This is a genomic window from Streptococcus parasanguinis (assembly GCF_009717775.1).
Taxonomy (GTDB): Bacteria; Bacillota; Bacilli; order Lactobacillales; family Streptococcaceae; genus Streptococcus; species Streptococcus parasanguinis_AG.
In genome coordinates this window covers 57,672-115,342 of the sequence record NZ_WMZF01000007.1, presented here as the reverse complement: position 1 = coordinate 115,342, position 57,671 = coordinate 57,672, and the positions used below count along the sequence as shown (strand labels likewise).

The 57,671-nt window shown below is 42.4% G+C and carries 24 protein-coding genes (2 of these 24 cut by a window edge); 22 read left to right on the top strand and 2 right to left on the bottom strand.

Translation table 11 applies throughout. The features are described from left to right. On the top strand, window positions 1-218 hold the 3' end of the coding sequence (gene pgfM1, locus GMC92_RS08430; RefSeq protein WP_155200158.1) for a glycosyltransferase PgfM1. The gene continues 2,710 nt to the left of window position 1, outside the view; the window shows 218 of its 2,928 coding nt (coding positions 2,711-2,928); its start codon lies beyond the left edge, outside the window; the stop codon is at window positions 216-218. Window positions 219-458: 240 nt separating this feature from the next. Here pgfM1 and GMC92_RS08425 read toward each other — a convergent pair whose 3' ends face one another. Beyond that, window positions 459-2,300 (bottom strand): LPXTG cell wall anchor domain-containing protein, encoded by a 1,842-nt coding sequence (locus tag GMC92_RS08425; protein WP_155200157.1) that lies wholly within the window; start codon window positions 2,298-2,300, stop codon window positions 459-461. A 437-nt stretch (window positions 2,301-2,737) separates the two neighbouring features. Between GMC92_RS08425 and GMC92_RS08420 the strand changes: the two genes are divergently transcribed. The 5 genes from GMC92_RS08420 to GMC92_RS08400 all read left to right on the top strand — a co-directional run bounded on the left by GMC92_RS08420 (window position 2,738) and on the right by GMC92_RS08400 (window position 19,283). Beyond that, window positions 2,738-3,184 (top strand): dUTP diphosphatase, encoded by a 447-nt coding sequence (locus tag GMC92_RS08420; RefSeq protein ID WP_023919767.1) that lies wholly within the window; start codon window positions 2,738-2,740, stop codon window positions 3,182-3,184. 9 nt (window positions 3,185-3,193) lie between these two features. Then, a complete protein-coding gene (locus GMC92_RS08415; RefSeq protein ID WP_155200156.1) occupies window positions 3,194-3,661 on the top strand; it encodes an isochorismatase family protein in 468 nt (155 codons plus the stop codon). A gap of 20 nt (window positions 3,662-3,681) precedes the next feature. Next, entirely contained in the window at window positions 3,682-5,016 is a 1,335-nt protein-coding gene (gene radA / locus GMC92_RS08410; protein ID WP_338324056.1) for a DNA repair protein RadA, read from the top strand. A gap of 143 nt (window positions 5,017-5,159) precedes the next feature. Continuing rightward, a complete protein-coding gene (locus tag GMC92_RS08405; protein ID WP_070590231.1) occupies window positions 5,160-5,654 on the top strand; it encodes a beta-class carbonic anhydrase in 495 nt (164 codons plus the stop codon). Window positions 5,655-5,906: 252 nt separating this feature from the next. Next, window positions 5,907-19,283, top strand: coding sequence for an SspB-related isopeptide-forming adhesin (locus GMC92_RS08400; protein ID WP_155200155.1), 13,377 nt, complete (start codon window positions 5,907-5,909; stop codon window positions 19,281-19,283). A 435-nt stretch (window positions 19,284-19,718) separates the two neighbouring features. On the opposite strand, the gene GMC92_RS08395 is transcribed toward GMC92_RS08400, so the two are convergent. After that, window positions 19,719-23,606 (bottom strand): glycoside hydrolase family 66 protein, encoded by a 3,888-nt coding sequence (locus GMC92_RS08395; RefSeq protein WP_155200154.1) that lies wholly within the window; start codon window positions 23,604-23,606, stop codon window positions 19,719-19,721. A gap of 612 nt (window positions 23,607-24,218) precedes the next feature. Between GMC92_RS08395 and GMC92_RS08390 the strand changes: the two genes are divergently transcribed. From GMC92_RS08390 to secA2, 16 genes are all read left to right on the top strand, one after another. Further along, window positions 24,219-26,861, top strand: a complete 2,643-nt coding sequence (locus tag GMC92_RS08390) for a GbpC/Spa domain-containing protein (protein ID WP_155200153.1) — start codon at window positions 24,219-24,221, stop codon at window positions 26,859-26,861. A 161-nt stretch (window positions 26,862-27,022) separates the two neighbouring features. Beyond that, the gene (locus tag GMC92_RS08385) at window positions 27,023-27,889 is read left to right on the top strand and encodes an ABC transporter permease (protein ID WP_003008955.1); all 867 of its coding nucleotides are present in this window, start codon (window positions 27,023-27,025) and stop codon (window positions 27,887-27,889) included. Next, window positions 27,886-28,650, top strand: coding sequence for an ABC transporter ATP-binding protein (locus tag GMC92_RS08380; protein WP_031575699.1), 765 nt, complete (start codon window positions 27,886-27,888; stop codon window positions 28,648-28,650). The genes GMC92_RS08385 and GMC92_RS08380 overlap by 4 nt, the downstream gene beginning before the upstream one ends. Before the next feature lie 922 nt (window positions 28,651-29,572). After that, on the top strand, window positions 29,573-30,115 hold the full coding sequence (locus GMC92_RS08370) for a hypothetical protein (protein ID WP_049473337.1): 543 nt from the start codon (window positions 29,573-29,575) through the stop codon (window positions 30,113-30,115). A gap of 203 nt (window positions 30,116-30,318) precedes the next feature. Next, a complete protein-coding gene (locus tag GMC92_RS08365) occupies window positions 30,319-31,980 on the top strand; it encodes a ribonuclease J (protein ID WP_003008950.1) in 1,662 nt (553 codons plus the stop codon). A 70-nt stretch (window positions 31,981-32,050) separates the two neighbouring features. Beyond that, window positions 32,051-32,833, top strand: coding sequence for an alpha/beta hydrolase (locus tag GMC92_RS08360; protein ID WP_070586761.1), 783 nt, complete (start codon window positions 32,051-32,053; stop codon window positions 32,831-32,833). Window positions 32,834-33,117: 284 nt separating this feature from the next. Next, entirely contained in the window at window positions 33,118-34,575 is a 1,458-nt protein-coding gene (gltX, locus tag GMC92_RS08355) for a glutamate--tRNA ligase (RefSeq protein ID WP_155200152.1), read from the top strand. Between the two features lie 237 nt (window positions 34,576-34,812). After that, entirely contained in the window at window positions 34,813-40,887 is a 6,075-nt protein-coding gene (locus GMC92_RS08350; protein WP_155200151.1) for an accessory Sec-dependent serine-rich glycoprotein adhesin, read from the top strand. Between the two features lie 181 nt (window positions 40,888-41,068). Then, window positions 41,069-45,376 (top strand): KxYKxGKxW signal peptide domain-containing protein, encoded by a 4,308-nt coding sequence (locus GMC92_RS10900; protein WP_155200150.1) that lies wholly within the window; start codon window positions 41,069-41,071, stop codon window positions 45,374-45,376. Window positions 45,377-45,573: 197 nt separating this feature from the next. Then, window positions 45,574-51,027, top strand: a complete 5,454-nt coding sequence (locus GMC92_RS08340) for an accessory Sec-dependent serine-rich glycoprotein adhesin (protein WP_155200206.1) — start codon at window positions 45,574-45,576, stop codon at window positions 51,025-51,027. 187 nt (window positions 51,028-51,214) lie between these two features. Then, window positions 51,215-52,219 (top strand): sugar transferase, encoded by a 1,005-nt coding sequence (locus GMC92_RS08335; RefSeq protein WP_155200149.1) that lies wholly within the window; start codon window positions 51,215-51,217, stop codon window positions 52,217-52,219. Between the two features lie 224 nt (window positions 52,220-52,443). Further along, window positions 52,444-53,661 (top strand): accessory Sec system protein translocase subunit SecY2, encoded by a 1,218-nt coding sequence (gene secY2 / locus GMC92_RS08330; RefSeq protein WP_155170302.1) that lies wholly within the window; start codon window positions 52,444-52,446, stop codon window positions 53,659-53,661. Window positions 53,662-53,669: 8 nt separating this feature from the next. Beyond that, complete coding sequence (asp1, locus tag GMC92_RS08325; RefSeq protein ID WP_155200148.1) at window positions 53,670-55,259, top strand: accessory Sec system protein Asp1; 1,590 nt, start codon at window positions 53,670-53,672, stop codon at window positions 55,257-55,259. Continuing rightward, the gene (gene asp2 / locus GMC92_RS08320) at window positions 55,252-56,796 is read left to right on the top strand and encodes an accessory Sec system protein Asp2 (RefSeq protein WP_155200147.1); all 1,545 of its coding nucleotides are present in this window, start codon (window positions 55,252-55,254) and stop codon (window positions 56,794-56,796) included. The genes asp1 and asp2 overlap by 8 nt, the downstream gene beginning before the upstream one ends. Continuing rightward, complete coding sequence (gene asp3, locus GMC92_RS08315; protein ID WP_045759953.1) at window positions 56,793-57,263, top strand: accessory Sec system protein Asp3; 471 nt, start codon at window positions 56,793-56,795, stop codon at window positions 57,261-57,263. Before asp2 ends, asp3 begins: the two co-directional genes overlap by 4 nt. Window positions 57,264-57,288: 25 nt before the next feature. Further along, on the top strand, window positions 57,289-57,671 hold the beginning of the coding sequence (secA2, locus tag GMC92_RS08310) for an accessory Sec system translocase SecA2 (protein ID WP_080934963.1). 2,002 nt of this gene lie beyond the right edge of the window; the window shows 383 of its 2,385 coding nt (coding positions 1-383); it begins with the start codon at window positions 57,289-57,291; the stop codon falls past the right edge of the window.

Sequence of the window (57,671 nt, the reverse complement as noted above, 5' to 3'; positions counted from 1 at the left end):
CATACAGCGATGGCTGGAAAGTGAAAGTGGATGGGAAGTTTGTCAAAACTGAAAAAGCATGGAATGCATTCTTATCGTTCCCAATCTCAAAGGGAAATCATAAGGTTGAATTCGTCTTTAGACAAAAAGGAGTGATCCTGGGTGCCTTGCTATCCATTGTTTCCGTTGCTTACCTTGTCATTCAAATGAGAAGAAGTAGAAGTGATGAAGGACAATAGGATTTAAGAGAATCAAAAATAGTTATCAACACAAAAAGAGAGTGGGACAGAAATCGGTAATTCGTTAGAATTCGATTTCGTCGTCCCACCTCCGCACAGTTGAGTAGGGCTGTAAAGCTGATGAAATCAGCGTAGTAGAGCCCACTCAACCACTGCGTCTTGCTCGACAATCGAAAAACAATTAAGAGGCTAGGACTTTTGTCCCAGCCTCTTTTTTATATGATCCGCACATGCGAACGATTAGTTATTAGAAATCTTGCGTTTCAAGATGACGGCTCCTGATAGGATAGCAACACCGATCAAGATGACACCAGTAGCGACTGCTTCACCTGTTTTTGGCAGGAATGTCTTGCGACCTCCGTTTGAAGTTGTCGTGCCAGAATCACCTGGGTTGCCAGGTTTGGTCGTACTCGTTGTTGGCCCTTCTGGAGTGGTTGTCGTAGTCGTCGTCGGCACTGGTTTTTCAGACGTAGTTGTAGTCGTCGTTGTAGTTGTAGTGGTTGTCGTCGTAGGTTTTGGACCTTCTGTCGTCGTCGTTGTTGTAGTTGTAGGCTCTTGAGTCGTCGTTGTTGTAGTTGTAGGTTCTTCAGTTGTCGTTGAAGTTGTTGTTGACTCTGGAGTTGTTGTAGTGGTAGTAGGAGTAGGTTCCTCAGTTGTTGTCGTAGTCGTAGTCGGCTCTTGAGTCGTCGTTGTTGTAGTTGTAGGCTCTTGAGTCGTTGTAGACGTAGTTGACGTAGTTGTTGTAGTGGTTGTAGTGGTTGTAGTGGTTGTAGTGGTTGTAGTTGTCTGTTCTTTTGGATTGACGATTGTCTTCGTAACTGCATTATCAGTTTCGCTAAAGTCTTCAGCATTAACTGGAGTATCTGCAGTAGTAATGGTATAACCAGCAGGAGCCTCTGTTTCCGTTAAAATGTATTTATCTTTTAAGAGTGCATTGACCGTGATATTCCCATCTTTATCGGTTACATATTCACCGATAACTTGATTATTAGCTTGACGAACAATTTTGAATTTTGCTCCAGCAAGAGGTTGATTTGCATCGTCTACTTTATGGATGTTAATGGTAAATACAGAACCTTTTCCTGAACCGCCAGGAAGTTGAATAGCTGATGAGTTCTCTGAATTTTTAACAACAACGTCTTTAGCTTTTAGAATGGCCTCATTATCTAAAGCTTCCCCATCTACTGGTGTGTAATTTAAATGAACATCATATACGATACGGTATTGATCGGCTTCGCTGATATTTCCGAGATTCACAACGAACGATTGACCATCATCACTAACAGTGACCGTATGTTGATCCGTCACATCGACTGCATCAGGTAACTGCCATCCCAAATCTTTATAGATATATGTACCTTTGAGGACACGAATACTACCCTTAACATATTCTGCATTGGTGAATTTTAGATGATCTTCTACAGTGACATTTTGATGACTTTCTTTTGTTTGATTGATAGAAATCACATAACTGATAGTTGACGGATCATCCTTATGAACCTCGCTGGTTTTTAGCAACAGCTTAGGTTCAGAATTCCCAACACCTTTGTATGGGATATTTCCCACAACGATTGTTCGGTTATTAACCGTTACTTGTATTGGAATTTCCCCTCCTTCAGGGTGCTTCGTATAATCTACTCTGGCATAAAAGTAGAAATCACCTTTTACATCAGAATGTTTTTCAACATAATCTGTATAAGTTAACGTAAGTTTCTTGTTATCTTTATCTACCAGTCCATGAGCGATTACTTGTTTAGGCTCAGTAGTAGTTGTGATATCAAAACTTTGACTTGCAATAATTAAGGGATCTGAAACTAGGAGTTCCGTGGTATCTCCTGCCTTTACATCCTTGCCTGTTAAATCAAAATCCGCAGTGATTCTAAACTTTTCCCATTGACCGATAGGGCTATCAATACTGCCACCTTTTTCACGTGATACTTGAATATTCTTAATCGTATCCACGAATTTACCGCTAACGGTTACTCCAGGTGTCTCGGCTGATGTTTTGGTCAGGCTGAGAGTGAAGAGAACCGTTAATAAAGCAAGGATAAATGTGAAAATTTTGATGTTTCTATTCTTCATCTTATCTTCCCTTTTCATAAAAAATTAGTGCCTAGTTATCAATGCCTGATTACTCTTAAAGATAGGAACATTCAAATCCAATCTGTTGGTAATAAGAATTGAGTGCTGAGACACGACCTCCATAAAATAATTCTATAGGGTAAAATATTTTACTTTTAAAATTATTCCCTACACAGGGAATTATAGCAAAAATAATGAGTAGCTTCAAGTTAAAATTGATGAAATGAGGCAGGAATTACGAACTTTTAAGAGATTTCATCAACTTTTGTTCTCTTTCAGGAAACAACCATGAAAATACCAACAGATTTACAAAAAAGAAGGACGGAAAAGTAAGTTTTTATTGAAAGAATACGAATAGTAGAATTGAGGAGACGCTAGGGCAAAGTGATGGTATAATAGAAGAGATAGAAACTATTTAGAATGAAAGAGGAATCATGATGACAAAAATTCGTGGATTTGAACTTGTATCAAGCTATACCAATCAGGACTTGCTTCCAAAACGGGAGACGGCCCATGCGGCTGGCTATGATTTGAAGGTAGCCGAGCGCACAGTGATTGCACCAGGAGAGATCGTCCTCGTTCCAACTGGGGTCAAGGCCTATATGCAAGCGGGTGAGGTGCTCTATCTCTACGACCGTTCCTCTAACCCTCGCAAAAAAGGCCTGGTCTTGATCAACTCTGTGGGGGTTATCGATGGAGACTACTACGGCAATCCTGGAAATGAAGGTCATATCTTTGCTCAGATGAAAAATATTACCGACCAGGAAGTCGTCCTTGAAGTCGGGGAACGTGTGGTTCAGGCTGTCTTTGCTCCTTTCTTAATTGCAGATGGAGATGAGGCGGATGGCGTGCGGACTGGTGGATTTGGAAGTACGGGGAAATAAAGGAATAAAATGGCAGACTATTTATTAGTTGTAGACATGCAGTCAGATTACGTTGCTGTAGGAAAAGCATATCATGAAAAACTGACTGCAGCTGTAAATGACAAAATTGCTACCTATCCTAGCGACCGAGTTGTCTATATTCTCAATCGTTTTTTCTGGGAGAGAAAAGATAGAAAGAAGAAATTTGCGACCGACTTGCTGGTTGTATCTTCTCGTATTTTTGAAAAGCGTCGGGCTTCTTGCTTTACTAATCCAGATTTAAAAAATTTTTTAGAGGGAAACAGTGCTAAAAGTATAGAGTTTATAGGGGTAGATGGCAATGGCTGTGTCAAGGCTTCCGTTTTGGCAGCTGTCAAGGAGAATTATCAGGTTTCTGTCGATTTGTCTGCTGTCGGAGTTGCCAACCAGAAGAGATTTCAAAATACATTGTATAAGTGGCGCTCTATAGGAGTCGCAGTAGAAGGAGAATCATCATAGCTAAGAAAAAAACGACATTTATTTGTCAAAATTGTGCTTACAATTCACCCAAGTATCTAGGGCGCTGCCCTAACTGTGGTTCTTGGTCTTCCTTTGTGGAGGAAGTTGAGGTTGCAGAGGTCAAGAATGCGCGGGTTTCCTTGACAGGTGAGAAAACCAAGCCCATGAAACTGACGGACGTAACCTCTATCAATGTTCACCGGACCAAGACGGAGATGGAGGAATTCAACCGTGTACTAGGTGGAGGAGTGGTCCCAGGGAGTCTCGTTCTCATCGGGGGAGATCCAGGGATTGGGAAATCGACCCTTCTCCTTCAAGTGTCGACCCAGCTGTCTCAAGTGGGAACGGTTCTCTATGTCAGTGGCGAGGAGTCTGCCCAGCAGATCAAACTCCGTGCAGAGCGATTGGGAGATATCGATAGCGAGTTTTACCTCTATGCTGAGACCAATATGCAGAGCGTGCGTACAGAGGTAGAGCGGATCCAACCTGACTTTCTTATCATCGATTCGATCCAGACCATTATGTCTCCTGAGATTTCAGGAGTACAAGGATCGGTTTCTCAGGTGCGAGAAGTGACGGCTGAGCTCATGCAGCTGGCCAAGACCAATAACATCGCTATCTTTATCGTCGGTCATGTGACCAAAGAAGGAACCTTGGCAGGTCCGCGGATGTTGGAGCACATGGTGGATACGGTGCTCTATTTTGAGGGCGAGCGCCACCATACCTTCCGAATCCTGAGAGCGGTCAAGAACCGTTTTGGCTCCACCAATGAGATCGGAATCTTTGAGATGCAATCAGGTGGACTGGTTGAGGTCCTCAATCCGAGTCAGGTCTTTCTAGAAGAGCGCCTGGATGGGGCGACTGGATCGTCCATCGTGGTCACCATGGAAGGGACGCGTCCGATTTTGGCGGAGGTGCAGGCCTTGGTGACGCCAACCATGTTTGGTAACGCCAAGCGGACGACAACGGGGCTTGATTTTAATCGGGCTAGTCTCATCATGGCAGTGCTAGAAAAACGAGCAGGCTTGCTCCTTCAAAATCAGGATGCCTACCTCAAGTCTGCAGGTGGTGTCAAGCTGGATGAGCCGGCTATCGACCTAGCGGTTGCAGTTGCCATTGCTTCCAGCTACAAGGACAAACCAACCAACCCGCAGGAATGTTTCGTCGGAGAATTGGGCTTGACGGGAGAAGTTCGTCGGGTCAACCGGATCGAACAACGGATCAATGAAGCTGCCAAGCTCGGTTTTACCAAGATTTATGTTCCGAAAAATTCTCTGACGGGGATTTCGACACCATCAGGGATCGAAGTGGTCGGTGTGAGTACACTGTCTGAAGTCTTGAAGAAAGTATTTTAATTTTAATAGTAGAAAAGTCTTAAACGGGAAGTTTAAGGCTTTTTTTCAGATGTGACAGATGACAGGAGGTATCCCCTGACAGAAAGGATCGGATGTGGTAAAATAATAGATGATTTGAATTTCAAAGGAATAAAGGAGAGACCATGTCTTATTTTGATAATTTTTTAACAGCCAACCAAGCTTATGTGGCGTTGCATGGAGACCTCCGTCTTCCGATTAAGCCCAAAACACAAGTCGCCATCGTGACCTGTATGGATTCCCGGCTTCACGTGGCGCCTGCACTAGGTCTGGCTCTTGGAGATGCCCACATTTTGCGGAATGCTGGGGGACGCGTGACCGATGACATGATCCGCTCCTTGGTCATTTCCCAGCAACAGATGGGGACCCGTGAAATTGTGGTCTTGCACCATACAGACTGTGGTGCTCAGACCTTTGAAAACGAGAGCTTCCGTCAGCATCTCAAGAAAGAATTGGGAGTGGATGTGGGAGATCGTGATTTCCTACCCTTTCAAGATGTTGAAGAAAGCGTCCGTGAAGATATGGAGCTTTTAAAAGCTTCTCCTTTGATTCCAGAGGATGTGGTGATTTCAGGAGCTGTGTATGATGTGGATACTGGTTTGATTTCAGAAGTGAAATAATCATAGAGAAGAGTATAGGAAGATAGAATAATCTTTGTTTTCCCGTATTCTTCTTTTTTGGTATAAAAAAAGTGAACCGGATAGGAAAAAATGTGACAATTTAGCACAAATTATTAAAAAATATGTGGTATAATATGACATTTTAACAAGAATATTACAAATTAATTTCAACAGATTGACTCTCGATGTCAAGGATGTTACAATTTTATTTGTATCATGGAATCATGAAATATGAAAAAGGAGATCCTATAAATGAAGGATGTATTTAATAAGCGTCAGCGCTTTTCATTGCGAAAATATAGCGTTGGGGTTTGTTCAGTTCTTTTAGGAACGGCACTCTTTGCTGCAGGAGCTCAATCTGCGTCAGCGGATGAAGCAACAGCACCTTCTGAATCTGCAGGAACAGCAACTTCAGAAGCAGTACAACCTGCTCCAACAGAGTCAAGTCAAACAGAAGCACCAGCTGCTTCCACAGTCTATGGTCAGGGAGCACCTGCACTAAAAGTAGACCTTTCTAATTCTGTTTCAACTTCGGAAGCACCAGCTTCAGCGACTGAAAAATCTGAAGTAGCTGAGAAAGTAGCTGCTACAGAAAGCAAGGAAGCAAAAGCTGAGACTAAAAAAGAAGCAAAAGCTGAAACTAAAAAATCTGAAGAAGCTCCAAAAACGACAGCGTCATCAGAAACCAGCAAACCTGTAGAGAAGAAACAAGAGTCAAGCTCTAAACCAGCTTCTACAACAGCGGCTGCTACAGCAAAACCTACTGCAACCAGTGCTGCCGCGAGTGAAAACTCAGAAGCACCAGCTGCAAGTGAAGCACCAGGAGAAACTCCTATGGCTCTCAATCGTACAGTGAAGCCAACTTCACTTCGTGGCACTGAAGGTTCTACAGAAGATCGGGCAGTAACTGAAGATCGTAGTGCAGTACTTGATCGAGCTTCAACTGATTTGACGAATGCTGGTGCTTTGGCAACAAGTCGTAGCCGTCGTGGTAAACGTGCTTTGACAGACCATAACGTAGCGCCACTTGATGTTGTAACGACTATAGCTGATAAAGTTGCTGCAAATCCAGACATGACAGATCCTAACGGGGCATCTGTACACTCTCAAACAATTCCAGCTGGCTACCAAGCTAAAGAAGGAGACTTCTATACTTATGGTATCTGGAATCTTACAGAATTCAATGCCCGTTATAATACAAACTACTATGCACGTGCATACAAGAACTTTGACACTTCAACAGATACTAAGGTTGAATTGATTGATAAAAATACGGGTAATGTAGTAGAAACACACACAGTCACTGCAACAAGTGGTGTTCAAAAATTCACTACAACAGGTCAAAAATCCAATAAAGAGTTGACACTACAAGTGGATTACCAAGCAGGTGCTGGTCAAGGACCCGGTAAGACAGATCAACCATTCATTCAAATGGGATTTGAAGTTGGATCAGAGATTCAATCTTTAGTTGCTGCTGGCCATAATCTGACTCCGGCTGAGCAAGCTCGTTTTGATGCTGTTTACGCCGCACGTAACTCAAACGATATCATCAATGCGGTTGAACCTGCTTACAATGGTCGCCGAGTTACGGATACAAACTTTAAGATTCCAGTTAGTGTGGAAAAAACTACTTACTATAAAGTTGTTGATCAGAAAAACCCTACTTATAAAGCAACTGGTAAGTCTGTTACAACTCAGGACTATAAAGAAAATGGTAATGAAACTGAGTTAGCTACATATACTCTGAAAGCTATGGAGGGTCAAAACTTCACAGCTTCTGGGGAACGTCAATTTACAAAGACTGAAGAACTCACAGATAAAATCACTAGAGAAACAGCCTATAAACTATATCAAACAGCTGATCCAGATACGACTTCGGGTTATGTAAGTCGTCCCTACAAAGTTGGTACGAAATTCATGGATGCTGAGCGTGCAGGAATTAAGCGTATCAAGGAAATTGTGGGTGAAGATGGATCTGTAGTGGTTCGTGTTTACCTACTAGATCCAAAACAACAAAGCAAACGTTCAGATGGTACTTTGAACACTGATGGTTATATGCTTTTAGCGGAAACCAAACCAATCAAGCCTGGTGACTATAACAAAGAAGAATTAGTTGTTAAGAAAACTCCTCTTAACACCATTGCTTTCACTGATAGTAAAGGTGTAAACTATCCAAATGGTAAAGAAGTTCCATTTGATTTCCAATGGGATGCTGCCTACACTCCGTATAAGACAGTCTTTGTTCCTTTCTTGGGAGATAATATTGGCCACCTTTCTCCAAATGAACAATTGGTTCGTGGGGTAAATGGTATTGGTACCAACGTTGACTTGCTCAACTCCTTAGTTCCTTACAAACAACCAATTTACTACTATGATAAGACAGAAACCATCAAGGTAAAACCAGAAGTTGAAAAACAACTTGAGGGACGTGTGCTTGTTGATGGTGAGTTCAGCTTCAAGATTAAGGAAAACTCATCTTCACCTGGTGTGGAAGAAACTGTCACAAATAAAGATGGTAAGGCAACCTTCTCAGAATTGTCATTTAAAAAAGAAGGTACTTATACATATACCATCACTGAAGTAAAAGGTGCAGATAAAGATGTCGACTATGATGCTATGGAAGTAACCATGACTGTAAAGGTTACGAAAGACGCTAATGGTGATTTGCAAGCTTCAGTTAAGTACACTGGTGAAGGTGGATTCAAATCAAGTGCAGATGATAAGATCTTCAACAACTATGTTGTGGCTCCAGTTAAGACTAAGTTTGACTTCAGTAAAGCTCTTGCAGGTCGTGAGTTGAAAGAAGGCGAATTCAGCTTTGTATTGAAAGATTCAGATGGTAAGACCCTTCAAACTAAGACCAATACTAAGGCAGGTGTTGTAGCCTTTGATGATTTGACTTTTGACAATACACAAGTTGGTAAGCACAAGTACACTGTAGAAGAAGTTATCCCAGAAAATAAAGAAACTGGTATGACTTACGATACAATGAAGGCGGAAGTAACAATCACTGTTACGAAAGAAGGTCATGTTCTTAAAGCAACAAACACACTTCCTGCAGATACAGAGTTCAACAATACCTTCACACCTGTTGCTACACAAGCTCAATTCAAGTTCACTAAGAAATTGGAAGGGAAAGAGCTCACGAAGGATGCCTTCACATTTGAATTGCTTGAAAATGGTAATGTCATCCAAACGAAGAAAAATGCGGCTGATGGAACCATCCAATTTGACGCGATCTCTTACGATAAAGAAGGTTCTCACACTTATACTGTACGTGAAATAGCTGGAACAGATACAAACATCGACTACGATGATATGAATGCAGTCGTAAAAGTTAACGTTACGAAAGATGCTGCATCTGGTGTCTTGACTGCTAAGGTGACTATGCCTGAAGATACAGAGTTTAACAACTTTGCAGTAGCTCCAGTTAAGACTCGTTTCGACTTCAGCAAAGCCCTTGCAGGCCGTGAGTTGAAAGAAGGCGAATTTACATTTGTATTGAAAGATGCAAATGGTAAGACTCTTCAAACCAAGACCAATACTAAACAAGGTGTTGTAGCCTTTGATAATTTGACCTTTGACAATACACAAGTAGGTGTTCACAAGTATACTGTAGAAGAAGTCCAAGGTTCTGAAGCAGGAATGACTTACGACCCAATGAAAGCTGAAGTAACAATTACTGTTACGAAAGAAGGTCACGTTCTTAAAGCAACAAATGCTCTTCCTGCAGATACAGAGTTCAACAATACCTTCACACCTGCTGCAACTCAAGCTCAATTCAAGTTCACTAAACGTCTTGAAGGGAAAGAGCTTACAAAGGATGCCTTCACATTCGAATTGCTTGAAAATGGCAATGTGATCCAAACCAAGAAAAATGCAGCAGATGGATCTATCACATTTGATGCGATTGAATACAACGCTGTAGGTGAACACACTTACACTGTACGTGAAGTAGCTGGCGCAGATACAAACATCGACTACGATTCAATGAATGCAGTCGTAACTGTTAATGTAACCAAAAATGCAGCTACAGGTATCTTGAGCGCAGCTGTTACAATGCCAGAAGACACTGAGTTTAACAACTATGTGGTTTCTCCAGTTGTAACGAAATTTGACTTCACTAAGAAGTTGGCTGGCCGTAAATTGGCTGCAGGCGAATTCAGCTTCGTATTGAAAGATGCTGCTGGTAACAAAGTTGAAACAGTGAAAAATGATGCTGACGGTAACGTAACCTTCTCAGAATTGTCATTCGACAATACGAAAGTTGGTACTCATACGTATACAGTAGAAGAAGTGATTCCTGAAAACAAAGAATTCGGAATGACTTACGATCAAATGAAGGCGACTGTTACTGTTGAAGTTGCCAAGAACGGTCACTCATTGACAACTGTTACAAACGTTACCTCAACTGGTGGTAAAGATGCCAACGGTAAGGCTACTGATGGTACTGCAGATAAAGAATTCAACAACAAAGTTACTCCTCCAGAAACTCCAGAATTCCAACCAGAAAAATTTGTCGTTTCTAAAGAGAAATATGACATCACTGGTAACAAGTTGATGGATGACGACGATGAGTTGACAAATGAATACACTGAAACAAATGCGGATCCATATGTAGACAAGACAAACAACAACGAACCAGAAAACTTGAATACCAAGACAGTTAAACGTGGTTCTAAATTGGTTTACCAAGTATGGCTTGATACGACTAAATTCACTGAAGCGAACAACATCCAATACGTTGGTGTATCTGATACATACGACGCTGATAAATTGGACGTTAATGCAGCTGACATCAAAGCATATGATTCAGTAACTGGTGCAGAAGTAACCAATAAATTCGACATCAAAGTTGAAAATGGTACGATCACTGCAACTTCTAAAGACGAATTTATCAAAGATAAAGTAAACGCTCCTGTTATCGACACAACTAAGTTCGAGTTTGGACGTTACTATAAATTTGATATTCCAGCAACTGTGAAAGAATCTGTTAAAGCTGGTGCTGATATTGAAAATACAGCCAACCAAACAGTTCACGTTTACAACCCAGTAAGCAAGACAGTTGAAAAACCTGAAAAACCAACACAAAAACGTGTCAACAGCGTTCCAGTTCCAGTGGAAATGAACTTCACGAAACGTTTGGAAGGTCGTGAACTTCAAGCCAAGGAATTCGAATTCGTATTGAAGAAAGACGGCGTTGAAGTTGAACGCGTGAAGAATGACGCTGCTGGTAAGATTGTCTTCAAGACCCTTGAATTCGGTCGCGATGATCTTGGTAAGACTTACAACTACACAGTAGAAGAAACTCCTGGTACAGATGCAACTGTCAAATATGACACAATGGTTGCTACTGTTAAAGTTGTGGTTTCACACGACGGTACAGCCAAAGCAATCGTTGCTAACGTAACAGATGCAGCTGATAAAGAGTTCAACAACCGTGTAACACCTCCAGAAGAACCTAAGTTCCAACCAGAGAAATACGTTGTTTCTAAAGAGAAATACGATATCACTGGTGACAAGCTTGTTGACGATGATAGAGAGTTGGCAGACAAGTACGCAGATACAAATGCGAACCCATATGCAGACGATGCATCAAACAACGAAGCAGAAAACTTGAATACTAAGACTGTTGAACGTGGTTCTAAATTGGTTTACCAAGTATGGTTGGATACAACTAAATTTGACGCAGCTAACAAGGACAACATCCAAACAGTAGGTATTTCAGATAACTATGATGAAGCTAAATTAAATCTTAATGCGGCTGACATTAAAGCTTACGACTCTGTAACAGGCGCAGAAGTAACAGATAAATTCGATATCGCTGTCAACAACGGTGTGATCACTGCTAACTTGAAAGCTGGCTTCACGAAGTCACTTGGCGATGCAGAAAACACACAAGTTATCGACACAACTAAATTCGAATTCGGACGTTACTACAAATTCGATATTCCAACAACAGTGAAAGACGATGTTGTAGCTGGTGCAGATATCGAAAATACTGCAGCTCAAGTTGTTAACTACTACAACCCAACGACTAAGAAAGTTGAAAAACCTGAAAAACCAACTGAAAAACGTGTCAACAATGTTCCAATCTCAGTAGAATTTAACTTCACTAAGAAATTGGAAGGTCGTGCTCTTAAAGCTAACGAATTCACATTCGAGTTGAAAGATAGCGACAATGTTGTGATTGCGACTGCAACCAACGATGCAGCTGGTAACTTCAAGTTCACTCCAGTTGATTACACAAATAAAGCTGGTAAAACTGTCACTGCCCTTAAATACCAGAAGGGTCAAGAAGGTACTTACACTTACACTGTAACAGAGGTTAAGGGTACAGACTCAACTGTCACTTATGATGAAATGTCTGCAGTTGTAACCGTTACTGTGTCTCATGACGGTACAGCCAAAGCCTTGATCACAAACGTGACAGAACCTGCCGATAAAGAATTCAACAACAAGGTAACTCCTCCGGAAGAACCTAAGTTCCAACCAGAGAAATACGTTGTTTCTAAAGCGAAATTCGATATTACAGGTACTAAGCTCGTTGATGACGATTCTGAATTGACAGATAAATATGGTGAAACAAATACAAACCCATATGTCGATACAACTGCCAACAACGAAGATGAAAACTTGAATACGAAACCAGTTGAACGTGGCCAAAAACTTTACTACCAAGTATGGTTGGATACAACTAAATTCTCAGCAACTAACAAAGAAAATATCCAAACAGTAGGAATCACAGATAACTACGACAAGGATAAATTGACTGTTAATGCTTCAGATATCAAGGTTTATGATTCAGTTACTGGTGCAGACGTTACGACGAAATTCGATATCTCTGATAACAATGGTATTCTGACAGCGAACCTGAAAGATGGCTTCACGAAGTCACTTGGCGACGCTGAAAATACTCAAATCATTGATACTACTAAGTTCGAATTTGGACGCTACTATAAATTTGATATCCCAGCAACAGTGAAAGACGATGTGGTAGCTGGTGCAGATATCGAAAACAAGGCAGCGCAAGTCGTTAACTACTACAACCCAGTAAGCAAGACTGTTGAAAAACCAAACAAACCAACTGAAAAACGTGTCAACAGTGTTCCAATCTCAGTAGAATTCAACTTCACTAAGAAATTGGAAGGTCGCGATCTTAAAGCTGGCGAATTCACATTCGAGTTGAAAGACAGCGACAATGTTGTGATTGCAACTGCAACCAACGACAAAGCTGGTAAGATCAAGTTTGCTCCAGTGGATTACACAAATAAAGCTGGTGAAACAGTCACTGCCCTTAAATACAAGAAGGGTCAAGAAGGTACCTACAAGTACACAGTAGAAGAAGTTAAAGGCTCAGACGCAACCGTTACATACGATACAATGAAAGCTGTCGTTACAGTTGAAGTTCGTCATGATGGTACAGCGAAAGCCTTGATCACAAACGTGACAGATCCTGCTGATAAAGAGTTCAACAATACTGTTCGTCCTCCAGAAGAACCTAAGTTCCAACCAGAGAAATACGTTGTTTCTGAAGAAAAATTCGATATCACAGGTGACAAACTCGTTGATGATGATAAAGAGTTGGCAGACAAGTACGCAGATACCAATGCGAACCCATATGCGGACGATGCATCAAACAACGAAAAACAAAACTTGAATACGAAGACTGTTAAACGTGGCGACAAGTTGGTTTACCAAGTATGGTTGGATACAACTAAATTCGACGCATCTAACAAGGACAACATCCAATCAGTAGGAATCTCAGATGACTACGATGAAGCGAAGTTGGAACTTGATTCTACTAAGATCAAAGCTTACGATTCAGTAACAGGCGCAGAAGTAACAGATAAATTCGATATCGCTGTGAACAACGGTGTGATTACTGCAACCCTTAAAGATGGCTTCACTAAGTCACTTGGCGACGCAGAAAACACACAAGTGATCGACACAACTAAATTCGAATTTGGCCGTTACTACAAGTTCGACATCCCAACAAAAGTGAAAGCTGATGTACCTGGTGGTGTAGACATCGAAAATACTGCGGCTCAAGTAGTTAACTACTACAACCCAACAACTAAGAAAGTTGAAAAACCAAGCAAACCAACTGAAAAACGTGTAAACAACGTTCCAGTTGAAGTAGAATTCAACTTCACTAAACGTTTGGAAGGCCGTGAGCTTAAAGCTAACGAATTCAGCTTCGTTCTTAAAGATTCAAAAGGTAAGACTCTTGAAACTGTAAGCAATGATGCATCTGGTAACGTTAAGTTCTCAGCTATGTCATTCAAGAAGGGTGACGAAGGTGTTCACAACTACACTGTAGAAGAAGTTAAAGGAAGCGACGCAACCGTTACATACGACACAATGAAAGCGAATGTAACAGTTACAGTGAAACACGATGGTACAGCTAAAGTTCTGATCGCGACTGTAGGCGACATTGCGGATAAAGAATTTAACAACCGTGTGACTCCTCCAGAAGAACCTAAGTTCCAACCAGAGAAATACGTATTAAATACAGCGAAATTCTCTATCACTGATAACAAGCTTCTTGACGATGATGCCGAGTTGACTGATAAATATGGTGAAACAAATACAGATCCATATGTAGATGGAACTTCAAACAACGAAGCAGAAAACATCAATACCAAGACTGTGAAACGCGGCGAAAAAATCTACTACCAAGTATGGTTGGATACAACTAAATTCGACGCAGCTAACAAAGACAACGTTCAAACTGTAGGAATTACAGATGACTTTGACGAAACTAAGGTTGATGTTGATGGTTCAGCAATCAAAGCTTACGATTCAGTAACTGGAGCTGATGTTACAGATAAATTCGATATCGCTGTGAACAACGGTGTGATGACTGCAACCCTTAAAGATGGCTTCACTAAGTCACTTGGCGATGCAGAAAACACTCAAATCATTGACACAACTAAATTCGAATTCGGACGTTACTACAAGTTTGATATTCCAGCAACTGTTAAGAACGATGTTCCTGGTGGTGCAGACATCGAAAATACTGCGGCTCAAGTAGTTAACTACTACAACCCAGTAAGCAAGACTGTTGAAAAACCAAACAAACCAACTGAAAAACGTGTAAACAACGTTCCAGTTGAAGTGGAATTCAACTTCACGAAACGTTTGGAAGGCCGTGAACTGAAAGCTAACGAATTCAGCTTCGTGCTTAAAGATGCATCAGGTAAAGTTGTCGAAACAGTAAGCAACGATGCGGCTGGTAATGTTGCATTCTCACCACTCAGCTTCAAGAAGGGCGAAGAAGGCGTACATAACTACACTGTAGAAGAAGTGAAGGGAACAGACGCAACTGTTGCTTACGATACAATGAAAGCTACTGTAGCAATCACAGTATCACACGATGGTACAGCTAAAGCCCTGATCGCAACTGTAGGAGCAATCGCTGATAAAGAGTTTAACAACCGTGTCACTCCTCCAGAAGAACCTAAGTTCCAACCAGAGAAATATGTTGTTTCTGAAGAGAAATTCGATATCACAGGTGATAAACTTGTTGATGATGACAAAGAGTTGGCAGACAAGTACGCAGATACAAATGCGAACCCATATGCGGACGATGCATCAAACAACGAAAAAGAAAACTTGAACACTAAGACTGTGAAACGTGGCGACAAGTTGGTTTACCAAGTATGGTTGGATACAACTAAATTTGACGCAGCTAACAAGGACAACATCCAATCAGTAGGAATCTCAGATGACTACGATGAAGCTAAATTGGAACTTGATTCTACTAAGATCAAAGCTTACGACTCAGTAACAGGCGCAGAAGTAACAGATAAATTCGATATCACTGTCAACAACGGTGTGATCACTGCAACTCTTAAAGATGGCTTCACTAAGTCACTTGGCGACGCAGAAAACACACAAGTGATCGACACAACTAAATTCGAATTCGGACGTTACTACAAGTTCGACATCCCAACAAAAGTGAAAGCTGATGTACCTGGTGGTGTAGACATCGAAAATACTGCGGCTCAAGTAGTAAACTACTACAACCCAACAACTAAGAAAGTTGAAAAACCAAGCAAACCAACTGAAAAACGTGTAAACAACGTTCCAGTTGAAGTGGAATTCAACTTCACGAAACGCTTGGAAGGCCGTGAGCTTAAAGCTAACGAATTCAGCTTCGTTCTTAAAGATTCAGAAGGTAATACTCTTGAAACTGTGAAGAACGATGCATCTGGTAACGTTAAGTTCTCAGCTCTTGAATTCAAGAAAGGTCAAGAAGGCGTACACAACTACACAGTAGAAGAAGTTAAAGGATCTGACGCAACCGTTACATACGACACTATGAAAGCGAATGTAACAGTCACAGTTTCACACGACGGAACAGCTAAGATTCTCGTAGCGACTGTAGGCAAAATTGCGGATAAAGAATTTAACAACCGTGTAACACCTCCTGAAACTCCAGAATTCAATCCAGAAAAATATGTTCTAAACGAAAAAGAATTTGATTTGACTGGAACTTCATTATTAGATGATGATAAAGAGTTGGCAGACAAGTACGCAGATACCAATGCAAACCCATATGCGGACGATGCATCTAATAACGAAAAAGCGAATATCAATACTAAATCAGTTAAACCAGGTCAAAAACTTGTTTACCAAGTATGGTTGGATACAACTAAATTTGATGCAAACAACAAAGACCATATCCAATCAGTAGGAATCTCAGATGACTACGATGAGGCTAAAGTTGATGTTGATGGTTCAGCAATCAAAGCTTATGACGGTAAGACTGGTGCGGATGTAACAGCTAAATTCGATATTACTGTGAACAACGGTGTGATGACTGCAACTCTTAAAGATGGCTTCACTAAGTCACTTGGCGATGCAGAAAACACACAAGTGATCGACACAACTAAATTCGAATTCGGACGTTACTACAAGTTTGATATCCCAGCTACAGTGAAAGCTGACGTTGCAGGTGGAGTTGACATCGAAAACACTGCTGCTCAAGTAGTCAACTACTACAACCCAACTACTAAGAAAGTTGAAAAACCTGAAAAACCAACTGAAAAACGTGTCAACAGCGTGCCAGTTGAAGTGGAATTCAACTTTACTAAACGTATGGAAGGTCGTGAGCTTAAAGCCAATGAATTCAGCTTCGTTCTTAAAGATTCAGAAGGTAAGACTCTTGAAACTGTGAAGAACGATAAAGATGGTAACGTTAAGTTCTCTAAACTTGAGTTCAAGAAAGGTCAAGAAGGCGTACACAACTACACAGTAGAAGAAGTTAAAGGATCTGACGCAACCGTTACATACGACACCATGAAAGCGAATGTAACAGTCACAGTTTCACACGACGGAAAAGCTAAAGTTCTGATCGCGAAAGTTGGCGACATTGCGGATAAAGAATTTAACAACAAGGTGACTCCTCCAGAAACTCCAGAGTTCAACCCAGAGAAATACATCTTGAACGCTGAGAAATTCGACCTTACTGGTAAATCACTTCTTGATGATGATAAAGAATTGGCAGACAAGGTTGCGGAAACAAACGCAAATCCTTACGCTGATAAGGCTGACAATAATGAAGCAGCAAACATCAATACTAAGACAGTGAAACGTGGTGATAAGGTTGTTTACCAAGTATGGTTGGATACAACTAAGTTCACTGAAGCGCACAACATCCAATCTGTTGGTGTTACTGATGACTACGAAGAAGACAAGCTTGACATCAATGTTGCAAACATCAAAGCTTACGACTCTGTAACAGGCGAAGATGTAACAGCTAAATTTGATATCAAGGTTGAAAACGGTGTGATCTCTGCAACTTCTAAAGCGGACTTGACTAAGTCACTTGGAGACGCAGAAAATACTCCAGTGATCGACACAACTAAGTTTGCGTTTGGACGTTACTACAAGTTCGACATCCCAGCAACAGTGAAAGATACTGTTAAGGGTGGTGCAGATATTGAAAACACTGCAGCTCAAATCGTTCACCAATACGATCCAACAAGCAAGACAGTGAAGAAACCAAACAAACCAACTGAAAAACGTGTTGTGAACATCCCTGTTTCAGTAGAATTCAACTTCACGAAACGTTTGGAAGGCCGTGAGCTTAAAGCTAACGAATTCAGCTTTGTACTTAAAGATTCAACAGGTAAAGTTGTTGAAACAGTTAAGAACGATGCATCTGGTAACGTTAAGTTCTCAGCTCTTGAATTCAAGAAAGGTCAAGAAGGAACTTACAACTACACTGTAGAAGAAGTCAAAGGAACTGATACAACCGTTACTTATGACACGATGAAAGCAGTTGTGACAGTTAAAGTTTCTCATGATGGAACAGCGAAAGCTCTCCTTACTAAGGTAACGGATCCAGCGGATAAAGAATTCAATAACACTGTTCGCCCACCTGAAACTCCAGAATTCAACCCAGAGAAATACATCTTGAACGAATCTAAATTCGATCTTACAGGTGTGAAACTTCTCGACGATGATGACGAGTTGAAGAATAAAGTTGCGGACACAAATGCAAATCCTTACGTTGATAAGACTGATAACAACGAAGCTCAAAATATCAATACGAAGACACTCAAGAAAGGTGATAAAGTATACTACCAAGTATGGTTGGATACAACTAAATTCACTGAAGCACACAATATTCAATCTGTTGGTGTTACAGATAAATATGACAGTGCAAACTTGACTGTCAACGGAGCTGATATTAAGGCATACGACTCTGTAACAGGAGAAGATGTAACAGCTAAGTTTGATATCAAGGTTGAAAACGGTGTGATTACTGCAACATCTAAAGCAGACTTGACTAAGTCACTTGGAGACGCAGAAAATACACAAGTTATCGACACAACTAAGTTGGCCTTTGGACGTTACTACAAGTTTGAAATTCCTGCAGAAATTAAACAATCTGCTCAAGATGGTGTGGACATTGAAAATACAGCTTCACAAATCGTACACCAATACGATCCAACTAAGAAGACTGTAGAAAAACCAGAAAAACCAACTGAAAAACGTGTAGTCAACATTCCAGTTAAGGTTCAATTCCAATTCACTAAGAAATTGGAAGGTCGTGCATTGAAGGCTGGTGAATTCAGCTTCGTTCTTAAGGACGAAAAAGGAAATGTGATCGAAACCGTAACCAATGATGCGGCTGGTAAGATCACCTTCTCAAATCTTGAATTCAAACGTGGTGAAGAAGGAACTCATCTCTACCATGTAGAAGAAATCCGTGGCACAGATTCTAGCATCGAATACGATAAGATGGTTGCCACTGTGGGTATTATGATTAACAAAGACGGTAAAGTATTGACGGCTATTACTCAGTTGCCAGAAGATACAGAGTTTAACAACACTGTTATTCCGCCAACAACACCGCCAACAACACCGCCAAATACACCACCAACAACACCACCGAATACACCACCGACAACACCGCCGACAACGCCACCAACACCACCAACACCTCCAACAACACCGCCAACACCACCAACGCCACCAACACCTACAACTCCTCCAGCTCCAGCACTTCCTGAAACTGGTGAAGAACAATCAGCATCTGCTGCATTGTTAGGTGCTGCACTTGGTATGGTTGGCCTTGCGGGACTTGCAAAACGCAAAAAACGCGAAGACTAAAATTGAGGTGACATCAGCAAACTTGTTGATGAGGTGACAATTTTAGATCCAACAGGAAGAGGCTTTGCTCGAAAGAGCAAGGCCTCTTTGTTTGGTATTGGAAACTTAGAAAAACATGCATAAATGTGATGAAAAAGTTTCAGTAAAATTCTATATATTCATTTCATTCGGTTACTAGTTTCAGTAAAATTCCATTGACTTGAAGTAGAGAAAACAGTATACTAGTAAAGCAATTTGATCTTTCAAACTGCCGGCAACAAGGGGAATGAATCCACTTTGAATTGGAATACAGTAGGGTTTGGAGTGGTAGTACTTCACACCCTTATTGTCGTCAGTCACCCTCATAAAAGGGATCTAGACTCTGAATGAGTTGTATAAATATAAAAAAACTTCCTTGGAACAGAATTCCATAGGAAGTTTCTTTGTGTTTGGGATCTACTCTTGTTTCTTTTTGTAAGGGATAAGACTGGACAAACCTGCTAAGAGGCCAAGTCCAAGTAGGGCTAGCTGAGAGGTTTCTTCACCTGTTGCAGGTAGATGAGTTCCTTCTTGAGGGGTGTTAGGAACAACTTCAGGGAGTTCCTCTTTTTGGCTTGTTGTTTCAAGAGGTTTCTCCTCTTCTTTGTTAGAGAGAAGTGTTGATCCCTTTTCTTCATGAGCATCAGTCGTGTTTGCTTTTGTCACGGAAGGAAGAGGGCTAACTGTTTCTTCTTTTTCTGTTTCTGGGGATGGTTGTGGAGTAGGGATTTCTTTGACCTTGTAGGCAAAAATCAAGATGGTTGTTCCCACTTCTACGTTCCCAGTTTGTTCAGCTGCACCGATCCGTTCGTAAATGTGGCCGTCGTAGGAGATCTCATCTGGTGCGCTAGCGACGTAATGGGTTCCATTGTCCACATTTGTTGCAATAGCAAGCTCTGGTTGCAATTCAGTGTTAGTATCTTGGATGACAAATCGCGCGATGACCGTTCCCGTAGCTAACTTGTAATCATAGATGACTGTTTTCATTCCCTTAGTGACTGTGCCACTTGGATCAGCAGAATCAGCACGGTGTCCAACTAGATGGTAGATACGACCATCTTTTGTGATTTCTGTTGGGGCCTCACTGGTGTACTTAGTACCGAAATCTACCTCTGTAGCAAGGTCTTGCGCCTCTTGCAGATCAGTGTCACTTCCCTCAGTGAGGAATCGTACTCTGACAGATCCTTTGGTGATAGCGTAGGAAATAGCAGTATCAGCTGTTGGAGAATCAGGGCTTGGAAGAAGATAGCCTTTGGTTTCGTCAAGTGGATCCACAAGATTTAAGACTTGTCCATGAGCATCTTTTGGCTCTAATCCCTCCACGTAAGGAAGGATAGCGGTAGGAGACGCGATGGCAGTTGGATTTGTGGGATCATTTAGATAAGGGATCTCTTTTTGAGCATGGGCTGGTTCTTTACCAGTAGCATAGCTGATCCTATAGGCACCGACTGGGCGATAGATGACCGTATCTGTGATGTCTGCTGCATCAGCATGAATGCCAGTATGTTCTCCTGCTTTTGTCAGATCAGAAGAGGTGGCATCAGTCGATTCTTCTGCTACGACAACATAGCCTTTTTTGACGGGATTTTCAAGAGCTACAAAGCTTGTGCCGTCTTGAGCTGTCCAGTCTTCAAGACTTGTCTCGCCTGTCACCAAATTGATGGTACCTTTGCGAGTGAAATGAAGGCTGTCAGTTTGATCAGCTATTCCTGCAGGCTGGCGGTTAGATCCATCGTTGTCCTCTGTTACATAGGTCACTGTACGGGTCACTGTTTCAGATAAATGATCCAGATCAGCCGTTGTTTGACCAGCTGGAGCTAGAGGAGTTGGATAGACACGACCCTCGCTGTCTCCTGGAACAACTTGACCGGCTTGGATGGGCTGTGTTGCAGAAAATTCCACAATTTTTGGTGCCAAGCGGACAATAAACTCTTGAACCCCATCTTCATTTGTGTTGTCAGCGTCGCGGTCAAAGTTTGGTTGTCCGTCTGCATCGAAGCCATTCTCTACTAGTTCATAGCCTTTCTTCAAATAGTTGGCGATGGTTTCTTTTGTAGAGTAGTTGATCTTTTCACCTGTATGACCAACCAAGTCACTGGAACGTTCGAGCTCAACTCCGTTTTCGTCTTGATAAAGAACATGAGCGGCTTCATTGAGTTTGACGTAGAGCATATCCCATACATCTAGACTCGGAACATCGATAGCAGCCATCCATTGGCCAGCTCCTCCGTCATAATAAACATTTGCGCTTGTTTCTCGGAGGTTGATGTTGTATTTTCCTTCAACAGCATCAGGTGTTGCCCAGTAAATGCTGGAGTGTTCAGCCTGGTCTTTTGTAATTTTTCCGAGTGGAACAAAAGCTTGAATATTGGTCAGTTTTTCGGTTGTATTCACAGCGCTGTTCCATTTGTTTTCAGTGATGCCGACCAAATTGATCAAGTGAGCAATTCGATCACCTGTCTTGGTTTCTTTTGTAATGGTATAAACGGTTCCAGGTTGAACCCCGTCAGCATTATCCAGGTTGGATCCGATGAAGTTGCCGTTCACCAGTACATTTGTATTGTCTACGATTCGACGAGTATCATGCGCCAAGGTGTCGCGCCCGCGGAGCAGCTCTTGATAAGCAACGATGAATTCTTGGTAGTTGAATTCTGCATTGGCAAAATCAGCATTGACTGGTAGGTTTTGATTGAGATACCATTCTGCTTGGATCACCCCAAAACCTTTGGCATCCTGAGAAGTATTGAGGGCTGCAGTCGTCATATGGTAACCACCGCTCGCTGCGATAATAGCATCTGTCAGCAATTCGTTGTCTTTGCTGAGGGCTGATGCATTTTTACCACGATGGGTATAGGCTGCGATGATAGGAGATTTCCCCTTGTATGAATCACGCATCCGTTCGGTAAGGCGCGTCAAGGCTTGGTAGGTAGAGTCATAAGCAATGCTATCTCCCCAAACTTCCGCATAAGGTGCAGAGACATTGGTCTTACCTAGTCGATCAGCATCTCCAGTAGAGATATCGTTGATCATGAAGTCATAGCCTTCTTTTTTGAGGGCCTCTGTCGCAGCTGTGGCTAGTTCTGGATAGTGTTCGCTCAAAGAGAAGCCTTTTCCAGGTTCACTGACTTTTTCCACCCAGTTAGATCCCATGGTATCCCCTTGCCATCCATCAAAATTCCCTTCTTTCATGGCTTTAGTCATGACTTCAATGATAAATTTTTGCCAATTTGGATCGCCTGGATCAAGAAATTGTTGGATATCAGTCGCTGTGACATCACCCTTTTTGCCAAAATTGAAATGGTCTTCTAGATTGCGAACAATGGCACTTTTCACTTCATTTGGGACCCCTTCTTCGAGGGAAACTGCGTAAATCATGTTATACAGCATGGCTTTGGCACCAGTTGAATGGACATGAGCCACTAGCTCTTTGACTGCTTCTGTATCGATGACAGGTAAGTAGGACTTGCGCTTGTCAGGATCTGTTTCGCTATTTGGGATCAAGAAAGTCGCCCAGTCTTGAGTGAAACCTTCAATATTTGCTGGGAATGGGTTGGCAGGTGTATTGTAAACGTCGTAGAAGAAGTAGTTGTTGATGTGCATATTGGCCAATTGGTCAATACTATTCTTGTAGCCTTCTACCTGATCATTGGTGATGGAGTTGTGATTGTCTTTTGAGCCGGCAACCACCCCATAACGTGGGTAGATCGTCCAGTCATCTTCAACAGCAAGACCCGCTGCCTTATGAAAGGCTTGGGAGCCATCTGCTTTCTTACCAAGGACATCTACGATAAATCCAGCATTAGGTGAAAAGACCGTACTTGGAATCGTCAGCTCGCTACCTTCAACGTTTTTCTTTTCATAAATGACCTGATCTAAATGAGAGACAGTGACATCAGAAGAAACCACTTCAGGGTTGTTGATGGAGATCCGAACATCTTCTCCACTTTTATAAGTCGCTTTATCAAAGGTGACGTCGTTGGTGATTTTTGGAGTATTATAAGTAGTTGCTGGAGCTGCACTGACCGGTTGAGTGGCAGTTACAGTTGCTGTTGATTCCGATGGAGAAGACGTTGCTTCCGTCGTAGCACCTTCCTCACTAGTAGTGGTAGGAGCACTGGTGTTGGTTGCTACTGGTTGAGCGGTTGCTGGGATTTCAGAAGTCGGATTGGTGTTGACCTCGTCAGCCATGACAACAGAGCTTACCATCAAGGCTCCAAAAAGGGTAATCATAGAGACCAATGCCTTGTTACGTTTGCGGAAATAGCCGTGCCCTTTTTCAGAGACACTATTTTTTTGTTGTTTCATTTTTTTCTCCCACATACTGTTTGTATAGTTCGTTGAACAGTTTAAAGTAAATTGTTCTATCGATGCCAATAAGTATACGACATTTCACTAGATAGTGTCAATTTAAGAATGGAAGCCTGTTTGAAATTTTTCATGGAAGTATTAGAAAATAGCCTTACATAGGGGTTTTTGATTCATAAAAATGAAAAACTAAAAAACGTTTGACACAAAATTTCCCCGCATTTTAGAAATAGTACAAATTAGTGATAAAAACAGAACAAAGAGAAACGTTTGCATAAGTTGTAAAGCCTATTAGTAAAAGAAATTCTGCAGTTTATTCTGTTTTTATTTCTGTAAATAAAGTTAAAAAATTTTTTTTAGAAAAATGAACCGGCAAAAATCAGATATCAAACGTTTGACATATATAGAAGAAAACTAAAAAGAAAACTTTTATAAACAAGGAGTTTTATCAAAAAATAAGCAAAATTTAAATGGAGATGTGAAAAAAATTAAAAAATAATATTGACACATAAGGGGGTAAGTGTTAATATCTCTTTACAAAAATCGACACTAGTATTTAAAGTGTTGATTTTTATAAGGAGAAATTTGAAAAAAGAGGTTAGAAGGAATTATATGTCACTAATTAAAGATAACAAGACTACTAAATATGCCTTGCGTAAAACGTCTGTCGCTTTTGGTTCTGTAGCAGTCGCTACGGTTCTTGCAGTAGCAGGTGCTGCATCTGTTTCTGCAGATGAAGTTGCTTCAGCTACTACAACGGTCACTTCAACAACGGCTACTCCAACAAGATCGACAACTGAGACTAAAGAAGTTGCTGTACCAGATTATTTGGAGACTGCGAAAACAGATGCGGCGACTACTGGACTTGAAGTTACAGAAACAGAGGCAAAGACCCAAGCAGATGAAAAAACTGCTGAGCAAGATTATGCGAAGCAAGCCATTGCTATGGATAAAACTGTAGCAGACTATAAGGCAGAAATTGCAGCAAATCAAGCAACTTATGAGAAGGAAAAAGCAGTTGTAGATGCGAAAAATGCAGCGGCTCAGGCAGCTTATGACAAGGAAGTTGAAACCTATAACAAAGAGCAAGCTGCGTACGAAAAAGCAGTGGCTGAAAATGCTGCAGCCCTAGCAGATAATCAGGCTGCAAAAGCTGCTTATGAAAAAGCCTTTGAAGAATACCAAACTGCTTTTAAAGCTTATATTGAGTCTGTTAAAGCTAAACAAGCCGTTGAGACGGAAAACAATTTGGCCCAAAAGGCTTACGATATCAAATTAGCTGACTACAAGGAGAAAAAGCGTCTCTATGATGAAGCGCAAGCAGCTTACTTGATTGATAATGAACTATACAAGAAGAAAAAAGCGCAATACGATGATGCTAAAGATGCCTTCAATAAGATGGTTAAAGAGCGTGGTGGAAACCCTGAGAAGTACAAACAAGATTTGACCTTCCTCCCAGAAGAGTTGGCAGATGGGGAAACAACGACGCTTTACCACCAAACAACAGGTCTTACTACGTATTTGACAAAAGAAGGTCAATCTCGCTTGTATGGGGACGGTAAAGCTACCAAGATGTATGAAACCAAGAACCTACAAGATTCTGATTTGACAACAACGAACCCATATGCAGATAATGAAATCGAATGGGCAGTCGTCAAAGTTGGAGATAAGTTCGACGTCACATACAAGGGTCTTCGCCAAGCTAATATCAAAGAAGGTCGTGATATCAAGCGTATCTCTAAAGTGGTCTACAAGTATGAAGTGAAAAGCTTGCCATCTAATGACGGTCGAGGAATCGTTCAAATTTACAATGATCCAGCGGTAACAATGACGATCGGAAGCTCAACTGACACAGACCAACCCGTCACAGTTGGTGTTGATGTTGAATTTTATGATGAAAATGATCAATTGATTAATTTAGCTAACCATAATGCCATTTTGGCTTTGAATTCCTTAAACCACTGGAATGGAGCTTCTTATGTTGAAAATGACAAACCTCGCGCCCTTCTTGTAGAAGCTAAAGATATCAATGGAAACACTGTTCGTGGAACTTGGGATCCTTATTCAGATGGTAGCAACCCTAGTCTTGACGGAGCAGATGTCGCTGTGAAGCGTGGCTATGCAAACTTCGGTAGCGCTCAAGTCTTTAATGATGCTGACAATCCATTGAAGATCGTTGGTCAAAAAGCAACTTGGGATGGGAATGGTTTCTCAGTCAGTGAAGAAACTGTCCTTGATGTGACGACAGTCAATGCTTCAGGTGGAGGGAATGGTCATTCTATCGGAACAGAAGACTATCAATTTGGGGATAATTCTGATATTGTCGGTACTTATTCAGTTGATGCGGGATCAGGGATTTTGACCTATACTCCACGGATGAAGCACCAAAATACACCTCACGTAGAGTCTGTAAATATTGGAAATAAAGAATTTATTAAATTGCCAAATTCTAGTGTTGACCAAGATCCAACTACTAAGGAAGTATTTGCCAAGGAACAAAACCAGTACATGAATGAAGGTGCAACCTTTAATGCGGATCCTTCAAGTTCAACTAAAGGATGGGATGATCCCAAAAGTCCGTATCTCTACTATGGTGGTGGTGCAGTTATCTTGAAAGACGGCCATCTTGAGTTCACTGCTAAGGGAGCGAATGCTACGGATGAAGCAACCCTCTATTGGTTCTCAATCAATTCAAATGTTGCCTTTCCACAAGATCCAGGAGATGAACCGGTGAAACCAACCGCTCCAACCGCTCCAACCGCCCCTGAAAAACCTGAAATCAAAGACGTTCCAGCTGAAAAGGAAGTTCCTGTTCCGCCAGCTTGTCCACTTTACAAGGTAGAACCAAAAGTTCCTGAACAACCAGTGAAACCAACAGCTCCTGAATTGGAAAAGGATCCGGTGCTAAAAGAAACTGTAAAACCAACTGTAGAATGGCATAAAAATAATATTCTTGTTACAAAAGAAGAGCCGCAACCGGAACCACAACCGGAACCGCAACCGGAGCCACAACCGGAACCGCAACCACAACCAACACCAACACCTAAGCCAGAGCCTAAACCAACTACTGGCTACCATACACCTGCGCCAATGGTAGAGCAAAAAGTTGAAGAAAATTTGGTCTCAGATGTTGTGAAGGTGAAAGAAGTATTGCCACACACAGGTACAGAATCAGCAACCGCTCTTACGAGCCTTGGCATGCTTGGTGTAATTGCAACAGGCTTTGGTCTTGCTCGAAAGAAAAAAGAAGATTAAGATGTTCTTTTAATCCTTTAAAAAATCTCACGATTAAAAACCAGAAGGCACAACCTTTTGGTTTTTTTATAAAGCAAGAAAAGGGAATTGATAACAATTTCCTATAGGTTCTCCTCCATATTTGTGATACAATTAAACTACTATTATCGAAGGGAGAAACTATGATTAATTCAATTGTTTCACAAGGTTTGATTTGGGCCATTTTAGGGTTAGGAATCTTTATGACGTTCCGAATTCTAGATTTTCCAGATATGACAACAGAAGGTTCTTTCCCGCTTGGAGGAGCGGTGGCGGTGACCTTGATTACCAAAGGGGTCAATCCACTCCTTGCAACGCTGGCTGCTATTGGAGCAGGGTGCTTGGCGGGACTTGCGACGGGTCTTCTCTACACAAAAGGGAGAATCCCGACACTCTTGTCAGGGATCCTTGTAATGACATCTTGTAACTCGGTTATTCTCTTTGTCATGCAGCGGGCTAATTTGGGACTTCTGGGCTATAAAAAAATTCAGGAATTTCTTCCTTTTGCCAGTGGGTTCAATGAGATTCTGATTGGCTTGATTTTCGTAACGCTTGTGATCCTTGGTTTGATCTTCTTCTTGGATACACGCTTGGGTCAAGCCTATATTGCGACAGGGGACAATCCAGATATGGCCAAGAGCTTTGGGATCAACACTGACCGGATGGAATTGATGGGGTTGGTCATTTCAAATGGGATTATTGCTCTTTCTGGTGCACTGATGGCCCAGCAAGAAGGCTATGCGGATGCTTCACGTGGGATTGGTGTCATCGTTATTGGGCTTGCCAGCCTCATTATTGGAGAGGTGCTCTTTTCAAATGTCACTTTGACAGAGCGCTTGCTCAGTATTGCGATTGGTTCAATCGCCTACCAATTTTTGATTTGGGCTGTGATTGCCCTTGGCATCAATACCAGCTATATTCGAATCTTCAGTGCCTTGATCTTGGCTATCTGCCTGATGATTCCAACCTTTAAGGGAAAAATCATGAAAGGAGCGAAACTCAGTAAATGACAGCAATTGTAGAATTAAAAAATGTAACCAAAGCCGTGAGCAATGGGATGAACGAAGAAAAAGTCATTCTGGATGATGTTTCCTTGGAAATTCGAGAGCATGATTTTATCACGATTTTGGGGGGCAATGGAGCTGGAAAATCAACCCTCTTTAATACCATTGCTGGGACGCTTCCGGTGAGCAGTGGAAAGATTTATATTTTGGGAGAAGATGTAACCAACTATTCTCCTGAAAAGAGAGCCAAGTACCTATCGCGGGTCTTTCAAGATCCTAAAATGGGAACAGCACCTCGCATGACAGTAGCAGAAAACCTTTTGGTAGCGAAGTTTCGCGGAGAAAAGCGTGGCTTGATCCCGCGTCACCTGGCCAGCTATAAAGAAGAGTTTCAAACAGTCCTTGCTAAGATTGGCAATGGCTTGGAAAATCATATCGATACAGCCGTTGAGTTTCTATCAGGGGGGCAACGACAAGCCTTGAGTCTGTTGATGGCGACACTGAAACGTCCAGAACTCTTGCTTCTAGACGAACACACTGCAGCCTTGGATCCAAAAACCAGTCAGGCGCTCATGACCTTGACCGATGAGTTTGTGAAACAAGATGCCCTCACAGCTCTTATGATCACTCACCATATGGAAGATGCTTTGAAATATGGAAATCGCTTGATCGTCATGAAAGACGGACACATCGTCCAAGACCTCAATCAAGAAGAAAAAGCCCAAATGACCATCGCAGATTACTATCAATTGTTTGAGAAAGAATAAGATACAAAGCCCGTAAAATGCCAAGTGAAAATAGGAAATTCTTGCAGTGAGCGATGCTCACAAGAGAATTTATCTTTTTCACACAGCATTTAGGGCGTGTTCAATTACTAAGATACAAAGGACGTAGCGGATAAAGTGAAAATAGGGAGTAGGACAGAAGCGACATACTTAGGTGGTTTGATGTAGAAGTAGTTTGTCTGCATGCTAGAGAGTGGGACAGAAATCGGTAATTCGTTAGAATTCGATTTCGTCGTCCCACCTCCGCACAGTTGAGTAGGGCTGTAAAAGCTGGTGAAATCAGCGTAGTAGAGCCCACTCAACCACTGCGTCTTACTCGACAATCCAAAAATAATTGAGAGGCTAGGACTTTTGTCCCAGCTTCTTTTCTTTTCCTTAAATCATCTATAAAACCGCAAAAAAATTGGAACTAGTTTCAGCTGAAATCGCTTGCAATTACTCAGGTAGGTGAGTATAATATAGTTAGAAAGATAAAGAAGGGATTGATACCAATGCCTTATCGAGTTAAAATTTAGGTTACTTCGTTTTAGGCCTGTTTTGCTGATATCTGTTCATGCTCTTATCGTAAAAGAGCAGTCATGTCGTGTGTGTCGGATCGGTTGGACGGTCGGGCAAACCTGCTTAGTTTGTCCGGAGACATAAGAAAACGTGGAAATAGTAGGTAGAAGCTTTTTGTAAAGGTTTTCAAACTTCGATGCGTCCAGTCGAAAACTAATCATTTGGATTTAGGATAGCAAAGAAAACCTCTGGTATTTTACACAAATACTATTAAATGAAATCAACATCATAAACATTGTTTTGTTAGCCAAAAGGTTAATTGCACCAAGTCAGTGAAGCAGACCAGGCCTCTAGTCCCGTAAGACTGGAGGCCATTTTTATAAAATACTCAGGAGGAGGTGAGAGTATGGGATTGTCGTATGCGCAAGAATATAGTTGTCGGGACCATTTTCGGCAAAGAGCTTTTGAGCGCTTTGGCGTAGATGATCAGCACTTGAATAAGTGGATCAACCAACACCTCTCCTCCCTCTCTCCTTATGATAGTAATGTGGTTCAACCCGCCAACACAGAAGCCTATGTAGCCAGTGATGGCGTCATCTTTGTTTGCAATATCAAAAGTCGGGAGTTCATCACTTGCTTTAAGGCGGTTAATTACCAAGAATCTAAGGAAGAAGAGGAAGCCTATACGGACATTCACGAAAACAATGTCGCTTCCTTCAAAAAAGATGTGAACCACCTAGTCAATCGCTACCGACTCAAGGAAGCCAAAGAGCTGTTTGAAAACATTGGGGAGGACTTGGATGATTTTTATCGCCTGTCCCAAGCGGTAAAGAACGGCCAATTGAGCGAGCGAAATAGTAAGCGCCTAGAGGAATTATTAGGCAAGTTTCATGTGATCAAGGCAGCCATGCGGATCATTGAAAATAAACGGGGAGATTACCATCTTTAGGGTCTTTTCCCCCTAAAAATAGGCGCCTAGAAGCCCTCTCATCTGAAATAGATGAGAGGACTTTTTTGCTGTGGAAAGCTTTTTGAAAAAAAGAGAAAAAAATTGTATAATAGAGTGGATATGCAAGTATTTGCAAAGCTGTAATTCGACTTGGGCGACCAAGGACCGTAAGTATTAAAATAATCACACTAAAGGAGACAACAGTGAGTAGTATTAAATTAGTCACTCTTGGCGGTGTTCGAGAAAATGGGAAAAATCTCTACGTTGCCGAAGTGAACGATTCAATTTTTGTCTTGGATGCAGGTTTGAAGTATCCAGAAAATGAGCAACTTGGGGTGGATGTCGTTATCCCCAACATGGATTATCTATTTGAAAACAAGGACCGCATTGCGGGTGTTTTCTTGACCCACGGTCATGCGGATGCCATTGGGGCCTTGCCTTATCTTTTGGCGGAAGCGAAAGTCCCTGTATTCGGGACAGAGTTGACCATTGAGTTAGCTAAACTCTTTGTAAAAAGCAATGACAGTGTGAAGAAATTCAACGACTTCCATGTTATTGATCAAAATTCTGAGATTGATTTTGGTGATGCCGTCGTGTCTTTCTTTCAAACAACCCACTCCATCCCTGAAAGTATCGGGATTGTGATTGGCACTCCTGAGGGCAATATCGTCTATACAGGAGACTTTAAATTTGACCAAACTGCCAGCGAGTCCTACGCGACAGACTTTGCTCGCCTAGCTGAGATTGGACGTGAAGGCGTACTTGCTCTCTTGAGTGACTCGGCCAATGCGGATAGTAACATTCAAGTTGCCAGTGAGCAAGAAGTAGGCGATGCCATCTTAGATACGATCGCAGACTGGGATGGTCGTGTCATCGTAGCAGCGGTAGCCAGCAACCTTTCTCGGATCCAGCAGGTCTTTGATGCTGCGGCTGAGACTGGCCGTCGAGTTGTCTTGACAGGGTTTGATGTGGAAAACATCGTCCGGACAGCTATTCGCTTGAACAAATTGTCTCTTGCCAACGAAAAACTCTTGATCAAGCCAAAAGAAATGAGCCGTTTCGAGGATCATGAATTGATTATTTTGGAAACAGGCCGGATGGGTGAGCCGATCAACGGTTTGCGCAAGATGTCTATTGGCCGTCACCGTTATGTGGAAATCAAAGATGGGGACTTGGTCTACGTCGTCACAACACCATCTATTGCTAAAGAAGCTGTGGTGGCTCGTGTGGAAAACATGATCTACCAAGCAGGTGGCATTGTCAAATTGATCACGTCAAGCTTGCGCGTGTCTGGTCACGGAAACGCACGGGACTTGCAGTTGATGATCAACCTTCTTCGTCCTAAATATCTCTTCCCGATCCAAGGGGAATACCGCGAATTGGATGCCCATGCGCGGGTAGCGATGGAAGTTGGTATCTTGCCTGAAAATATCTTTATTCCAAAACGCGGGACTGTGATGGAGTACGAAAAGGGGGACTTCGTCCCTGCTGGTAGCGTCTCAGCTGGAGATGTCATGATCGATGGAAATGCCATTGGTGATGTGGGCAATATCGTCCTTCGTGACCGTAAGGTCTTGTCAGAAGACGGGATCTTTATCGTGGCGCTCACGGTGAATCGCAAAGAGAAGAAAATTATTTCCAAAGCGCGCGTGCACACCCGTGGTTTTGTCTATGTCAAGAAGAGTCGGGATATTCTTCGTGAAAGTTGCGAATTGGTCAACCAAAGCGTTGAAGACTATTTGGCACAAGACAGCTTTGACTGGGGTGAGTTAAAAGGTTTGGTACGCGACAACTTGTCTAAGTTCTTATTTGAACAAACCAAACGCCGTCCAGCCATCCTACCAGTCGTGATGGAAGTAAAATAATAGAAAAAATGGAAACGCTTGGCAGCCAGAGGCTTGCCGAGTGTTTTTAACAGTAGAAAGAGGAAATCAAATGGCAGTTATGCAGATTGAGTATTATTCAGAAGCCTTGAAGATGGAGTGGGGTGTGTCTGTTCTTTATCCAGATGCGTCGCGCGTGGAAGATCCAGCGGATACGGATATCCCAGTCCTTTATCTCTTACACGGGATGAATGGCAACCACCATTCCTGGTTGAAGCGGACTAATGTGGAACGCATTTTGCGCAATACCAATCTGATCGTGGTCCTCCCCAATACCAATAATGGCTTTTACACAGATACCCAGTATGGCTACAACTACTACACGGCCATTGCAGAGGAATTGCCAGAGACTCTTTCTCGCTTCTTCCCTAATATGACCAAGAAACGGGAGAAGACCTTTATTGCTGGCCTATCCATGGGCGGCTATGGATCGATGCTCTTGGCTCTCAAGACAAATCGTTTCTCCCATGCGGCTAGTTTTTCCGGTGCTCTGAGTTTCCACGATCGGGACTTTGAAAACAATGACTTGGAACAACCAGCTTTTTGGAAGGGGATCTTTGGAGAGATTGAGGATTGGACGACCAGTCCCTATTCGCTAGAGACTGCTGCCAAGAAGTTTTCAGATAAGAAGACCAAACTCTGGATCTGGTGTGGGGAGCAGGATTTCCTTTATGAGGCCAATAATTTTGAAGTCAAGGAACTAGAAAAGTTAGGTTTGGATGTCACCTATACCCACAGCCCGGGCAAGCATGAATGGTTCTACTGGGAACGTGAGTTGGAGCACTTTTTACAAACCCTACCAATCGACTTTGAATTAGAAGAACGTTTAAAATAAGATACAAAGGGCGTAGCGGATACAGTCAAAATAGGGAATTCGACGCAGAATCCGAGAGATTCTAGGAGGATTCATCTTTTTGACACAATCCGCAGCCCGTGTTCGTTTAATAAGATACAAATAGATTAGATATCAGTCAGAGCATTTGTTCTGGCTTTTTTCCTATACATAGGAAGAAAGGCTAGAAAGGTCACTTATTCATTTCAGTCCTGCTTTCTTTGTGGTATAATAGGAACGATTGAAAAATGAGCTAGAAATAGCGAACAAGATAAGAGGAGAGAAATATGGCAAAAGATATTCGTGTGCGTTATGCACCAAGTCCAACCGGACTACTACACATCGGAAATGCTCGTACAGCATTGTTTAACTACTTGTATGCGCGCCACCATGGTGGAACCTTTATCATCCGTATCGAGGATACTGACCGCAAACGTCACGTCGAAGACGGCGAACGTTCACAGCTTGAAAACCTTCGTTGGTTGGGCATGGACTGGGATGAAAGTCCTGAGACGCATGAAAACTATCGCCAGTCTGAACGCTTGGAACTCTATCAAAAATACATTGACCAACTCTTGGCGGAAGGAAAAGCTTACAAATCTTACGTCACTGAAGAAGAGTTGGCAGCTGAACGTGAACGCCAAGAAGCAGCAGGTGAAACACCTCGCTATATCAATGAATACCTTGGCATGAGCGAAGAAGAAAAAGCAGCTTATATCGCAGAACGTGAAGCAGCAGGTGTGATTCCAACGGTTCGTTTGGCAGTCAATGAGTCAGGTATCTACAAATGGCATGACATGGTCAAAGGCGATATCGAGTTTGAAGGTGGCAATATCGGTGGTGACTGGGTCATCCAAAAGAAAGATGGCTATCCAACTTATAACTTTGCCGTTGTGATCGATGACCACGATATGCAAATCTCTCACGTTATCCGTGGAGATGACCACATCGCCAACACTCCAAAACAACTCATGGTTTATGAGGCTCTTGGATGGGAAGCTCCAGAGTTCGGTCACATGACCTTGATCATCAACTCTGAAACTGGTAAGAAGTTGTCTAAACGGGACACCAACACTCTTCAATTTATCGAAGATTACCGGAAGAAAGGTTACCTTCCAGAAGCAGTCTTTAACTTTATCGCTCTTCTTGGTTGGAACCCTGGTGGGGAAGACGAAATCTTCTCTCGCGAAGAACTCATCAAGCTCTTTGATGAAAATCGCCTCAGCAAGTCTCCAGCAGCTTTCGACCAAAAGAAAATGGACTGGATGAGCAATGAGTATATCAAGAATGCGGATCTTGAGACTATCTTTGAAATGGCCAAACCATTCCTTGAAGAAGCAGGACGTTTGACAGACAAGGCTGAGAAATTGGTGGAACTTTACAAACCACAAATGAAGTCAGTGGATGAAATCGTTCCATTGACAGACCTCTTCTTCTCAGACTTCCCAGATTTGACAGAAGCTGAGAAAGAAGTCATGGCTGGTGAAACCGTTCCGACTGTCCTTGAAGCTTTCAAGGCAAAACTTGAAGCCATGTCAGACGATGAGTTTGTGGCTGAAAATATCTTCCCACAAATCAAAGCGGTTCAAAAAGAAACTGGTATCAAAGGAAAGAATCTCTTTATGCCAATCCGTATTGCCGTTTCAGGTGAGATGCATGGTCCTGAATTGCCAGATACCATCTACTTGCTTGGACGCGAGAAATCCATCCAACACATTGAAAGTATGTTGGAAAAAATCAGATAATTATCAGAAAATCCCCTATTAAATGGGGCTTTTTGTTTTACTTCTAAAGTCAAAGTATTATAGGATTTTTTCAAAAAATTGCCCCGACTTGACAAATCGATCCTACTGAAAACGATTTTATCACTATCTAAAACAAAAATTATAAAAAAATAGCAATAATTAAGAATAATTACTTTCAAAAATCGACAGATTAGTCTATAATGTTAGGGAAATAAAAAATGTAATAAGGAGACAGAAATGTTTTTTAAGCGTTCGAACGGTGAATTCCGTGAAACGGATCGTGTGACTCGTTTTAAATTGATCAAGTCGGGTAAGAACTGGTTGCGTGCAGCAACTTCTAACTTTGGTCTTTTGAAAGTCATCCGCGGTCAGGTCGAAGAAACTGTAGTAGCTGAAGTTCGTGAAGATGAAGTATCAGCAACAGAAATGACAAGCCGAGGCTTGCTCAAAGGGATCGTGGCAGCAGGGGCTGTTCTTGGTGCAGCTACAGTAGCGAATACTGCTAAAGCTGATGATAATGGTTCAGACGTTGCAACAGCATCTGAGCTTTCAAGCCAAGCTCTTGTAGAACGAGGAAGTACTGTACTTGGTACAACTTCAACAACTGAATCTCAATCTGAATCAACTACAGAATCAACAACTGAGTCAACTACAGAATCAGCTAGCGCTTCTGCATCAGCAAGTGCTTCAACATCTACAAGCGTATCTGTATCTCACTCAGCTTCATTAAGCGAACAAGGTTCAGCAGAACTTTCAGCAGCTCTTAGCGAATCAACTGTAGCAGCTGGATCTGAAGCAACTTCAGAAGCATCGACAACTGTTGCTAAAGCTGATGATAAAGTTGTTTTGGAACAAAACACTTCAGAAGCAGAATTGTTGAACAAGATCGCAAGCGACTACTCAGCAACTGTTTCAACACCAGAAAAGAAAGCAGCAATTGAAGCTGCCATCGCTAAAGTTCAAACAGAATTGACAGCAAGCAACAGCTTGATCAACGCTAATGCTTCAGCTCAATCATACGTAGACCAACGCGAACGTTTGAGCAAGTCAGTAGATGACATGATGGCAACCTTGACTGCAGCAGGATTTACTGGAAACACAACTGTAAACGGTGCTCCAGCAATTTCAGCTCAGTTGGCACCAATCTCAACAAGCACTACTGGTAGTGTAGATACTAACCCAGTTATTACAGATGCGAACGGTGCAACGATTGAAGATGCAGCTTTCAATAAATCTGGTTATGCTTTGGATCCAAACGCTGATCGCTATACATTTGGTGTATGGCAATTCCTTAAAACAAACCATACTACTGGTGCGAAAACAAACTTTGATTATTATGCTACTCTTTCAGTAGACCGTTCTGCCATCACTGGTAGCCTTTCAGCTAACCCAGATGTTTACTTGCGTATTGTGAAGAAATCTGATGGTACAGAAGCTTACACTCGTACTATTCATGCTGGTGAAAGCAATATCTCTCTTCCAAGCTACATCACAAACAATAACTCTGATGTAACCAATACTTTGACTTACACAGGTGCTAATGGAACTGATCCAGGTAACGTAACCTTCTCATTGGTAAATGCTAACCTTGAGTACGAAACACTTCAAATCCGTGATACCAACTACCCAGGTAACGAAAACGAAGACAAGCCAAACGTTCAAACTTCTGTTCCTTATGCTACAGTTGATCAAACAACTCACTATAAAGTCGTTGACAGCAGCAAGTACAAAGAAGGTCAAACATACACACCAACTGGAAGTGAAACAGATCTTGCAAGCTACACACAAACAGGTCTTGCAGGTCAACAATTTACAGCTTCAGGAAACCGTAATATTGAGGGGTACAAACAAGTTCCAGCAACAACAGATACAACTCAAAAAACATCTGGTATCCTTGGTAAGGGTGTCGTTGGTCAAAAACTTGTCGAACTTCAAGGTGGAGCAAACCACTACTACGTGAAACGTATTTCCGAAGTTGTTGATACGGAAGGTTCAACTGTTACAAAATTCTATGCTCTTGACCCATCACAAGTAAGTAACTTCAGCGCAAGTGATGTTGGTACAGAAGATGTATCTAAATACACACTTATTTACACATCATCTGTAAATAAAGCTGGTGATACTTGGAAAGCTACTGAATCAAAAACGACTACTGTAAATAGCAAAAACGGTGATTACCATATTGATGTTGTCGAAACTGCAGGTAGCAATTCCCTAGTAATTACTGGTTGGCAGTCTAATACGGAGAAAGTTTATCTTACGCACGAAGAAACCAAAGTGACTGAAGGATACGCAAAACCATTTACAGGTGCACCAGATGTATCATTAACACCAGCTGGTCAAGGAAATAACAAATGGAACTTGATTGCTGGACGGAATGCTGACATTGTTGCGAAGGACAAAGTAACAGATTCCACTGGTAAAGTTACTTACAAAGAATTGAAAGGTTTCACTTCATTCTCAAATAACTACTCAGTTCCATCTGCAGTTAAACCTTCAACTGATGTGAACTATTACTTTGTTAAGTCAGACGAAAAAGGAAGTGTTTACGTTCACTATAAAGATACTGAAGGAACAACTATTAAAGCTTCAGTAACAGATGAAGATAAACAACCTATCAACAAAGCATATGACACAGTAGTAGATAACCGTCCAGCTACAATTGAGTACAACGGTAAAACTTATGAGTTGGTACCAGCAGGTACATATACTGTTGGTCAAGTCGACTCAGATGGTCACCTTACAACTTCAGATGATGTTAAAGGTTCAGTTGCTAAAGAAGATAAGAATGTAACCTATATCTATAAAGTGAAAGAAACACCAAAAGAAGGTGAAGTTGTTATCACTTATGTAGATACGAAAGGGAACGAAATCCAAAAATCTCGTCAAGATACACCTAAATCACCATATGATACACCATATGATACAACTGAAAAAGGTGAAAAACCAAATATCATCAAGACCACTGATGGTAAGACATATAAAATTGTTCCTAAAGGTGATTACCCAGTAGGAGGTGTTGATGAAAATGGTCATTTGAAATCTTCAGATCCTATTACTGGTAAAGTTGACAAACCAAAATCTACCATTACTTACGTTTATGAGGAAGTTGGAAGTGTCTTCGTTCATTATAAAGATATTAACGGAAATACGATCATGGGATCTGTTATTGATGAGCAAGATCAACCACTTGAGAAGGATTATGATACTGTAGTAGATAATCGCCCTAAAGAAATTAAATTTGAAGGTAAAACTTACGAACTTGTAGAAGCTGGTAATTACCCAGTAGGTCAAGTTGATAGCCAAGGTCACTGGACAGGTGATGATGATACGACTGGTAAAGTGGCTTCAGGTGAGAAGAATGTTACTTATATCTATAAGTTGAAAGACGAATCTCAATCAGATTCAGGTTCAAATTCAGCATCAGAATCAGCTTCACAATCGTTATCAGAAGTTGTATCTAACTCACAGTCTGTATCAGAACAAGCTTCTACATCATTGTCTGAATCAGCTTCCACATCATTGAGCCAATCAGCTGTTGAATCAGCAAGTGTGTCTGCGAGTCAATCATCGTCATTGAGTACGTCAGCGCAAGAATCAGCTTCTGTATCAGCAAGCCAATCAGCGTCATTGAGCACATCAGCTTCAGCATCAGCATCAACTTCAGCAAGTCAATCAGCATCATTGAGCACATCGGCTTCAGCATCAGCATCTACTTCAGCAAGCCAATCAGCATCATTGAGCACATCAGCGTCTGAGTCAGCATCAGTATCAGCAAGTCAATCAGCATCATTGAGCGCATCGGCGTCTGAGTCAGCATCAGTATCAGCTAGTCAATCAGCATCATTGAGCACATCGGCTTCAGCATCAGCATCAGTATCAGCAAGCCAATCGGCATCATTGAGCACATCAGCTTCTGCATCAGAATCAGCTTCGCAATCTGTTTCAGAATCACAATCAGCTTCAACAAGCCAATCAGTTTCTGAATCAACATCAGCGTCTGAGTCTGCATCAGAATCAGCTTCAACATCAACGTCTGAATCTGTCTCAGCATCTGAGTCAGCGTCAGCATCATTGAGCGCATCAGCATCTGAGTCAGCATCAGTATCAGCGAGCCAATCAGCATCATTGAGCACATCGGCTTCAGCATCAGCTTCTGTATCAGCGAGCCAATCAGCATCATTGAGCACATCAGCGTCTGAGTCAGCATCAGTATCAGCAAGTCAATCAGCATCATTGAGCACATCGGCTTCAGCATCAGCATCTACTTCAGCAAGCCAATCAGCATCATTGAGCACATCAGCGTCAGACTCAGCATCAGAATCAGCAAGTCAATCAGCATCATTGAGCACATCGGCTTCAGCATCAGCATCTACTTCAGCAAGCCAATCAGCGTCATTGAGCACATCAGCATCAGTATCAGCATCTGAATCAGCATCTGCATCTGAATCAGTATCAGCGTCATTGAGCGCATCAGCGTCTGAGTCAGCATCAGTATCTGCGAGCCAATCAGCATCATTGAGCACATCGGCTTCAGCATCAGCATCTACTTCAGCAAGCCAATCAGCGTCATTGAGTACATCAGCGTCTGAATCAGCATCAGTATCTGCGAGCCAATCAGCGTCATTGAGTACATCGGCTTCAGCATCAGCTTCTGTATCAGCGAGCCAATCAGCATCATTGAGCACATCAGCATCTGAATCAGCAAGCGTATCTGCAAGTCAATCAGCATCATTGAGCACATCAGCTTCAACATCACTTTCTACATCTGTATCACAATCAGCATCTAACTCTTCATCAAATTCTGAAAGTGAAAAACCTCAAGGTGAAGTTATTATTACTTATATCCGTGAAAATGATGGTAAGGAAATTAAAGTCCAACGTCAAGATACTCCTAAGTCAGACTACAACACGCCTTATGACACTACTGAGAACGATGAACAACCTAAGTACATTGAGTTTGAAGGTAAGAAATACGAACGTGTACCGGCTGGTGATTATCCGGTAGGTAAAGTTGATAGTGAAGGACATCTTGAAACTTCTGATCCAATCAAAGGTAAAGTAGAAAAACCAGTTTCTAAGATTACTTATGTTTATAAAGAGGTTAAAGAAGATCCAACGAAACCTAAAGAAGGTGACGTAATCATCACTTACGTAGACGAAAATGGTAAAGAAATTCAAAAACCTCGTCAAGACACACCAAACTCACCATATGACACACCATATAACACAACTGAGGAAGGTGAAAAACCTAATACTATCAAGACTCCAGACGGTAAGACATACAAGATCGTACCGAAAGGTGACTACCCAGTAGGTAAAGTTGATGGCGATGGACACTTGGAATCATCTGATCCAATTAAAGGCAAAGTTGATAAACCACGTTCAATCATCACTTACGTTTACAAAGAAGTGAAAGAAGATCCAACGAAACCTAAGGGTAGCGTATACGTACACTACAAAGATACTGAAGGTAACACCATTAAAGAATCAGTAACAGATGAGTTAGAACAACCAGTAGGTAAAGACTACAACACTGTTGAAGACAACCGTCCACAATACATTAGATTCGAAGGTAAAACTTACGAAATCGTACCAGTCGGAAACTACACAGTTGGTAAAGTAGATACTCAAGGTCACCTTGAATCAACAGACCCAACAACTGGTAAAGTGGTTGAAGGACGTAAAGACGTTACTTACATCTACAAACTTGTCGAAGAACCTGTACAACCTAAGGGTAATGTATACGTTCACTATGTAGATGAAAATGGTAACACGATCAAGACTTCAGTAGTGGATGAAAAAGACCAACCAGTAGGTAAAGACTACGATACAGTTGTGGATAACCGTCCTAAGACAATCACAACTGCAGATGGTAAAGTCTATGAATTGGTACCACAAGGTAACTACCCAGTAGGTAACGTTGACGGTGAAGGTCACTTGACAACAACTGACCCAACAACTGGTAAAGTTATCGAAGGTGATAAGAACGTTACTTATGTTTACAAACTTGTGAAGACTCCAAACGTTCCAACACCAAATACTCCAGTGCCACCAACTCCAACACCAAATACTCCGGTAGATCCAACACCTAATAAACCAATGGATCCAACACCAAACACACCGGTAGATCCAACACCTAATACACCAGTGAACCCAGTTCCTGAGCAATCATCTAAACCAGCTCCAGCTCTTGAACAACTTCCAAATACTGGTGAAACAGGATCTGTAGCTTCAGCTCTTCTTGGAGCAGTTGCAGGTGTTGCAGGGGTTGCAGCACTTGGAAGCCGCAAAAAGGAAGATGAAAAATAATCTTCTATCCTAATTTGATTCGGTCATTTCAGGTATGTGGGAAATGAAAAAGGATCCAAAAAGAGAACCTCCGGGTTCTCTTTTTGTATGCTGTTATTTGTGTTAAAAACTAGTCTTAATTAGTTACTTTTGGGGAAAATTAGTGTATAATAACTCGATATCTAAAATTTAAGGAGCAGGCATGTTTTTTAAACGTTCGAAAGGGGAGTTTCGCGAAACGGAGCGGATCACACGTTTTAAATTGATCAAATCGGGAAAAACTTGGGTGCGGGCGTCCATCTCGCAGCTAGGGCTTTTTCGTGTCTCTCGTACTGATGCGACTGATGAAATCGTGAGACCTTTCGAAACATCTGCTGATCTAGTTCCAGCTCCGATTTCTAAAGGGATTCTTGTGTTGGGTGCTCTTGCTGGGGCAACTACAATTGCTGATCCAGTTTTTGCTGAGGAAAATGAGATGAATGCGGCTCTGGAATCTGAGATCAGTCCAGCGACAGGAGTGGTTGGGCAAGATAGTTTTGTCTTGGGGACGACGTCTATCGCAGATTCTGCGTCAGCTAGTCAATCCATGAGTGAATCTATCTCATTTTCAGAGTCAGCTAGTGAAAGCGACTCTCTGTCTCAATCGGTATCTTTGAGTGAATCTCATGTTGTCAGTGTTTCAGCGAGTTCGTCCACTTCAGAAACGGCAAGCCATAGTCTCTCAGAAGATAATTCTATCCACAGGGCTACTTCAGAAACGAGTGAGAAAGAAGCAGTGGCTCAGACAACTCACTCGGAGGAGCAGGTGAAGCGTCTGCAGGTCTTGGCCTTGGATTTATATACCTATCGGGCACAGGCTCTGGAAATCCCTGGGACAGAATCTGCTATTGAAAATGGAGATCTGGCTTTAGAAGCTATTCGTACAGGCTTATCCAATCCGGCAATCCAAATGGATGCCGTGGAAAGCCAGGCTAAGAGTGCACGCAATCGCTTGGTCAATGCGGTGCTCCGTGCGACATCTGGTCAACGGGATCCGCGGACAGGACGTGCATTAGATGCAGAGAATAGTTTTCGTGCGCCATTTTTCATGAGTGCTCCTGCAAATAATCATGTAATTACGGCCTATAATTCAGATCCTGTTAAGCTGCAGTACATTGTAAGAGAGCGAAATGGTGGGATTATCCTGACCTATATGGGCTATGCTCCTAACAGCGAGCGGGTTGAAGGTGTATTGGTTCCTAATGCTACCTTGAAATCTCCGTTTGCACCGATGTTGATTGAAGGGAAAGTTGGAGACAAAGAGGTCGTAGAGCCTGGTAAAACATATACGATCACGGTTAGATTTACCAATTCAAACAATCAGTTTATTGATCGCTCTTTCCGAATTAAAGTGTTACCTCAAAATGACGGTATCCGTAACCCAATTAGGCCTGTGACGACAGAGATCTATGTCAATGATACTAGCAATGTAGCAGAGGTTGAAAAAGATAGGATCTGGGAGGCGTTTAAGGCCTCTAATCCCAAAATTGTAAGCTCGAAGGACTTTAAGGATTATTCTGTCTCCGCATCAGGTGTGGTAACCATTACTTATAAAGATAATACTTCAAATGATGTAACTGTTCCTGTCAAGCGTCTCCCAACGCCGACGGTGACGACGAGACTATTGGAGAAAGCAAATACCCAGACACCTGTAACAGTTACAGGTGCCAAGCCTGGGGCCACGGTCGTTTTGTATAACAACGACGAGGAAATTGGAACGGCTGTAGCTGATGCTTCTGGTCAGGCGGTTGTGGTCCCTACAGTGCCTTTGCAGTCGGGTGGAGTGAATGCAAAAACTCGAATCTTCTACGGTGACCATGCGGTTTATTCGGATGCAAGTAACTTGGTAGCAGTGACGATGGACTCAACAGAATATAGTCAATCTGTCTCGAATTCAGAATCGATGTCGACAAGTCAATTTGAATCACTTAGTGCATCAGAAGCAACTTCAAAGAGTGTTCTTGTATCAGTTTCTACATCCGAACTTGTATCTGTATCAACGTCTGAGTCGGTATCGGTGTTCGAATCAGAATCAGTCTCCGCGTCAGAATCGGTTTCAACGTCAGAGTCAGTTTCAAGTTCTGAATCGGTTTCAACATCTGAGTCAGTTTCAAGTTCTGAATCAGTGTCAGCCTCTGAGTCAGTTTCGACGTCAGAGTCCGTTTCTGTATCTGAATCAGAGTCAACATCAGAATCAGAGTCAACATCAGAATCAGTCTCCGCGTCAGAATCGGTTTCAACGTCAGAGTCAGTTTCTGTATCTGAATCAGTTTCTGTATCTGAATCAGTGTCTACGTCTGAATCGGAATCGACATCAGAATCAGTTTCTGCATCTGAGTCAGCGTCAGCCTATGAGTCGGTATCAACGTCCGAATCAACATCAGAATCAGTCTCAGTTTCAGCGTCAGTCTCCGAATCGGCATCAACATCAGAATCAGTATCGGCGTCTGAGTCAGTATCAACATCCGAATCTGCATCTGCGTCCGAATCAGTATCAGCATCCGAATCGGTTTCAACCTCAGAATCAGTTTCTACATCTGAATCGGTTTCAAGCTCAGAATCAGTCTCGACTTCAGAATCAGTATCAGCATTCGAGTCAGCATCAACGTCTGAATCAGTTTCTTCGTCTGAGTCGGCATCGACGTCTGAGTCAGCGTCAACCTCAGAATCGGTGTCTACGTCCGAGTCGGCATCAACATCTGAATTAGTATCTACGTCTGAGTCAGTATCTACGTCCGAATCAGCTTCTGCATCCGAGTCAGCGTCAACTTCTGAATCATTCTCAACCTCCGAGTCAATCTCAGTGTCTGAATCAGTATCTATTTCTGAATCGGCATCAATATCCGAATCAGTCTCGACTTCAGAGTCAGTATCAACATCCGAGTCAGCATCTGCTTCTGAATCGGTCTCAGCGTCTGAATCGGTGTCAACCTCCGAATCAGTTTCGACTTCCGAATCATTGTCAACATCCGAATCGGTTTCTACCTCCGAATCATTGTCAACATCCGAATCGGTTTCTACCTCTGAGTCAGTTTCAGCCTCAGAATCAGTTTCAACATCAGAATCGGTTTCAACATCCGAATCGGTTTCAACATCAGAATCGGTTTCAACATCAGAATCAGTCTCGACTTCAGAATCAGTATCAGCATCCGAGTCAGCATCAACGTCAGAATCAGTTTCTTCGTCTGAGTCAGCGTCTACGTCCGAATCAGCCTCTACGTCCGAATCAGTCTCGACGTCTGAGTCGGTATCTACATCTGAATCGGTTTCTGTATCTGAATCAGTTTCTGTATCTGAATCAGTTTCTGTATCTGAATCAGTTTCTACTTCAGAATCAGCCTCAGCCTCTGAGTCGGCATCAACATCCGAGTCAGTCTCAGCGTCAGAATCAGTATCAACGTCTGAATCAGTGTCGACATCCGAGTCATTGTCCGCGTCCGAGTCAGTCTCAACGTCTGAGTCGGCATCGACGTCTGAGTCTGCATCTACATCCGAATTAGTATCGACCTCTGAGTCAGTCTCAGCGTCAGAATCAGTGTCAACGTCAGAATCAGTTTCTGTATCTGAGTCGGTTTCAGCCTCTGAGTCAGCGTTAACTTCTGAATCGGCATCGACATCAGAATCGGCATCAACATCGGAGTCAGTCTCAGCGTCAGAATCAGTGTCAACGTCAGAATCAGTTTCTGTATCTGAGTCGGTTTCAGCCTCTGAGTCAGCGTTAACATCCGAATCGGTTTCAGTCTCAGAATCCGTTTCGACGTCTGAGTCAGTCTCAACGTCTGAGTTAGTCTCAACCTCTGAATCGGCATCAACATTCGAGTCAGCGTCTGCTTCTGAATCAGCATCAACGTCTGAATTAGTGTCAACATCTGAATCAGTTTCAGCCTCTGAATCGATCTCAACGTCTGAATCAGTTTCTGTATCCGAGTCAGCATCTACGTCTGAGTCATTATCAACGTCAGAATCAGTCTCAACCTCTGAATCAGTCTCAATGTTCGAATCGATTTCTGTATCTGAATCAGTTTCAGCGTCCTTGTCAGCGTCTACGTCTGAATCAATCTCGACATCCGAATCAATGTCAGCATCGTTGAGCAGTTCAGTATCAGAAAGCCAGTCAGTCTCTACTTCGCTTTCGGTTTCGACATCAGTATCTGCATCAGAGTCAGCATCATTGAGTACCTCTGCACCTGAATCAACTTCAACATCAGTAAGTACTTCAGTTTCAGTGAGTCAATTACAATCAGGATCAACATCTGGTAGCGGTTCATACTCTAACTCAATGAGCCAATCAATTTCTCGTTCAGAGTCATTGTCTGTATCAGAAACAGCAAGTGGTTCACAAAAACACAGCCAATCTGTGGCGCTTCCGAATACTGGCGAAACAGGATCTGTAACATCAGCTCTTCTTGGGGTAGTTACAGGGTTAGCTGGAATTGCTGGACTTACCCGACGTAAAAAGAAGGGGAACTGATCTAGTAGGAAATATCATTTTTTTCGAGTGAATCTCATAGGAGATTCACTTTTTTTCTAGTAGAATGATGTGTTTTTAATGTGTTACAAAAAAATTTGAAAATTAAACAATAATATAGAAGTTTTTTGTAGCAAATTACTTGAATCTACGTAGTATTGCTGTATAATGAATAATGACTACAATGTAAGGGGAATATCATGCAATTTAAGCGTTCAAAAGGAAACTTTCGTGAAACAGATCGTGTCGTACGCTTCAAATTAATTAAATCAGGAAAAAATTGGCTTCGGGCATCAACAGCTGCTCTAGGCCTCTTTCGCGTGGTGCGTGGGCAAGTGGAGGAGACCATCATTGCCAACGTACAGCAAGATCAAATAGAAAGTCAAAAGAATAACCAAGCCTTCTTAAAAGGTTTGATTACGGTAGGGACTGTTTTTGGTGGTGCTGTGCTTGCTACGACTGCTAAGGCGGAGGATGCAACATCACTTGCACCAACGGTTTCTGAGACAAAAGAGGAAACCTTGGCAGAAGTGGATAGTGTGGTCTTAGCAAAAACTTCAAGCCAGCCTTCAGAATCCATCTCTGTTTCAGAATCGACTAGTTTTTCTACATCTGTGAGTGCATCTGCTTCGATCAGTGAATCTACGTCTTTGTCCTTGAGCGAAGTTGGATCAACTGCATTATCAACGGCACTTAGTGAGTCTGCTCAAGCTCTAGAGTCAGAGGTAGTTGTTGAAGAGCCGACTAGTTTAGAAGAAGCTGTTGTTTTGGAACAAAATACTTCTGAAGCTGAATTGCTCAAAGAAATTGCAGGAAACTATGCATCTAAAATGACGGACACTGAGCGTCGAGCAGTGGTCGAAGCGGTCATTAACAAAGTGCAGGCCGAAGTGGCTGCAAGTAATAACTTGATCCATACCAATGCCAGTGCGCAAGCTTATGCTGACCAGCGCGATCGTTTGGAGAAAGCTGTCGATGAGATGATGACGACCTTGACAGCTGCAGGTTTTGTGGGAAATACAAATGTAGATGGGAAACCTGCGATCTCTGCTCAGTTGGCTCCCATTGCTGAGGAAACATACTTGGCTGATGATGTATTGGATATGACCCCGAACCCAGAAGATCCCAATGGTGCGAGTGTAGAAGATCCTACACTTGACACACCAGGATATGCTAAGGATCCTCATCTAGATAAAGATCTCTTAAGGTTTTCGCCTGAAGAGTTGAAAAATTTTTTAGGTGAGCCCTACACCAATCGTTATACATTTGGTATTTGGGACTTTGTGAATAAACAAGGAGAGTCACTTGGTTACTATGCGACCATGTCGATTGATATCAGTGAGATAGACCCGGAAAAGCATAAGGCAATGGATGTTTATTTCCGCATTGTTCGGAAATCAGATGGGGCTGAAATTTTTTCACAAACTGTATCTCCAGAAGGATATGGCCAAGATATTCAATTACCAAAAGAAGTACTAATTGGTCAGGCTCCCCTTGGGAACAAGGTTTTTAATTCGGAACCTTCTACAGGTAATGGGACCTTTGGAATGCTAACGAATTTTATTCCGGAACAGGCTTTCTTATTCCGGAGTATTTATGATGTCATGACGCCTGAGAATCAAGGGCAATTGATTAGGACGTATCCTAGTATCAAAATTCCATCTATGATGGGACAACAATCGACCTTCTATAGAGAAGTGGACCCGAATGGTAGATGGTTTAATGGGCAATATGAACCAACGGGGAAAGAAAGATCCTTACTAGAGTATAGAATCTACGGATTGGAAGGCCAGCATTATACAGCTTCCAATCCACGCGAATTTCCTGGTTATGTACAGGTCCCAGCGCACACCGTGTTCCCGAATCGTAAAAGTGGGGTGTTCGATAATAGTAAGAATGGGAAATCAAGAATTGAACTATTAGGGGATGCGCGTGAGCATTTCATTAAAAGTGAAGTTGTCACCCTTAATCAAAATGGTGATTATTCTCTTCGCTACTATGTTTTAGATCCTTCTAAAATCCATGATGTTAGTAGTAGTGATGTAGGAAATGCTAAGGTAACCGATGTATATACACTTGTTTATGAAAAAGAATTTAAACAAGATAGTACGGATAACCTTTCAGATTTAGGTGGAACTCGTAAAGTTGAAAGTAAAAACAAGGATTATTTCCTGAATGTTACACCAAAACGAATAGATTACCAACATTTTGAGTTGGATATTACAGGTTGGTTCTCTAGTAAGGAGACAGTTGCATACACTGATGAGAAAACAGGAATAGAATATACTGTTCCAAAACCATTCACGGAACTTCCAAAATCGGCCTACCTCGATAAAAATACGACCATGGTCGTTGGAGAAGATGCAACACCTCAAGGAGCAGATGGTTTTTCCAACTTCAAACAAACGATCAAAAAAATAGTAGATTCATACCCCTTAACGAGTGTGAATTATTACTATCGGAAGATGACACCGTCAGAATCTGCTTCACAATCTCAAAACTTCTCGATTTCAACTTCAGAGTCACTAGTTTCAGAATCCATTTCATCTTCTCAATCTGTTTCGGTCAGTGAGTCCGTTTCCTTGTCACAAGCATCTAGCTCCGCCAGTCAATCAGATTCACAGGTTTCAACCTCGATTTCCTTGTCACAATCTGTATCGACAAGCGAATCCAACTCGTTGATCCAGGAATCGATTTCAGCAAGTCAGTCAGAGTCGTTGATTCAAGAGTCCGTTTCAGCGAGTCAATCAGATTCCTTGATTAAAGAATCCGTATCAGCAAGCCAGTCAGATTCATTGGTTCAAGCGTCCGTTTCAGCCAGCCAATCAGACTCGTTGGTTCAGGAATCTGTATCGGCAAGTCAATCAGAATCCTTGGTTCAGGAATCCGTATCAGCAAGCCAGTCAGAGTCACTGGTTCAAGCCTCTGTTTCAGCAAGTCAATCAGAGTCACTGGTTAAAGAATCAGTTTCTGCAAGTCAGTCAGAATCCTTGGTTCGAGAGTCAGTTTCAGCTAGTCAGTCCGATTCGCTTGTTAAAGAATCCGTGTCAGCAAGCCAGTCAGATTCATTGGTTCAAGCATCCGTTTCTGCAAGCCAATCAGAGTCACTGGTTCAAGCATCCGTTTCTGCCAGTCAGTCCGATTCGCTTGTTAAAGAATCTGTATCTGCCAGTCAGTCAGACTCGCTTGTTAAAGCATCCGTTTCTGCTAGTCAATCAGACTCACAATCAAAAGCAGCATCAGCATCTAAAAGCGAGTCTGAAAAAGCTTCTAAATCTGCTTCGTTGAGTCAGTCGGTATCCGTATCTAATTTAGCATCTAGATCAATTTCTGTGTCTCAATCGCAGTCGACATCAGCGGTTGGATCGGAGGAAGTGGTTTCTCAACTGATTTCCTTGTCACAATCTATTTCGATGAGCAAAAAGCTGTCAGAATCCGTTTCGTTGAGTCAGTCAGATTGCTTGCTTCAGGAATCCGTATCTGCTAGCCAATCAGAGTCGTTGGTTCAGGAATCTGTATCGGCCAGTCAGTCCGAGTCGTTGGTTCAGGAATCCGTATCAGCCAGTCAATCAGATTCGCTAGTTCAATCGTCAGTTTCTGCGAGCCAATCTAAATCGTTATTACAAGAATCCGTATCAGCAAGTCAGTCAGAATCCTTAATTCAGGCATCAGTTTCTGCCAGTCAATCAGAATCCTTGGTTCAAGCCTCAGTTTCGGCCAGCCAATCAGACTCATTGATTCAAGAATCAGTTTCTGCAAGTGAGTCAGACTCGTTAGTACAGGCCTCAGTTTCAGCAAGCCAGTCTGAATCGTTGATTCAAGCCTCAGTTTCGGCCAGCCAGTCTGATTCGTTGGTTCAAGCCTCCGTTTCAGCGAGTCAGTCAGAGTCGTTGGTTAAAGCATCTGTATCAGCGAGTCAATTAGAGTCGTCATTTAAAGAATCCGTATCTGCCAGTCAATCAGACTCGCTGGTCCAAGAGTCGGTATCCTTATCTAATTTAGCATCTAGATCAATTTCTGTGTCTCAATCGCAGTCGACATCAGCGGATGGATCGGAGGAAGTGGTTTCTCAACTAATTTCCTTGTCACAATCTATTTCGATGAGCAAAAAGCTGTCAGAATCCGTTTCGCTGAGTCAGTCAGAGTCCTTGCTTCAGGAATCCGTATCGGCCAGCCAGTCAGACTCATTGGTACAAGCCTTAGTTTCAGCGAGTCAATCAGACTCGTTGCTTCAGGAATCTGTATCGGCCAGCCAATCAGAGTCGTTGGTTCAAGAGTCCATATCTGCCAGTCAGTCAGATTCCTTGATTAAAGAATCTGTATCAGCGAGTCAGTCAGAGTCGTTGCTTCAGGAATCCGTATCGGCTAGCCAATCAGACTCGTTAGTACAAGAATCCGTATCTGCCAGCCAATCCGATTCGCTGGTTCAAGAGTCAGTTTCGGCAAGTGAATCGAATTCATTGGCTCAAGAATCGATCTCAGCAAGCCAATCAGATTCGTTAGTTCAAGCATCAGTTTCCGCAAGTCAGTCCGAGTCATTGGTTCAGGAATCAGTATCTGTCAGTCAGTCAGACTCGCTGATTCAAGCATCAGTTTCCGCGAGTCAATCCGAGTCTTTGGTTCAAGCGTCCGTTTCTACTAGTCAGTCCGACTCGTTGATTCAGGACTCCGTTTCAGCGAGTCAATCCGATTCGCTAGTCCAAGAGTCGATCTCAACTAGTCGATCCGAATCTTTGACCCAAGCATCCGTTTCAGCAAGTCAATCCGAGTCGTTGGTCCAAGAGTCAGTTTCCGCGAGTCAGTCAGAATCCTTGGTTCAGGCCCCGGTCTCAGCTAGCCAATCATACTCGCTGATTCAAGCATCCGTTTCAGCAAGTCAATCTGAATCCTTGGTTCAAGAATCAGTTTCTTCAAGTCAATCTGACTCCTTGGCCCAAGCATCCGTTTCGGCAAGTGAATCAAATTCGTTGGCCCAAGCATCCGTTTCGGCCAGTCAATCCGACTCCTTAGTACAAGCGTCGGTTTCAGCTAGCCAATCAGACTCGCTGGTACAAGAATCAGTCTCAGCAAGTCAATCAGATTCATTAGTTCAAGCTTCTGCTTCGACAAGCGAATCGGCTTCAACTTCTCATGTCGTAGCTGCATCGCAGGTTTCAGAGTCTGGATCGTTCTCTCGATCCGTTTCTGAGAGTCTATCTGCTTCACAATGGACATCCCATTTAGAATCTCTAGCATCAACATCTGTTTCAAAATCAGACTCCTATAGCCAATCAACTTCGCTCCTTTCAGCAAGCGAATCGGCTTCAACGTCCATGCCAGTATCTGAATTTCCTTTGACGAGTGTTTCAGATTCTATAAGCGCATCATCAACAGAGAGTCAATCCTTATCGCAGGAAATTTCTGAATGGATCAGTGTGTCTTATGCGTCAAGTTTCTCTGCTGTGACAAGTTCTTCGGAGTCTGTCGTGTCTTCGTTAGACACCTCTTACTCAGAATCTCCATCAGATGCAAGCTCGCTAAGTGCGACACGTTCTTCAGGACCTGCTCTTCCAGAGACAGGTGCCCATCCTTCATCTAATATTCTTGCTACAGGAGCTTCCATTCTTCTGTCTGGATTAGCCCTTTTAGGAATTCGGAAAAAAGATGGCAAATAAAACCTTAAAAGACCGGAATGAACCGGTCTTTTATTGATCTAGAATGTCTAAGAAGTTGGGAAATATGTTATAATGAATGAGGAAGTTTTCGTTGAGGGATATGAAAAAGGTTACTTTGTGAAAAGCTCTGTTTGCCTTCATATCTTCAGAAAATATGGGATTAAAAAAGAAGAGTCAGAGGAAAGAGATGAAAATCCATTTTACAAATTTATTCGGGCAATCTTCGAAAAGTGTTGCCCTGATGGCACAAAACGATATTATGAATGTCGTTCGTGAACTTGGGGTTAATGAACTAGGGATCTACTTTTATGATCATAGCAATGAACCAGCTAGCGAATTGAACTCGCGGATGGATGGGATTTTAGCAGGCGTTGCTTTTGGGGATATCGTCTTCGTTCAATCTCCTTCTTGGAATGGAATTGAGTGGGACCGCCGTTTGGTTGATAAGTTAAAACTCCTTCAAACCAAGCTGGTCATGTTTATCCATGATGTTCCACCACTCATGTTTGAGAGCAATTATTACCTAATGCCTAACTATATCGACATGTACAATCAGAGTGATCTGGTCGTTGTTCCGTCAGAGCAAATGTACCATCGTCTAGTATCAGAAGGGCTCACAGTGAAAAAATATGTGGTCCAAAAGTTGTGGGATTTGACCCACAGTTTGGATCTCTATACTCCGCAATTTGAGAAAAAACTGATCTTCTCAGGGAATCCGTCGCGTTTCCCACATATCATCGATTGGAAATATGAGACACCCCTTCATGTCTATACCGAACCAGTTGAAGGAGTCGATTATTCTAAGGTCCATATAGAAGGCTGGCGGACCAAGCAAGAGTTGCTTCTCGAGCTTTCCAAGGGTGGTTTTGGGCTTGTCTGGGGAAATTCTGAGAATCCTGAGGATGAGCGGGATTACTACAAAGAAAATATTTCCTACAAACTATCGACTTATCTATCTGCTGGTCTTCCAGTAGTAGTGCCAGACTATTTGTCAAATGCAGACTATATTCGAGAAAAAGGGCTGGGCTTTGTAGCTTCCAGTCTTGAAGAAGCCAATCGTTTGGTCCAAGACTGTACAGAAGAAGAGTATGCCCAAATGGTCCGAAAGGCTCAATATACTTCTTATTTGATCCGCAATGGCTATTTTACAAAGAAATTATTTGTCGATACCATCATGGCTTTAGGAGAATAATGTCCAAGTAAACCAGATTCTTCAGATAAACATCTGAAGGATTTTTTGTTGAATACGGTACCAAATGGGGAAATTGAAATATTATCAAATATTAGTGACAAATGAGTTTGGAAAAGTCGCAAATTATGGTAAAATAAGTTGAGATAAAATGCTCTAAAGGCACATATTTAAAGGCTGTTTCCCTGGTGGAAGAGTCAAAATGAGTAAGAGAAAGTTTAAAAGAAATGTTAAAACAATCTGAAGTAGGAAAGAGATTTTGTTGGACGATATTTTTCGTCTTTATTTATGTTTTGGGAAGTAAAATTTCCCTGCCTTTTGTTGACTTATCAAAGGCCTTGAGACTCAACGAGGGAACGACAACGGGCTTGCAGCTCTCAAGCGCTGTGATGGGGGGAAACCTCCGTGGGATGTCGATCTTTTCGATCGGTCTATCCCCATGGATGTCTTCCATGATTTTGTGGCGGATGTTTACCGTTTCAAAACGCTTTAACCTCGAAAAAACCAGCACGGAGATTGTGGAGCGGCGAAAGATGTACGTGACCTTGGCGCTCGCTATTGTCCAGTCTTTGGCAGTGGCCATGTATCTCCCCTTGAAGACAGGATTGAACCCCGGGCTTGTCATTGCGGTCAATACCATGATTATGGTAGCCGGAGCCTTCTTTTTAGTTTGGCTCTCCGATCTAAATGCCGCTTTGGGGCTTGGAAGTTCTGTTGTGATCATGATGGCTGGGATGGTTATGTACCTGCCAGAAGACGTGATGCAGACCCTTTCAAATGTTAATAATATCCCAGAAATCGCTTATGTTCTGGGCGTGATTTTCATCTTGATTTTTGTCTATGTGGCAGTCTTGGTGGAATATTCCAAGTACCAGATTCCTGTCAATAAATTAGGGATCCACAACAACTTGAAAAGTTATACTTTTTTGGATATCAAGCTTAACCCGGCAGGAGGGATGCCCTTCATGTATGCCATGACCTTGGTGTCCATTCCTCAGTATGCTATGCTCTTGATCTTGTCAATGGATTCCAATGCCAAGTGGGCTGCTCGTTTAGCCAAACACTTGGTGATGGGAGATCCGATTTGGATTCTTCTTTACATTCTGATGATCGCCCTTCTCTCTTTTGCTTTCGCCTTTGTCAATGTGAACGGAGAAGAAATTGCAGATAAGATGATGAAGGCTTCCGAGTATATCGATCATGTCTATCCTGGAGCAGATACACGTCGCTATATCAATAAAATTGTGCTACGCTTGACGGTTTTTGGGACCTTGTATCTGATCCTCTTCACGGCGCTTCCTTTTTCTCTCTTGTTATGGGATAAAGATCTCTTGCGCTTGACCATGATTCCAGGAACCTTCCTCATGTTTGTCGGGATGATTTACAATATCCGAGAAGAAATTCGTGCCCTTCGTGTGAATCAACGTTATACAAGAATATTCTAGGAGTAACCATGTATTATTTTGTACCAGCCTGGTATGGAACGGACCGCATCTGGCAGCAAACAGCTACCCCTTGGTACTGGATGCGAGAGTCCATTGAATTTGACGATACCATTAATCAAGTTCGTATTTTTCAAGAAGCAGAAATGGATCGGATCTTATTGTTGCCTCAATATAGTCCACAACTGCGCTATTTTTTGCACCGCCAAGATTTGTTAGAGACAGATGTGCTCTCGATTTTTGATAAGATCCAACAGGTTCCGTCTGATTTGGCCATGCGTCCAGTTCAGCTTCAGGACATCGAATGGCCGAGTGAGACCACTTTTTCCTATACTCCCTTTTTGGTGATGGCATTTCGAAAGGGCCACCACCTAGCGAAAATTGATATGGGAGTGGATGGAAACCTTCTCTCTTTGACCCGTTATAAGAATGACGAGATCAGCTACATCGAGTACTTAGATGATCGTGGCTTTATCTCTAGTAGAATTTACTACAATGAGGGAAAACCCTATTTCCAAGAGTATCTGAGTTTTGATGGGCAATGGGTTTTGAGAGAGATGTTGATCGAAGAGAACCACTCCGTCATGGTTAATGAAGCTTTCTTTCATGCCTTCAAAAAAGAAAGCTATGCCAATATGGGAGACGTTGTCGCTGAAAAAATGAAGGAGCAGCTAGCAACCTTGGTTCCAGGACGAGATCAGTTGGTTTTGGCAGCTCATCCAGCAAATTTGGCCTTTTTACAAGATACGGCAAGTAGCGTCAAGAAAGTCTTGTCTTTCTATGGGAATCGTCAGCCCTTGTCTGCTGAAAACTTTGCCCTCTATTTTGATATGATTGATGCCCAACTCTTGATTACAGATAGTGAAAAAACCAAAGAAGCGATTGGGGTCTTTTCTCCTAGCTTGGCTCAGAAGACACACCGGATTACCTCTTTTGACTCCCGCCTTCGTTTGGGATCTAGTCAGGAACGCAAGGAATCAAAGATTTACTTTTATGTCAACGAAGCCGAGCTCCCGAGTAAGAGCCAGCTCAAGAAGGTTCTGGAAGTGTTGGCGCAACATCCATTATTCGAAGTTGTTTTTGCATTTTACAATGGATCACCGGAGCGTGTTAAGGAATTAGAAGGGCAACTCGAGGAATTGATCGCTAGCGAGCAGGACTTGCATCTGGTTCAATCACCAGCCCAAATGGAAGGGCTTGGGGAAAACCAGATTATCGATGAAGAGTCCGTACAAGACGCACCGGATTATCGCTTTGTAGTTAAGAATTTTTCAAATGAAAATGACATTATTCAAGAATTGGAAAAAACCCGCTTGATCGTAGATTTAAGCGAGGAACCCAACCTCTACACGCAGATTGCAGGGATCTCTGCTGGGATTCCTCAGGTCAACCGCGTCCAGACAGAATATGTCGATCATTTGAAAAACGGCTATGTCTTATCAAAGGGAGACAAGGAATTAGAGAAGGCGATTACTCACTTTTTATTGGAATTGAAGCCTTGGAACGAAGCCTTGGTCTACTCGATCGAAAAAATTCAAGAATACACCGGTCAACGCTTGATCGAGAAATGGGAAGGATGGATGAAAGAACGTCATGGATAAAAAATTACAAATACCCCATATTCTCCAAATCGGCTCAAGCAGTTGGCAGGATCAAGTGGAGCTTCCTGCTGGACTAGGCTGGCACTTTTTTCAAGCTACCACTCTTCCATCGCTCAAAGAGTATATGGAAGAAGAGGAAATCTCCAAATTCAAAGCCTTGATTCTGGAAAAGCCAGAAGATTTATTAGCTTTAGGAGAAGACCTGGCTTATTTCCAGCCGTATACCGTTTTTTATGATCAAAGCCATGAACTAGAGGTGCCTTCTGAAGAATTGGCTCACCTATTAAGGCTCAAGCAAGCAAAACCCTGGGATTTCTCAAACAAGCATCAATTTCTCTACGTCTTAGAGCGCTTTTTATACGACAATCAATATGGAGATGCCTTTACGGTTCGTGACCTGCGAGTGAGACCGGATTTTGCGGGCCAGCAAACGGTGCTGGGGCAACATTTTCTTCAGCTAGATGGATCATACGGTGAAGAGTTTACACCGATTGCTCAGTGGGTCTACAACTACGTGTATGATGCTAGTCGTCCCATCAATTTTTGGTTGGAATATGAAAAAGATCCAAGCTGTCAGCTGCAATTGCGGATTCAATTTTACCGCTTTGGTGCTCTGGGAGAGTGGGTCAAAGATGCAGTCTTTTCAGAAGAAGAGATGGCACAACCACTAGAATTGGACGGCGCAGAGCCTTATTACCTAGCCTTTTCGCTGGAAGCAAAAGGAGAGGGGACGCTTACGATCGGAGCCCTACATAAGCGCTTGTCACATGGTCCTTTAGGAGAGATGACCGTAGGAGCTAAGACGCTACGGGACCACAAACGCCAAGAAATTTTTGCTTATTTCCATCCTGGCGATATGAAGCCACCTTTAAACATTTACTTTTCTGGGTATCGTCCGGCCGAAGGATTTGAAGGGTTTGGGATGATGCGTGCGATGGGGAGTCCCTTTATTCTCTTTTCTGACCCAAGACTGGAAGGTGGATCCTTCTATATGGGCTCAGAAGAATTAGAAAATCAAATCACTGCCTTTATTGATCAGCACTTGGACTTGCTCGGCTTTGAGCCAAAAGATATGAATTTCTCTGGCTTGTCCATGGGGACCTTTGGTGCCCTTTACTATGGTGCTCTTTATTCTCCTCATGCGATCTTGGTCGGAAAACCCATTGTCAACCTGGGGGATGTCGCTGCCAACCTGAAATTTAAACGTCCAGATGAGTTTGGAACATCCCTAGACATGATGCAGTTGATCATTGGTCAAGTGTCGCAAGAAGGGATCGGTCAGCTCAATCAACGCTTCTGGGACCGGTTTGACCAGGCAGATTTCAAGGATACGATTTTAGCCCTTGCCTATATGAGGGATGATGACTATGACCAGCAGGCTTATCCAGATATTTTAGAGGCCTTGTATGAATTGCCGGTTCGTATTATCAGTACTAGCCGCGCCGGTCGACACAATGATGCGAGTGGTCCGATCATTGAGTGGTTTGTGACCCAGTACAAAGAAATCATGGAAAGAGACTTTGGAAGAAACCAATGATAAAAATAAAAGAAAATGAAAGCAGACGAATCTACTGGGGCGATACCGTTCTGGCAGATTATCTTTGGGGGTCGACCATTCAAGCGACTGACCAAGGAAGCGTTCAGTTTCAGAACCCCCTCATGCCATCTGGTCAAGTACTGAAAACTTGGCATTCGCAGACAAATTTTGGCGCAACTCGTCAAATTCCTAGTCTGCCCCTGCTCAAAAGAGAGCAAGATTATGAATTGGTTATCACGATGGAAGCGACTCCGGCTCATACCGTTATGGTAGAAATCGTCTTCAAAGATCGCTTTGGAGAGGTCGTTGCCCGTCGAGTAACCGCAGAAGGTCGCTTGCTGTTTACCTATCCAGATCAAGCTTACGCCTATGAAGTACGCTTGCTCAGTGCAGGTTTGCAAGAGTTTACCTTCCACTATTTCACGATTCAACCAATATCGTCTGAGGGAGCAGAAGTTCTCGAATAGACGAACATCACTGCAAAAAAAGAGGATTACATTGGATTACGTTAAATTAAGAAACATCAAAAAAATCTTAAAAGAAGTCAATAGCTGGAAGGATGACATGGCCCGCTTGACGGATCGACAACTACAGGAGAAAACTGTGGAATTTCGGGAACGTCTAGCTAAGGGTGAGACCTTGGATGATCTCTTGCCGGAAGCATTTGCGGTTGCGCGTGAAGCTGATAAACGGGTCTTGGGCATGTTTCCTTATGACGTGCAAGTCATGGGAGGTATTGTCCTCCACCAAGGCAATGTCGCTGAAATGAATACTGGTGAAGGGAAGACCTTGACGGCAACTATGCCGGTTTATCTCAATGCCTTAGAGGGCAAAGGGGTCATGGTTATTACGACCAATACCTATCTGGCAACTCG

Bases quoted from the DNA above. Each gene is read 5' to 3' on its own strand.
- GMC92_RS08425 (WP_155200157.1), bottom strand. From the start codon at position 2,300: ATGAAGAATAGAAACATCAAAATTTTCACATTTATCCTTGCTTTATTA.
- GMC92_RS08420 (WP_023919767.1), top strand. From the start codon at position 2,738: ATGACAAAAATTCGTGGATTTGAACTTGTATCAAGCTATACCAATCAG.
- GMC92_RS08415 (WP_155200156.1), top strand. From the start codon at position 3,194: ATGGCAGACTATTTATTAGTTGTAGACATGCAGTCAGATTACGTTGCT.
- GMC92_RS08405 (WP_070590231.1), top strand. From the start codon at position 5,160: ATGTCTTATTTTGATAATTTTTTAACAGCCAACCAAGCTTATGTGGCG.
- GMC92_RS08400 (WP_155200155.1), top strand. From the start codon at position 5,907: ATGAAGGATGTATTTAATAAGCGTCAGCGCTTTTCATTGCGAAAATAT.
- GMC92_RS08395 (WP_155200154.1), bottom strand. From the start codon at position 23,606: ATGAAACAACAAAAAAATAGTGTCTCTGAAAAAGGGCACGGCTATTTC.
- GMC92_RS08390 (WP_155200153.1), top strand. From the start codon at position 24,219: ATGTCACTAATTAAAGATAACAAGACTACTAAATATGCCTTGCGTAAA.
- GMC92_RS08385 (WP_003008955.1), top strand. From the start codon at position 27,023: ATGATTAATTCAATTGTTTCACAAGGTTTGATTTGGGCCATTTTAGGG.
- GMC92_RS08380 (WP_031575699.1), top strand. From the start codon at position 27,886: ATGACAGCAATTGTAGAATTAAAAAATGTAACCAAAGCCGTGAGCAAT.
- GMC92_RS08370 (WP_049473337.1), top strand. From the start codon at position 29,573: ATGGGATTGTCGTATGCGCAAGAATATAGTTGTCGGGACCATTTTCGG.
- GMC92_RS08360 (WP_070586761.1), top strand. From the start codon at position 32,051: ATGGCAGTTATGCAGATTGAGTATTATTCAGAAGCCTTGAAGATGGAG.
- gltX (WP_155200152.1), top strand. From the start codon at position 33,118: ATGGCAAAAGATATTCGTGTGCGTTATGCACCAAGTCCAACCGGACTA.
- GMC92_RS08350 (WP_155200151.1), top strand. From the start codon at position 34,813: ATGTTTTTTAAGCGTTCGAACGGTGAATTCCGTGAAACGGATCGTGTG.
- GMC92_RS10900 (WP_155200150.1), top strand. From the start codon at position 41,069: ATGTTTTTTAAACGTTCGAAAGGGGAGTTTCGCGAAACGGAGCGGATC.
- GMC92_RS08340 (WP_155200206.1), top strand. From the start codon at position 45,574: ATGCAATTTAAGCGTTCAAAAGGAAACTTTCGTGAAACAGATCGTGTC.
- GMC92_RS08335 (WP_155200149.1), top strand. From the start codon at position 51,215: ATGAAAATCCATTTTACAAATTTATTCGGGCAATCTTCGAAAAGTGTT.
- secY2 (WP_155170302.1), top strand. From the start codon at position 52,444: ATGTTAAAACAATCTGAAGTAGGAAAGAGATTTTGTTGGACGATATTT.
- asp1 (WP_155200148.1), top strand. From the start codon at position 53,670: ATGTATTATTTTGTACCAGCCTGGTATGGAACGGACCGCATCTGGCAG.
- asp2 (WP_155200147.1), top strand. From the start codon at position 55,252: ATGGATAAAAAATTACAAATACCCCATATTCTCCAAATCGGCTCAAGC.
- asp3 (WP_045759953.1), top strand. From the start codon at position 56,793: ATGATAAAAATAAAAGAAAATGAAAGCAGACGAATCTACTGGGGCGAT.